This is a genomic window from Exiguobacterium indicum HHS 31, assembly GCF_001939065.1.
Classification (GTDB): domain Bacteria; phylum Bacillota; class Bacilli; order Exiguobacteriales; family Exiguobacteriaceae; genus Exiguobacterium_A; species Exiguobacterium_A indicum.
The window spans coordinates 1-57,671 of record NZ_MPSZ01000009.1; the positions used below are offsets into that span (position 1 = coordinate 1).

Below are 57,671 nucleotides of genomic sequence, written 5' to 3' on the forward strand. Positions count from 1 at the left end.
TTTTGTAAACAAGAAATCGATCAATAAGAAAAGTCCGAATGCAATCGGAACGAGGTAAAGTAGATTGACATTTGTAAGTGCTGCACCTAATACATCAGTCGATCCATCAAAGTTCATATGTAGTTTCTCCTTTTTAGATATCCTCGCATACGATACATCATTCACGACCGAAGCACTAACGACGATCTCATACGTGGACAAGCCTCTTTCCTTTAGTATGCCATTCCTTCGACTAAATCCTAACCTTTTATTTTTCTTTTTAGAATTCTATGGAACGCTCCGTGCCTTCCGTCGCAAGGAACAGGAACGTAGAGATGCCTCGCGCAAGCGATGTGCAGCTCTCGTTATCGGTCCGGCAGGAGGGGAGCGGTGCGATGAGGATGTTGCTGCGTGCAGCCTACAGCCTCACGCATGAGCCCGAAAAATCTTCTTATGCTGTACATCCAGTAGAAAGAGCATTACTACCTATCTACAGAAGGATCGATTCACTTCAATCAGCTATCTCTCCTCGAACCTTCGTACACTCCACTACTGTCTCACTACTGCATCTTCCATAACACCCTTCTATCTATATAGAAAAGACCAGATGTACTTTCTTACCCGCAGTGGATCCGTCCACTGCGGGTCTCTCATTGCCCTTGGATTCGGGACGAATCCATTCCTTACTCGCTTGCGCTCTCTCAAAAGAAAAACGACGTCGTTTTTCGTCCATGCTCTGGCGCGCGGACAGGACGGGATTGTCCCGTCCGTCTACGCTATACCATTCCTTTACAAAACACCTTGTGCTTTCAAACTGACGTATTCTTCTCCGGCACCGACGATAATGTGGTCAAGCAGCTGGATGCCGACGATACGTCCGACTTCGACGAGCCGTTCAGTCACCTCGATGTCTTCCCGTGATGGGTGCGGGTCACCGCTCGGATGCTGATGGCTGACGATGAGCGACGTCGCATTGTTGAGGATGGCGGACTTAAAGATTTCTCTTGGATGGACGACGCTCGAGTTGATACTTCCGACGTGTGCCCGATGGACAGCAATGACGCGGTTCTTCGTATTGAGTAGGATGACGAGGAATACCTCACGGTCATCGTCCTGGATGAAGCGTTTGGCGACACAGAACGCGTCCTCGGGGGACGTGATGTGCGTTGTCTCGAGCGCGACGTCTGGCTCACGAACCTCTTGGCGGATACGGGTGATTTCAACGAGTGTAGTCAGTTTCATGGAAAAGCTCCTTTCGCGAGTGGGATGCAGTCCGACACGGTGCCGTCCTGTTGACGGGAACGCAGCGAGCATCGCGAGACGGCGCAAGGGTGACCGCAGGGAAAGATCAAAAAAAGCGGACAGCGCACCGGTACGGAGGCTTCCGGAGCCCGCGAGCGAAAAGCCTTGCTTTGAGCCAAAACGCGGAGGAAGACGAGGAACGGCAGCGGCTTTTTTTGATGGCCCTTGCGCCGGCGAGGAGCGAGCTAGAGTACGGAAACAGGACGGCTTGCGGTCCCTTTCCATCAGACAGAGCGGTACCGCTCTGTTCCATGCTTTTATCTATGGGATCCTATCTGATTGAAAAAAAGAACACACCCTAACTCATGAAGTGAGATAGGGTGTGTTCATACACAAAAAAGAAAAAATATACCAAACTTCTATTAAATTCTTAATGTTTTCGCATTGATAGCTACGATGACCGTACTCAAACTCATCAAAACTGCTCCAATCGCTGGTGAAAGAATAATGCCGTATGGTGCTAAAATACCTGCAGCTAAAGGAATCGTAATGATATTGTAACCAGCTGCCCACCATAGATTCTGAATCATTTTATTATATGTTTTTTGCGATAGTTCGATGACAGATAAGACGTCCTTTGGATTACTTTTGACAAGGACAATATCAGCCGTTTCTACAGCTACATCTGTTCCACTACCAATCGCAATCCCTACATCCGCTTGTGCGAGAGCTGGTGCATCGTTAATTCCATCCCCTACCATCCCTACTTTTTTTCCTTCTGCTTGCACCTGTCTCACTTGACGTGACTTATCATCCGGTAATACTTCTGCGTACACTTGATCGATCTCAAGTTGGGAAGCGACCCACGAAGCGACTTTTTGATTATCCCCAGTCAGCATGATGGATTGAATCCCTTTCTCCTTTAATTCCTGTACAGTCTTCTTAGCTTCCTCGCGAACGAGGTCGGCAAGGGCGATCATACCGATTAATTCTGTGTCCTTTAAGACAAAGACGACCGTTTTCCCTTCTTCAGACAAATCTTCGAATGTCACTTCGTCGATTTCGAGTTGTTTGTCCCGTACGTATCGCGGACTAACGACGCGGACTTGCTTTCCTTCGACTGTTCCTTCCAATCCTATGCCTGTCATCGATCCAAATCCTGCGACCGATGGTAAATCAAGCTTTCGTCTTTGAACTTCAGTCAAGATCCCGCGAGCAAGTGGATGTTGCGACGACTGTTCGATGGCTCCTGCGAGTCGTAATACTTCTTCCTCACTTATACCTGTACTTGCCATCACATCCGTTACTCCAAAATTACCTTGCGTTAAAGTACCAGTCTTATCAAAGATAACCGCATCTAGTTTTCGTGCCTCTTCGAATTGTGTTCGATTTCGAATCAAAAGACCCCTTTTAGCGGAAAGTGCTGTAGAAACGGATACGACAAGAGGGGCTGCTAAACCAAGAGCGTGTGGACAAGAGATAACCATAACCGTTACCATGCGCTCGATTGCTGTACTAACCGAATATCCAAGTACAATCCAAATCACGAAAGTCAGAACACCTGCTCCCACCGCGAGATAAAAAAGAATTTTTGCTGCTCGATCAGCTAAGTTTTGAGTCCGTGATTTGGAAGATTGCGCTTCACTTACTAAGCCGATGACTTTTGAAAGGTAGGTGCCTTCACCAGTACCTGTCGTCTCGACTGTCAGACCACCTTCTTGATTGATAGAGCCAGCAATCACGGTGTCATTCTCCTGTTTATCTACCGGAAGTGATTCACCGGTAAGCATTGATTCGTCAATCGTTGTTGTTCCTTCGACGATTTTTCCGTCTACCGGTACCTGTTCTCCCGGCTTGATCCGAATGAGATCTCCTGCCTCTAATTCATTGACCGGCACCTCTTCAACCTTCCCATCCTTCACTCGATGCGCCACACTCGGAAGTAACTTTACTAATTCCTGCAACGCATTTGAGGCACCCATGATTGATTTCATTTCAATCCAATGCCCTAATAACATGATGTCGATCAAGGTCGCTAACTCCCAAAAGAAATCATGTCCTTGTCCGAAACCGAATATGATAGCGACACTATAGAAATAGGCTACACTAATCGCTAATGCAATCAACATCATCATTCCAGGATTTTTTTGGCGTATTTCATTAATACTACCTTTTAGGAAGGGCCATCCACCGTAGAAGTAGACAATTGTGGATAGCAAAAGCAAAACAACGTCGTCATATGGAAAGCTAATGTTGATACCCGACCATTCTTGAATCATTTTGGAAAGTAGCAGGATTGGAATGGTCAACATTAACGATACGAGAAATCTTTTCTTGAAGTCTCCGATCATTCCTTCATGTTCATGATGTGAAGCACTCATTTGTTGGTCTTCATGATGAGTATGTTCGTGATGGATATGGTGATTCATAAGAAAACCTCCTTTTACGTACTATATACCTGTATGGTGTATATAGAGAGATCATGACTATATAGAGCTACATCTCGTTTTTACTTCCAGTTAAACTTATATATATATAAATATAAAATGTATTTTGACACACTAAAAAATAAAAATTATCATACAAGTATAGGATATATTTTAAAAAATGAGACCATTTGTTTGAATAGGACTATTTAGCGCCAAAATCACAAGTACTGAAACTTTAAAAAGAATTAAAGGACAAGTTCGAGGTAGACATCAAATGATTGATGACAATTCATGAATTAACTGAACTGATGAAGACTATGGTCAAATGAACGAATAGGTACTATCGTGAACAGACAAATGAGCTAATACAAAAAACGCAATTAAAAAGCTTTGTTTTATGCACCTACAAAATTATCTCTAAGGAGAATCCAATCGTGAAACTTAACATACTCTTAAAAAGCGTAAGTCTTATTAGCCTATCCCTGATTGCGGTCGGCTGTGCTCAATCCCCGATGAAGTCTTCTACTCCCAATCATTCAAAGGAGGTAGATCATGCGAAACATATGGGCGGTGACAAGATTGAAGAAACATCATCATCGTTGATACTTCCCACGTTTTTAAAAACTCAACCTGAAGATGTACGAAATGTTTATCAAGCTGTAGGGAAAAATCGTAAACTACTAGAGAAAATACCTTGCTATTGCGGTTGCGGTGAAACAGTCAATCATAAAAATAATTATGATTGCTTTATAGAAGAAAACGCGACGAATGGATCGGTGAAATGGACAAGTCACGGAACGACATGCAGCACCTGTCTCGAGATTGCTGTAAAGTCTATTTTGAAGCAACGGGACGGAGAATCGGTTAAAGATATTCGTTCTGCAATCGATTCTTCATATAAAGATGGATACTCGAAGCCGACACCGACTCCCTTATGATTTTTATGATGACACTTTTGCTCCTATAGTAAGAGTGTCATTTCGTTTCATTCTCACTCCAACGATATCCTCTCCCCCAAATTGTTTTCAGATGCCTATCGATCGGGTAATCTAACTCTCTTAACTTTTCTCTAATCATCTTAATATGAGAATCAACTGTCCTCGGATCCGATTCTGACGTATAAGACCAAACGAATTCATAAAGCTCTAGTCTGTTGAACAGCCTTCCAGGATGTTGAAGGAATAGTCGCAGTAATGCATGTGCTTTTGGTGTAAAGTCAATCGACTTGCCATCTAGTAAAATTAAATTGTTGCTCTCATCGAACGTAAGTCCGTGGTAGATAACGGGTTCTTTTGCTTTCCTTCTCATGACAGACCGAACTCTTGCTAAAAGTACGTCCCCGTTAAACGGCTTTGTGACATAATCTGTAGCTCCAGCATCTAGTCCTTTGACGATGGATTCAGCATCATTTAGAGCCGTTATCATGATGATAGGGACTTCCGGGTGAGAATCCGTTATTTTCTTACATACTTCGAATCCATCGTACATTGGCATCATTACATCCAATAAAATCAAATCGAAGGTTTCTTTTTTCACTTTCTCTAAAGCTTCGATCCCATCATTCGCCATACTACATTCATATCCTATTGGTTCTAGATAGAGTCTTAATAATTGCCTCATTCTTATTTCATCATCAACAATTAATATTTTATCCATCCTAGTCACCACCTCTTACATTAAAATTTTTTAATAATAAATGATTGTTAGTCTATTTCCTCATAAATTTCACGAACTTTCTATATAATCAATTCAACCTATAGAATGGAGTTGATTTTCATGAAAGTGTTTATGAAGAGTTTGATCGTTATCCTCTATGTATCCTTATTTTCTCTCACCATACTACTGGTCTATAAGGGTTATGAACTTTTTCATAACTAAGTATCTTAGTGCTTATAAATAATGAAAGAGCATCAGCTTTTTAGCTCATACCTTTTTCGGCATGGCGACATAGATGCTCCTTCATTTTTAACACTTCGCTTTAAGCAATTAATTTACGACAGACTTTTGCACATTCATTACAGGCCTCAGCGCACTTTTTACAATGATCATGATCATGTTTCGAACATTCGTCGGCACATCTTTCACAAATTTCAACACAGCTTCTTGCAAGAACATCAATATTGCTGCTGTTTCGAGAAATAGCTTGTACTAAAAGACTACAAATTTCAGAACAATCTCTGTCTAGACGTATACACTCTGCCATCGAAGAAACATGATGTTCACTCAAACACGCATCAAAGCATTCATTACAAGTCACTATACAGTTGTGTAGGGCACCTAAGATTTCTTGTTGTCCAGTATTCATTCTAAAATACCTCCATTTTCCGTCTTTTTTGACTTACACAAAGCCTATTTCCTTAGTTTGTGAAAAAAAGATGAAAACATTCACCTATTTTTTAGTCCACTTTCAACTGACCCATCATTCCGTTCTCTTCATGTTCAAGGATATGGCAATGGTACATGAATACCCCTTTTTCCTTGAAAGTCATCTGAATCTTAACTCGTTCATCTGGTTTTATAGCGATAGTGTCTTTTAGACCTGCTTCTTGATTATCCAGTTTCTGTCCATTTCGCTCTAATACTTTGAATTGGACTCCATGAATGTGGAAGGGATGAGTCATTCCACCCATCATGTCTTTTTTATTATAGACCTCCCAAATTTCGGTTTCTCCTTGTTTCGCTTTAATATCGATTCTCTTCTCATCAAACTTTTTCCCATTGATTTCAACATTTTTGCCCATCCCGAAAAGAGTTAACTTTTGATTCACTGTAGACAAGGTCTTTAGCGGCTTTTCATATCCACTTTTCGGCGCCAATGCACTTAGGTTCGTCCCTTGTTTATCCTTCAGCTTGAAGTTAACGACCCTTACTCCATTCGTCTCAAATGAAACAGTCTCACCAATTTTTCTTTTTGAAAAGTCTACCAATACCTCTATACGTTCGCCTGGACTTAATTCAATTTTCTTTACGTTTTTCGGTTTTGAGATGTAACCACCATCATCAGCAATTTTTTTAAAGGATGAACCGTCAGATAGCTTCACTACGTAGTTACGTGCATTGGAGCCATTTATCAATCTGACTCTAAGTTGCGAATATTTTACGTTGAAATATGGATTAATCGTACCGTTTACGAGGAGGGTATCGCCTAAAGCCCCATCTGTTTTTTCTACATCAGCATATCCAAGGACATTCCTGTTTTTAACTTTTCGATCTTGAAGAATTAATGGAATATCATTTTCACCATATTTTTGAGGTAGCATCGTCTCTTTAGTTTTTTCATCTTTTACGTACAACAATCCTGCTAACCCCTTGTATACTTGTTCAGCAGTTTTCCCCATTGGATGTGGATGAAACCACAATGTCGATTCATCTTGCTTCACTTTAAACTTTACTACCTTCGTTTCACCAGCTTTCACGACTTGATGTGGTCCGCCATCTACGGATGATGGTACAACAAGACCGTGCCAATGGAATGTAGTCGCTTCTGATAAGCGATTCACCGTACGGATTGTTACCATTTTTCCTTTTTTCAATTCCACTACAGGACCTAAATAATTTCCGTTATATCCTAGAGTTTCAGTTTTTTTACTATCTCGGAAGAACTGTGTCTCCCCTTGTTTAGCGACAATCGTGTATTGAATGGAATTCTTGGTTTCACGATCGGATTTTAGCATCTTAGGGATGTTCAATCGTCGCTCTTTTTCTTCAGTTGATTTTAAATCGACACTCGCGCCATGTCCCATACCTTCCATCATAGTCTGATTTGTAGTAGTGTTCCCTCCATTCATCATAGATTTCATGTGCTGTTTGTTATTTGGCATAGTACCTCGGATAAAAAGTAAATACGAACCGCCCACTATAATCATGAGAGTAAAGATACCGATAGTTGCGATTAACCATCTTTTCTTCACATGGATCATTCCCTTCAATTAATTATTATCTTTAACTTAAAGAATGATTGTGAAAAAAATATGTCTTTCCACCCATGAATTTTATAGTTTTTTTCAATGTGTTACTTTTCTGCTCTCTGCAATGTTTCTGCAAATTTATGTGATAGAGTCTATGGAAAGCATAAAAAAACAATTGGAGGTAATTTTTATGAAATTAAAGAAAAAGATTTTTATGACAACTATGGCTGCTTCGCTTTCTTTAGCACTCGCTGCGTGCGGAAGCAATGGTGATGATTCCAAATCAACAGGAAGCATGGATAAAAATATGGACGGTATGGATCATTCGACGATGGACATGTCTGGATCGAAAGAGGTTCCGAAAGGGCTCCAAGAGGCTAAAAACCCTAAATTTAAAGTAGGCGACATGGCGATGATCAAAGAAGCACATATGGAAGGCATGAAAGGGGCCGAGGCTAAAATTGTAGGAGCTTATGATACTACTGCTTATAGCATTTCTTATGACCCTACAAATGGCGGGAAACGCGTCACGAATCATAAATGGATTATTCAAGAAGAGATTGTAGATGCCAAGTCATCTCCTTATGAAGTAGGCGATGAAGTAAAAGTAGACGCGGATCATATGAAAGGAATGAAGGATGCTACGGCCACTATCGACTCAGCTAAGCAAACAACAGTGTATATGATTGATTTCGAATCGACTACAGGTGAAGAAGTGAAAAATCATAAATGGGTGACTGAAGACGAACTATCTGCAGAATAAACGATAAACAAGAGAGGAACGGTTTTTTAACCGTTCCTCTCTTGTCTTATTTCTCCTTATTTAAGGAACCCACTTGTAACCAATTCCCCATACTGTGCGAAAGTGTTCTTCAATAGGAAACTCGAGTTTCCTAAGTTTTTCTCTTAAGTTTCTTACATGAGAGTCGACCGTTCGTTCATCTGTCCACTCATTTGCTAACCATAAACTTGAGAGCAGTTCCTCTCTTGAATAGACACGTTCTGGATTTTTTAATAACTTAGCAAGTAATGAAAATTCCTTTGGCGTGACTTTGACTAAATGATTATCATAATACAGCTCATGGGCGTCTTCATTTAAGATTAGACCCGACGATTCGATTTTTGATCCTGAAGAAACTGTAGTTCGTCTGAAAATCGATTGAATTCTTGCCTTCAATTCCGCCTCGTCGAACGGTTTCACAATGTAATCATCTGCTCCCAGTTGTAATCCTTTTACGATTTCTTCTTTTCCGTCGAGTGCTGTCAATAAAATGATTGGTACATTCGAAACTTCCCTTATCCTTTGACAGGTCTCAAAACCATCCATTAAAGGCATCATCACATCCAATATGATTAAGTCAGGCTCATCTACATCAATCAAGTTCAATATCTCTCTTCCGCTGTTCAGCTTAATACAGGTATAACTGTCTTGCAGATAGAGTTCAATCAGTTCTAACATTCGATTCTCATCATCTACCAAAGCAATGGTTCTCATCCTGGAATCCCCCTCAAGTCAATGACAACTTTCAGCCCGTTTTCTACATTAATAGCTACGATGGTCCCTTTGTGCGCTTCAACTATTTCTTTCGTGATAGCCAAACCGAGCCCAGTACCTCCTGTTTCACGATTTCGTGAAGAATCTACTCGATAAAAACGATCAAAAAGATACGGGAGTGATTGCTCATCCACACCACCACCTTCATCCGTAACTTCAATAAAGTTTTCATCAAGTTTTAAAAATACGCGTTTGTTCGCATGTGTATATTTTAGCGCGTTATCCAGTAAATTTAAGAGAACCTGATCAAATCTAGCTTGGTCTATCTCTTTGTAGATGGGAGTTTTATTAATTTGAAGAATTAATTTCACTTGTTTCTCCTCAAATTTAAAAATTATTCTTTCACTGATTTTTTTTAAGAAATCATTCATCTCTGTGATCTGAGGATCTATTTGAAAATGTGGCTCTTCCAATCTAGCAAGTTCAAACAAATCCTCAATCAGTTCTTGAAGTCTTTCGGATTCCTCATAGATAATATCTCCAAATCTCGATTCGTCTTTTTTGAGGAGTCCTGCATATCCTTTGATGTAGGTAATCGGCGTACGCAATTCATGTGTGATTGAAGTCAGAAATTGCTTTCTTGTATTTTGAATGTGACGTAAATCAACAGATAACTTAGTGATCGCTCGTGCTAAATCTCCTACTTCGTCGCTTCTCTCAGCTTCTCTGATTTTCAGCACCTCGCCTTTACTTAACTTTACCGTTGCCTCTTTCATTGATAAAAGTGGCTTTATAATGATATAACTCAAAAAATAAACACTTACTAATAGAAAAAGTACTAACAAGAATAGAGAGAACACTACTTGTTGTTTCAATTCCCCCATCAAATGCTGTATATACTTCGTCGGCTCTAACATGATTATTTGACCGCCATCTTCAATATTACTCACCGTCACTAAAAATTTGCCCTCTCTCCAATTACCTTCTACGATTCCATCCTTTTTTTGAATCCAATCCGGGTTCAAAAATTGTTCAGCGTCGTTAGATGAATCGACGACTTGATTATTTTTGTCTAAGATAATCACATCAGTCATCGCCTTTTCCTCCATTAAAACAACGTGTTCAACTGTTTGCTTGTCGAAGTTAGTGGAAAGAACATCTCGATGACTATTGCCTCTCTCTTGAAGGCTCTCCAGTTCACTTTCTACTTGTTGATGCTCAAGAATGTTGTATACAATAGCAGATGAGAGAATGAAAATCATGAGAATCCCGAAAAAATAAAATAACGTTATTTTAAATGAAAGTTTATTCATAAAGTACCTTTCTCATTTAAGATGATTACATATAAAAACAAACTGTTGAGATTTAGAAAAGAAAGTATTCTTCATTTAGGCGATACACAAAAGAGCTTTTATCATTTGATTCTTTTAAAAGGACAATTCCTTGAATATTGCTCCACAAATAATTAGCGAAATCATAATCACTAAAAATAGCCTCACGAGTAGAATGCGTCATGAAACATTCTATTTTTGTAATCGTATACATTCCCTCCGAATCACGTTGATAATCGAAAGAAAAAGAACCCTTTATATTAAGCCTTTGAGCAATTATTGCTACGCACTCCTCTAAAATCGAGTTGGCAAACACCTCGTATGAAAGAACAGTATCTTGGTACCGTTCATACTCTTCTCTCATAAAACAGCAAATCACTTCACTAGATCGATAATCGACATATGCATCAATTTTCCCCACCTTTACACCTTCAGGCGCATTCTTTATCTGGTCAAAAGAATAAGTGAAAGTATTACCTTGAACCGAAAATGAATCATGAAGTACTGTTTTATCCCAGTCAAAGGATGTTATAAACGCTACGTTATTTTTTCTCATTTTCAACTTATGTTTTGATAACGTAGATGCTTCTTGTTCGCTTAAAGGGATAATCCAGCCTATTTCTTGAGAAGTACAATATTCAATCAGATTACTAATATACCCTTCTTCTGATTCTTTTTTTGAAAATGAATCAAAATATTTAAAATCAGGAAATAGCTTTCGAACCCATCCTTCTTTTGAAGAAATATGAATATCTATACTTACAGGTTTAAGTTGTTTTATGTTCTCCATCACTTTCCAGTTTTCCTCTACTCCCATTATCAGGACATTTTCACGAGACATTTACGATGCATCTCCTTTCGAAATAGAAAATAGAGCGTCAGAACCCTCTAAACCCTGTAAAATCAATCAATATTGTAGTTAGTTTCGTCAGACCATCGAAATACAATATGATACCTAATAAAATCATAAACCAGCCACCTATTTTCATAACCTTTGAAGAATAATTCATTAAGTATCTGGATTTCCCGACCAAAAACGACATCAAGAAAAATGGAATAGAAAAACCTAGTACATAAAAGAGCATATATAAAAATCCATTACTAGGATTCGTGGCGATCAAAGCAATAACTCCAGCGAGGATTGGTCCTGTACAAGGAGTCCATCCAGCAGCCGATCCGACTCCGACAATAAACGTTCCGATATAACCACGCTTTCTTTTTCCTAAGTTCATTCTTCGCTCTTTAAGTAAAAATATTGGGGTCCACAGACCAGTTAAAATAACACCGAATATGAATAAAATAAGTGCACCGCTCATCCGTAGAACATCTTTATACACTATAAAAAAATCAGCCAAATATGACGTTGAAAAACCCATCACTAAAAATACGCTCGAAAATCCAAGTAAGAAAACGAATGTATGAGGAACACCATTCCAGTTCCACTTTTTATTTTCTTTTAACTCTGTAACTGAAATTCCTGTAATGTAAGATAGAAAAACAGGATACAAAGCTAGGCAACATGGCGAGATAAAAGATAAAAACCCTGCTCCAAAAGCTAACAAAAAAGATAACTCCATCAAATTCCTCCGAACTCTAAAAAATAAATCTTTTTTTAAGATGTATAAAAAAGAAATGTGTTTAATTTTAAACATAAAATCTGTTTGTGAAAAAACTATGCATTTTTTGATTAAATCTCGTATCAATTTTTGAAATGAATTTGATACACTTTTTTGTAATATAGTGATGCTATACTCCTTTTAACAAATCGTTTGTCACCGTATCTTTATCTTTAAAGGAGTACAACTAATGAAAAACAAGGTAATACTTATCGCTTCTAGCGTCTTACTCACAACAACTTTTTCAATGCATAGCCCAAAAGTTGAAGCAAGTAGTGCATATAAAGTAAAAGTAAAGACAGACAATCTCCGTGTTCGGACTGGTCCTTCTCTCAATTACAATATAGTCGGCGTGACTAACACTGGTCAGACTTTTTCTTATTTAGGAAAAAAAGGAGCTTGGACAAAAGTACTTTACAAAGGGAACACACGGTATATCTATAGTTCTTACCTAAAAAAATATAAGAGCCACGTTGCAAAAAAAATGACGTATAATGAGTCTCTTTTTGCTTCTCCTACTAAAGGGAGGCTGACCCAAGGATACGGAAAATCTAATGGCGCTTACGGTTATACATTCCATAATGGCGTTGATCTAGCTGCAACAAAAGGCACACCTGTCTATGCTTCTGCGAGTGGAAAAGTCACTACCTCTAAAAACAGCGGTGCATATGGTAAACACGTTATGATTTCACATAGTCTAAAGAATCAAAAATACGTAACCGTTTATGCTCATATGAATAGTCTTTCGGTAAAAAGTGGTCAGACAGTCTCTAAAGGTATGAAGATTGGAACAGTTGGGAATACAGGAAACTCGTTCGGAAATCATTTACACTTTGAGATTCATAAAAACAGTTATAAATACAGCAGTTATTCTGCAGCGAATAGTGTCAACCCATTGAACTATTTGTAACCTAAAAAAAGAAGAGAGGATGTCCTAAGACAGCATCTTTTCAGATCATAGAAAAACCCTCATTTCGACGTCGAAATGAGGGTTTTTCTATGATCTGAAGCGACTTCATCAAGTCATTTATTTTGAAGTGGATTGCTGTGATCTAGCGTCTCATAAGACTTGTCTCAAAAGTGAGGTGATATTTTGCGGAAAATTGGTAATGTACGTGTCAGTTCAACTAGTCAAAACCCTTCAAGACAATTTCAGCAGCTAAGCGAATTCGGAATGGATATTATATACGAAGAAAAAGTTTCTGGGGCAACGAAGGAACGTGAGCAACTTCAAAAAATGTTAGAGGACTTACAAGATGGTGACACCATTTATGTTACAGATTTAACTCGAATTACTCGTAGTACACAAGATTTATTTGAATTGATCGATTACATATGAAGGAAAAAAGCCAGCTTAAAATCACTCAAGGATACATGGCTAGATTTATCAGAGGATAATCCATACAGCCAATTCTTAATTACAGTAATGGCTGGTGTTAACCAGTTAGAGAGAGATCTTATCCGTATGCGTCAACGTGAAGGGATTGAGCTGGCTAAGAAAGAAGGAAAGTTTAAAGGTCGGATAAAGAAATATCATAAAAATCATGCGGGAATGAATTATGCAGTAAAGCTATATAAAGAAGGAAATATGACTGTAAATCAAATTTGTGAAATTACAAATGTGTCTAGGGCTTCATTATATAGAAAGCTATCGGAAGAGAACAAATAGTTCAGTCCTATTTCATTAATTGGCCAGATAATGTTATGTACTTAAAGTCTTATGCAGTTTGGTTATTTTGTTATTAGAATTGGGTACTCCAATTCTTTTTTTATGAATTTTTTTACTCATTCAAATAAACACTTGAATGAATTATTAAAAATGGTTATACTATATTCAAATAAACACTTGAATGATATTGGGGTGAGAATGTGATTAAGAAAGATACTTGTGAAATTTATTGTTATGACGAAGAAAAGGTCAATCGAATACAAGGTAATTTACAGACAGTAGATATTTCTAGTGTTGCCCAAATGTTAAAAGCTATTGCAGATGAAAATAGAGCAAAAATTACCTATGCTTTATGTCAAGATGACGAACTGTGTGTGTGTGATATAGCAAATATTATAGGTGTTACGGTTGCAAATGCCTCTCATCACCTGCGAACGCTCCATAAGCAAGGGATTGTTAAGTTTCGAAAAGAGGGAAAACTTGCATTTTATTCATTAGATGATGAGCATATCAGACAAATTATGATGATTGCATTGGCACATAAGAAAGAGGTGAAGATCAATGTCTAGTGGGAAAGCAAAACTGTCTGAAGAAGAAATGAAAGCCTATCGTGTTCAAGGATTTACTTGTACTAACTGTGCAGCCATTTTTGAAAATAATGTTAAAGAACTTCCCGGTGTTCAGGATGCGAAAGTAAATTTCGGAGCATCTAAAGTTTATGTTAAAGGGACGACAACCATTGAAGAATTAGAAAAAGCAGGAGCATTTGAAAATTTAAAAATTCGAGATGAAAAAGAACAAAGGGTAGAACGAGAACCTTTTTGGAAGCAGAAAGAAAACATTAAGGTATATATATCAGCTCTTTTACTTGTAGTTAGCTGGTTCTTAGGAGAGCAGTATGGTGAAGAGCATGTTCTACCGACAATTGGTTATGCAGCGTCCATTTTAATCGGTGGATATTCGTTATTCATTAAAGGTCTCAAAAATCTAAGCAGATTAAATTTCGATATGAATACGCTTATGACTATTGCAATTATAGGAGCTGCAATCATTGGTGAATGGGGTGAAGGGGCAACCGTTGTTATCCTATTTGCGATTAGTGAAGCATTAGAGCGTTATTCAATGGATAAAGCACGTCAATCTATTGAATCTTTAATGGATATTGCCCCAAAAGAAGCGTTAATTCGACGAGGCAATGAAGAAATGATGATTCATGTTGATGATATTCAAGTTGGAGACATCATGATTGTTAAGCCCGGTCAAAAGTTAGCAATGGATGGAATAGTGGTTAAAGGTACATCGACATTAAATCAGGCTGCGATTACAGGTGAAAGTGTTCCAGTAACGAAAACCACAAATGATGAAGTATTTGCAGGAACCTTGAATGAAGAAGGGTTACTTGAGGTTAAAGTAACAAAACGAGTTGAAGATACTACTCTTTCAAAAATCATTCACTTGGTAGAAGAAGCCCAAGCAGAACGGGCCCCTTCTCAAGCGTTTGTCGATAAATTTGCAAAATACTATACACCAGCTATTGTCATACTAGCTCTTTTAATTGCGGTAGTTCCACCATTATTTGGCGGAGACTGGAGCCAATGGATTTATCAAGGCTTAGCTGTATTAGTGGTTGGTTGTCCTTGTGCCTTAGTAGTCTCAACTCCAGTTGCTGTGGTTACAGCAATAGGAAATGCAGCGAAAAATGGTGTTTTAATTAAAGGTGGTATCCATTTAGAAGAAGCAGGACACTTAAAAGCGATAGCCTTTGATAAAACAGGAACATTAACCAAAGGGATTCCTGCTGTAACAGACATTGTGACATATGGTAGAAATGAAAATGAATTAATGACCATAACAGCAGCCATTGAAAAAGGATCACAGCACCCTCTTGCTTCAGCGATTATGCGAAAAGCAGAAGAAAATGGATTAAAATTCAACGAAGTAACAGTAGAGGATTTTCAATCCATTACAGGTAAAGGCGTTAAAGCCAAAATAAATAATGAAATGTATTATGTGGGAAGTCCAAATCTTTTTGAGGAATTACACGGAAGCATTTCAAGCGATAGGAAAGAAAAAATTGCCGATATGCAAACTCAAGGTAAAACGGTGATGGTGTTAGGAACAGAAAAAGAAATTCTTTCGTTTATTGCCGTAGCCGATGAAATGAGGGAATCGTCTAAAGAAGTTATCGGCAAGTTGAACAATATGGGAATCGAAACAGTGATGCTAACAGGCGATAACCAAAGAACGGCAACAGCCATCGGAAAACAAGTTGGTGTTTCGGATATTAAAGCTGACTTACTTCCAGAAGATAAGCTTAATTTTATTAAAGAACTTCGAGAAAAACATCAAAGTGTGGGGATGGTCGGAGATGGCGTGAATGATGCTCCAGCCCTTGCGGCATCTACCGTTGGTGTAGCAATGGGTGGTGCTGGAACTGATACAGCTTTAGAAACGGCTGACATCGCCTTAATGTCTGATGATTTGAGTAAATTGCCATATACAATAAAATTAAGCCGTAAGGCTTTAGCAATCATCAAGCAAAACATTACCTTCTCTTTGGCGATTAAATTAGTGGCATTACTTTTGGTCATGCCCGGTTGGTTAACACTTTGGATAGCTATATTTGCTGATATGGGAGCAACTTTACTTGTAACATTAAACAGTTTACGCTTATTGAAAATCAAAGAATAGGTTCTAAAATGGGCGTCAACTATCGGGTGCGATCATTGAAAACAATGTTATGCTTCAAAAGGGATATTAACAGGAAATATACAACTAAAGGACGCTTTAACTGAGCAACGGAAAAAGCCAAATTTCTCAATTGATGTTGAGAAATTTGGCTTTTTAGTATGGGAATTTCCTTAGCATTGTAAATCCGCATTTTCCTGACGCTACCCCTTATAGAACCACTCTCCCCAACTACCAAGTTGGAGTAAAGGTGGGACGATCATCAGCAACAATGCACCTAGGAAGACGAACGGTGTATACACTTTCGCGAAACGATCGATGAACGCTTCACTCGGTGCTTTATTATCCTGCGCTTCCTCGACCAGTTCAATGATGTGCGCAAGCGTCGTCTCTTGATACGTCTTCTCGACGATCATGTCGAACGAACGATCCATGTTGAGCGTTCCGGCAAATACGTGATCGCCTTCCTTCTTATCGACAGGAATCGATTCGCCCGTGATCGGTGCTTGATTGATGGTCGTCGTCCCGTTCAGGATCGTGCCGTCCAGTGCAACCTGATCACCTGGTCGAATCCGGAGGATTTCTCCGACTCGCACCGCTTCCACCGGTTTACGTCTAACGTCCCCGTCCGTCAGCACGAAGGCTTCCTTCGGAGACAGTTCGATCAGTTTCTGAATGGAATTGCGCGTCCGCGCAAGGGAGCGATTCTGAAGCAAATTGCCGATGGCAAAGAGGAAGACGACGGTCGCTCCCTCGAGCCACTCCCCGATACATGCGGCACCGATGGCTGCTACGCTCATCAATACGTTCATGTCGAGTGAGAGGGCACGGACGGCATAATAGGCACTCCGAAAAACTCTCCCTCCACTGAGGATCAAGGCGATACCGTACAAAACATTCGGAAGACACGCTACTCCGCTCGTTTGGATGAGCAATCCCAGACCAATCAAAATCCCGGACAGGATCAAGGAGATCCCCTCGAACGACCGGACCGGTGCCTCGGACGTTTTCTTTCCCTTGACGTATCCATCGAAACCGATCTTGTTCAGCTCGCTTTGGACTTGTCGAGCATCCAGCTGATGGTCGATTTCCATCTCCCCACGGGCAAACGAAACTGTGACGGTCTGGACATTTTGCATCTTTTGAAAGTGTTGTTCGATCGTCTTAGCACAGCTACTACAGTCCATCCCGGAAACGGTGAATGTTTGGACGAGCTGATCTGATTTATCGGGAAGGGGCGGAAGCGATGACCGCGCTCTATCTGATCGGCGATACGCTCCTCTACGGTTGTCTTGCGCTGTTGATCGGTTTCTTTTCCGTCCAGCTCATCCCTCGTTCTTACCGACCTGACGTATCGCTTTCAATCCGCTGGGTTCGCATGCTCATCGTGCTGATGCTGTTATCCTTTTCCCTGTCCGTCTTACGAATCGTACTGTATTTATATGAAGAGATCGGTTTTTGGATAACACTGCAATCCGTGTTACTTACATTCGAGGCAGGGAACGCTTGGATTCTGATGGCTCTCTGGAGTGTACTCCTTCTCATCGTCATCAATCGTTCATCACTCAGTCCTGGACGTATAAAACTAGGGGTATTCCTTGTTATGGCGATGGTCGTTACGTTCGCGTGGTCCGGGCACGCCTCTAGCATCAAAGGGGCAGAAGGCATGCTCGTACATTCTATTCACGCACTCGCCGTCTTCATCTGGACCGGTGGATTGCTCATACTCGGCTTTTGGAGTCCATCAGACCGTAACTGGGGCATCTTCCTCGAATGGTTCAAACCACTCGTGACGCTATGTTTCTTACTGATCGTCGGTTCCGGCATCTATCTGATGTCTGTCGTCGTGCAGGTAGAGGAGTATTCCGATTCCTGGATTTTACCGTATGGACAAGCCTTACTCTGGAAACACGTCCTGATTCTACCCGTGCTGATCATCGGTATCATGAACGGGAAGTGGAGTTACGCGTCTCCTGAACGATCGTTTGAAGTCCGACGGATGCGGATGCGCATGGAAGGCATCTTGATCCTGCTTCTCTTCACAGCGACTGCGTGGCTCGGTCAACAGGAACCCCCTCACTCGATCAAGGATACTCTTCAATCCAGCGGGGCTGGTCCACTGTCAGGGTTTCTTTTCCCTAGCTCGCGTTTCACCTATTCTGATATCCGGTTCGAGCCGACCATGATATCCCTCTTCTTGATGGCAATCAGCCTCCTTTTCGTGGGATTGTTGGTGTACGTCATCCGATCAACCCAAGACTCCATCAAGACCCTCTATCTTGGATTAGGCGTCTCGATCTCATTATTTTTCGCAGCGTTGTATAGTATTTCCGTGTATTTATGATCCTCCACATGAGCATTTCAGCGTGTGCGACGTCTTATACAAAAAGAAAGGCATGCGATACAGCAGTCTTTCTTTTTTCATACTTATTCATCATTTTCATACTAGTTATAACAGGTTCAATCCTATTTTAAATCGGTGCCATTTCTAGACTACTACTGGAATATGTATTACAATGTATTACAAAGGAGCTGATAATCATGAGTACCATTTCCGTACGTCTGGATGACCAGGATACACGACTCATCAAAGAATATGCGAAGGCAAAAAACATCACGATTTCTACACTCGTTCGCGATGCCGTCCTCGACCGCATCGAAGACGAAATCGATTTACAACTCTATCATGATTCGATGGCAGCACACCGTAAAAAATCAGAAGCGATCTCTTTCGACGATATGATGAAGGAACTTGATTTAGAATGACAGCATTTACGGTAGAGTTTGAGCGCGGAGCTCAAAAGTCTCTCAAGAAGATGGATCCTCAACAAGCGCGGATCATCATGTCCTGGATCAAGAAGAATCTGGTCGGGACGGATGATCCGCGTCGTCATGGTAAAGGACTCGTCTCGAATCGCTCGGGTGAATGGCGGTATCGCATCGGTGATTATCGTCTGATTGCTGACATTCAAGATGAAAAAGTCGTGATTTTGATTCTCGAGATCGGGCATCGTCGTGATATCTATAAATAAGACAGGTAGAACTCACATCTGAGGAAATATGTGAGTTTTCTTTTTTGTTTGACAAATCGTCAAGTACAAAAACATGGGAATACGAAGGGTATCGTCTTGACCGACGATATGTACAATATCTTACAATCTGTTCAAATGGAGAACTTCTCACTCGAAGTGGAGGCCAGATGGCGCCTAGTTGAGACAGCTTGGGGTCTGAACATCGCCCCTTCCCTACTAAACGTGAAACACGATGCCATCAAAGAACAATTCTTCATCCAAGAGACGGATCGAAATCGACGAATCGACATCACTTCTTCCAGAGACGCCCTGAATGGTTACCAAAAAGGCAAATGTTTTTACTGTTTCCGTGACATCAGCATTCAATCAGGCGACCTGAACTTAGCTGATGTCGATCATTTCATTCCTCATATCTTAGGCACCGAGTTCGAGCAGGATTTGAATGGCGTCTGGAACTTAGTATTGGCATGCCAAAGTTGTAATCGAGGATCGAATGGTAAGTTCGCACGTATTCCATCACTGGAATATTTGGAGCGCCTTCATCGAAGAAACGAATTTTTCATCGAGAGTCATCATCCCTTGCGCGAGACTCTGCTCAATCAGACTGGTGTCTCTACTGATGCACGTATCAAGTATCTACAACTAATGTATAACTTGAGTATTTCTTTGACGGGTGGATTTCGTTGGAAACCTACTATCGAATTCGCCGCTTCTTTTTGAGCAAGCCGATGATAATTCTCGGTCCAACTTTAGTACGTGCATTCTATATATATATAAATAAGATGTATCTCTGACTGACGGATATAATCTGATACGAGTTACACCAACGATAATTGCTTTTCCAGTAGATCAATATCAAAGACGCTTTCCATATATCACACGCGTTGGTTCATATCCAACGTGATGATATGTCGATTCGACATTTTCAGAAGATATCTCGTCCACGACCGATGCATCAAGGTCCATGGAGTCGATCTCTTTCCGTACCTGATTCATCATTTGATTATATTTGATTTGATTCCGTTCTTGCTCTCCGAAGGCATGGACCTAGTCTCTTTGATCCCAAAGATAGAATTGGCCGAGCAGTAACGAAGTAGCACATAACATTTTTCCCGATAAATACTTCTTTGAATTTTATTATGTATACAAGATATAATAGCTTTAGTTTCATAAATATCAGTTTAGAAGACTATAAAATTTTTAAGGGGGAGATGAAACATGATGAAAAATCTCGTCGCGATTGCATTCGTAAGCATTTTAGCCGGGTGCGGAAGTCAACATAATACTCAGGAAATGATCAAGTGGGGCGAATATAACAAATCAAACGTCGAAAGACTGAAAGAAAATGATATTGAGGTACAAGTTAAAAACGATATCATGTACATACCGAAATCAGATCAAAAGAAAGCTGTTAAATGCTGTACATAATGTTCCATTGATCATCATGTCCATCGTCCTAATCGGATTGATGGACATTTTTTGTTCTTTCCTGTTCCAAATCTCTTTGTCCCTTGTACCTCTCTCACCGGTATTCTATTCAAGAATTTGCTCATCGACTACTACTTATAGTACAGAGAGTTAGGAAAACCATTTGCGATTGATCCATGTTTTCAGCGTCATGTCGTCTCTCATTCATCAAAATAATAGATCTTGTTCTTTAGATAATTCGAATTCGACAGACGCTTAGATACCTGAACTGAAAAATGATATTTTTTTCTTCGTAATTCAATCTTATTATTTTGCATTACGATCTCTTTTAATGATACTCAAACGGATTTCGACGTCGAAACGTATACAATCCTAATCTCTGGATATAAGCATGATGTATGCCGACTGGAAGTATGATATTGCATCCTTATATACTTTAATCCTGCTGCAGCTCCTCAAGTCCAAAGCATTCCGGTCCCCGCTTATGCCAGAAAGACATGGTCCTATCAAACGTCACATAGAGGACATAAAACGACTTACTGAGATGTCGAGTGTTGTCAGATGAACGTTTACCAATTACAGATTGTATATACAGAAGACTTTACATTTATTTACTTTCTGAAATTTTTTACTTCTGATCAAAACCTAAACAAATGGCAGCAGGTACCGATACTACTAGCTGTATGAAAAAAACTCAGGAGGATTCTTATGCACAGCAAACGTAAGCATTCATTAAGGAACAGACTCTCCCTCATCATCGGTATCATTCTACTTCTATTTTTCTTGTTCAGTAACATTGCACTCTACCTCAACACTACTCAAACTGCCCTCTCCACACTCAAAAAGACAGCCACCCTGGATGCACAACGCATCGCTGGCCAGATTGACCCTACAGCATATGAGCGTTTTCTCGCTCGACCTGAAAAAGGGAAGGACTACGACGTGCTTCGTTCTCAACTAGACAAACTCCGCCAGCAAAACGGTCTTCTCTACACATACACAGCACTCGTAGAGGACGGTCAGGTCAAGCTCATGGTCGACGGGAATTCTTCCGAGAGCGCGAGCAACATTGGTGAGGTGGCGACCGGTGCCTCCCTCAAAGATGTGAAGGATGTTTTATCCGGGAAGACACATGCGACCGACATCATCGAAGATAAGAAATATGGAAAATACATCAGCATCTTCGTCCCAATCAAGGCTACTAACGGTGACGTCATCGGTATTCTCGGCAGCGACATCTCGGCGGACGAAGTACATGCGTTAACGATGGCACTCGCCAAACAAAACTTCCCACTCTTCTTCCTAGGTCTTGTCATCTTCTTCGGGATCACGCTCATCTTCCTACGCTTCATCCTTATGCGTAAGCTCGACCCGATCCGTACGCTGCAGGAGGTCGCTCAATTCATCACGGAAGGTGACCTGGAAAGTGCCGCTCATCGCCTACGCGACCTGAAGGCGGGGGCGAACGACGAGATCCATGCCCTCGCCGTATCGATGAAAGACATGAATGACATGCTGAGTACGATGATCGGCGAGATCAAGGAGACCTCTACGTTGATCACCCGTACCAGCGAGACCATCGACTCGAGCTCCCAGGAGGTCCTCGATGGATCACGTCAGATCGCGCACACGATGACGGAAATCGCCGTCGGTACTGAGAGCCAGACCCACGTCACCCACTCCCTCAACGAGGAGATGAACGCGTTCGCCGACCTGATCCGGAGCACGGACGAGGTCAGTCATGACATCAACACGGCGACGGTTGAGATGGACGAGCTGACGCGAGAGGGCCGTTCCCACATGCATCGGTCCGTCGAGCGGATGAACGTCATCCATCAGCATGTCCAAGATTCGACGCATCAGGTACAGGAATTGAATCGACAATCCGAAGAGATCCAAGGTCTCATCTCCATCATCCGTGATATCTCCGAGCAGACGAACCTGCTCGCCCTGAACGCCGCGATCGAAGCAGCACGCGCGGGTGAACAAGGGAAAGGATTCGCCGTGGTCGCCTCGGAGGTAAAGAACCTCTCCATGCACGTCGCGGATAACGTCAGTCAAATCTCATCGATCGTTAACAACGTTCTCGTCAGTACGCGTTCAATGGAAAGAAGCTTCACTGAAACAGTCAATGAGACAGAAGCGGGTAAAAAATCCATCCTCGAAACAGATCAGTCCTTCAGTCGATTGACGGAACACGTCGAGGTCGTCTCTCAGTCCACGAAACACATGGCACTTCAAATGCAGAACGTGCTGCAATCCGAGAACCGCATCCGTCACGCGTTAGGTGAGATTGCATCGGTCGCTGAGGAACATACTGCCGGAAACGAAGAAGTCGCTGCTGCATCGGAACAGATGATTGGTACGATTACATCCTTACATGATTTAGTTATCACGCTGAACAAAACGACTGATATTTTGGAAAAAGGAACCAATCGATTTAAGATTTAATTTTTATTAACTTCTATATAAAAAGCATCCCTTTCGTAGAATTTGAAATGAATCCTGAATGGTGGACACTTAATAAAAGACCCCATTCGGGTTTTTTGTGTTTAAAGGTATCTATATACTGTGCCTATTCAATTTAGATGCGAGAACTATTCATGAGCAAACGCGACTTTAATCCAGATCAAACCAGACAACTTGAAATGGATCTTCACATAGCCTCTGTATTAGATCGTACAATTCAATATAAAGGAGAATTTAGCTGTTAAGCGACCGATACAAACCATTGAGGAAAGCGGCTTTGGGCTGGACATGATTGGTAAGCAAACGAAGAACTAAGCGTTAAAACGGTGGTGGAAGATAGATCGCATTTATGGAGTGAGCGACGTGGAATGATGGCACATCATGTATCTACAAGCTTCCATACGGAACCCGCCCTTCATACAACGAATAAATTCGCAGAACGACTCCAAGCGAATGTTCGCTAGAAGCCATGATACCTTCCAATCAAGGATTCCATTATACGCATTCTGCTTATCAAACACGTATAAGTTAAGATGGGAATGCTTCAATCCATATCCCGTAGAGAAAAACTGCCTGGATAATGCCCAGATGAAGTCGTTCTTTGGGCACTTGAAAGATTATGTCGATTATTAATTAGTATCTGACCTCGATGAGGTTTGTGCCATGGTCGATGGTTACATTGATTATTACAATACAATGGAAACTACAAAAGATGACTCCGGTACAATACCGAAGCCATCTCATATCAGCTTGAAACGTTAAGGGTGCTTTTATTGAACTTACATTTTTTTCTTGAGAACGACTTATTTGAAGCTCATTTTTATAGGAACTCTAAACATGAATTATAAAATTAAAATGATTTCTATACAAAATCAGAATCATTTTATAAAATCATAATCAACGAGCACACATCAATTTCATATAGTACCTAAAGTTCAATCTGAAACTCCTTCATGATTTTTCTTACACGAAGTATGAAAATTAATTATTATCGCTCAGCTGTAATTGCTTTTCGATTTCTAATAAATTAAATCCATGAATTTTTACTTTCTCACCATTGTCTTTTTCAACAATCGTTAATGGAGTACCTATTCCATCCTCTGATTTAAATGCATCAAACTTTTCTTTACTCTCATAAATGTTGACATTAGTGTAATTTAATCCTTTCTCTAACATAAATTCCTTTTGCAATTTACAAAACGTACAATTTTCAGATGTATATACTGTAATTTTCATTTTTATTTTTCTCCTTTTTAATTAAACTACTTCTTTTTTTGATTTATTATAAATCTCCCAAAATCCTGGAGTTGAATTTACATCGTACTGTTTAATCGAGGTTATTAATTTATACTTCAGTTCTTGTGAGAGATCATCTTTATTCTGATTTGTCGTGAGTGACAAAGATTTTTTTATTTTGGGTTCAAACATAGTAATGATTTTTTCAAGAGCAAGATCATCATTTTTTGATTTCGATACTAATTCGTATAGATCCATTTTAATCAATCCTTTTTATGCGTCTGTATTACGCTTGATAGTTGACTAATTACGACTTCAAGATTTTCAATTTTCTTTTCAAATCTCATGAATAGATACATAGTAATCACTATAGGAAATCCAAAATTTCCAAGTATTGAAATCCATTGTGGTAACTCAATTACCGTCATTCAAGTGTTCTCCTTTCAACTAAATTTAAATGAGAATGTATGTTTTCTAGCGCTTTTTTTCTAGTTTTTGATACAGTCTGCTGAGACTTGTTGAGCTTTTTAGCGATTTCAGTATCTGATAGTCCATCAATGTAGGATAAACTAATGATTTTTTTTTGAGTTTCTGTTAGTAGAAGAATTGCCTGTAGTAATTTCTCGTCTCCGACATATTTTTCTAAATTCTCATCATTTATTATTTGTTCAATATTGATATGGGCCTTATCATCAACTATTAAATCTTTAATTGATAATTGATCATCTTCTTTTAAATTAGAATCAGCGATCAACGGAAATCTACTATTTACAAGTCTTATTTTCTTATCAAAATTAATTGCACTAAAGTATATAGTCTGAGATATAAATGAGATAAATCGAACGTTAAAATAAAATTTTTTGAACGATTCATCAATTTTATTTTTATTATTCTCATTTGGATTCTCAATAACATTTAGTAAAAGCTCTTGATTTTCGATGTTATTTAAAAAATTTTTAATAATTTTGTTATTTAAAAACTCTTGATTAGCATCAAAAAATTCAACTATTTTCTCATCTAAACTGTTTAATCTATCTTTATCCATAGTTTCCCCCAAAGAAATAAAAACGTATGTTCTTATATTAACGAAAAAAAATTATTCTTTACAGTAGTTGCTAATTTTTTCAGATAAGTTACTTGAATCTTTTATGAGCTCAATGATGAAACTTCTTTCGGTCTCGCTTAAATTTTCACTTAAGCATTTTGAGAAAAAAGCTTGTGTTTTTCGACTTTCACAAAAGCATTTTAAAATCAATTCACTTGTCTCTTTCACAAAGCCACCTCCAACTTATTACTTTTCTAAATATAAAGATTTAATCATTGTCTTCTCAATAAACTCTATAGTTGTATGATTTATCAAAATTTCGAATACTTCTTTTGTAGAAATAGTTCTAGTAGCTTTTTTCTCATATTCCTCAATTAAAATTGCTAAGGATCCAGCTACAAAAGGAACTGCCATTGAAGTACCACTCATTTCGATAAACTCATTATTCAAGGAGTTTGAATAAATATTTACCCCTGGAGCATATACATCTACGAATTCATTTGAATTTGAAAAATCAGCTATATTTTTAATTGATTCATCAATTGCACCAACTGAAATCACTTCTTTAAAAGAAGCTGGATACCGATATTCCATCGTAGTCAAATCTCCATCACCATCGTTTCCAGCTGCTGCAACAACAGTTATTCCTTTTTTATCAACTTGTTTGATAAGATCATGTAGCTTTTTATCGTACTTTCGAACTCCTAATGATAGAGAAATAATCTTGACACGTTCATTATTATCACCTCGCCAATTCATTGCATATTTTAGTCCTTCAGAAAGAAGTTCAAGTGAACCTTTTCCACTACCATTTAACACCTTTACTATCAGTAAAGATACTTTGGGAGCAATACCTTGAATGCCATAATTATTGTTAGATCCTGCAATTATTCCAGCTACATGTGATCCATGACCATTTGTATCTCCATAATTATTTGTATCTCCATTGAACTCTTCGGTGAAATTATATCCATCAATCACTCTGTCTTTCAGATCTAAGTTCATCACGTCACAACCGGTATCTAAAACTGCAATGACTATTCCTTCTCCGTAGAATCCTTTTTGCCATTTTGTTTCGATTCCTACAGACAACACACTTGGTGACACATAATCTTTTTTAGCCAATTAATAACCTCCATAAATTGCCTTTAATAACCTATAAAGAGGTATTAAGAAGCCTTATAACAACTTTTTATTGGAATTAAATTAAATAATTATGTATTTTTATTTTATTTATGTTTTTTATGATATGAAAATTTTTGTTAATAAATTCTTCTCAGAAATAATCATCTTCTTCAATTTATTATTTAAGCTCTCAAAAAGTAAAAAGTGACACATCAGCTGTAAAGTTAAACTAATCAATGAGCAGTGGCCCCTTGATTAAAACGTTAGTTAAAGTTATCGATATATTGTAGTTACTCAGTTTAAATAGGAGAACTATCCATGAACAGATTTATCATTAATACAGATCAACGCAAACAACTTTCCACATCGCCTTCATATCAGATCGCAAATTTTCAAAGGAGAATTTAAAATTCGAGCGATACTTTCGAATCCAGTTGGTAAGCGCCGATACAATTTGTTCTTTACCCTGTAACATGATTGCTAAGTAAACAACAAACGAAGTAGTGAAAGTATGGTTCACTACAATTTATATATGGATAAAAGAGTTTTAATGATAAATGTGAAAGATTCAACTTTGACGTTAACCGAAAAAGGAAGCTTCCATCGGATGAAGCCTTGGGAAATCTGAAGTACGAACTAAGTACCTTACAGCAAAGAACAAATTTATGGTTTTAAAAGAGAAATGAAGAATTTAAAATAATGACGTGTGATCACTATATGACCATTATATTTTTTACGAAGGCAATCATTTAACCGATTGCCAAGGCTCTGTATATGCTCATTAAGGTCAATCGCAAGAATTATTTGGCACTAGCATATTTCTCCTTGCTTGAAGAATGCGATGAAGATCCGTAGGCAGAGCATTTTGCATAAAATGTCTATAGCGACATATAACACTGAGAGTGGATCAAACGACTCAAACCGTCAGCTCGATCAGAGAAATAGTAAGATATTTGCTATAGACAACACTTATCTTCGTATTGACTTTATCCAAGTAGTTTATCTCTCTTATTTGAAAGATTCCGCACCCTTGAAATGATGGCATATTATGAATCTACAAACTTTTATATGAAACCTGCATCATACAAGGAATATACTCGTAGAATGACTACACGAGAATATATGCTACTCGCAATTCATAATACATTCCAATGAAGTTCAAATACCTATCCTGCTTATTAATCACGCATTCATGAGTTGGAATGTTTATATACATGTCGCATACAGAAAACTGACTGAATAATGTCCTGATCCAAGTATTCTTTGGGTGCTTTAAAGATGTTTCGATTAGTAATTAGTAGCTAATCTCGATGAAGTATAACTATGATTGTTGCATCTATTGATTATTACAGTAACGAACGAAAATAATGGAAACGACAAAAGATGACTCCGGTACAATACCGAAGTCATCTTAATGGCAGCTTAAATCAATTCAAATACTTTTTCTAAACTCTAAAGTTCAGTTTAGTTACTACATTTTAAAAGTGTTTCGAAAAAATCTAAATTTGGGATTTATATAAAATTGTCGTGTTAGTAAATTAAAGGTTTTTTTACTCTACTCATTAATCAAAATTTTTAAAGAAGCACCATTTCACGAAATTCTTTTTTTATGGAATATCGATATTTTAGTCCTATTCATAAGAAATATTAATTAGTTAAAAATAATCATCTTCTTAAATAATTCAAATAGTATAACCTTTATTTTTACACTTATGTGTTACTATATACTAAATACTAAAATTAATTTAGTAATAAAAGGAGGTTTCATCATGACAAAAAATCTTGGGTGGATTTCTATTGGGATAATTATTTTTACTTTAATTACATTTAGCGTACTTCCAGTCAACGGATTTTGGGGAACAAATTATTTAATTGGTGGTATGCTGTTAGCTTTATTAACTGCTATGTTTAGTAAAAAAGGTATCGGAAAAAATCTTGCTTTTATAGCAATGGGTATTCTTTTACTTCTATTTGTATTATCAATTTTAGGATTTTTAGGAATCCTGTAATATTTTATTAAATATAAATCCTAGTACATTAGATGACCACTAATACTAGGATTTATATTTATATTCAATCGATTAATTAATTTGAGAAATTTTTATTTTTTACAGTTTAGTCAATGTAGCATGACCTGTCGCATTTTGACTGTAACTTGTCAATCGAAGATACAAATAATCCTTTTTAACTTTAATATTTGACTGATTTAACGATTGCCCTGGCTGCAAAAACCACTCTTTAACTGGTTCATCGAATCCTGCCACGTCTACAATATGAACACCCATTACTGCATTTGAACTTGTATTCTTAGCAGAGATTCGTGCCAGACCGTTTGTAAAATTCATTTTTGTTCCATTGACCACTCTATCTCCAATAGCGATAGAAATTCCGTTACTTGATACTAAAGCCTCTACATCATTTTTATTCTTTTCCATTTTTTTATCTCCTTCTCCTTTTTTTTATTAGCAAACAAAGCACATTACTGCTTCTACTACAGGTGTATTAAATGTTTTACCTGCTGCTTGAGCACAGTCACATAATCTTTGATCACAGTAACAGTTAGGGTAACTTACACCTCGTTTTGTATAACAGCAATCATGTGTTTTACAGCAATTATCTAGTCCATTAATTCCTTTTTTAGTTGAAGTACAAGCTGACGAACCACCACAAGCTTGACCACACCAAATATAACCTCCAGCTAAACAGCCATCAAAAACACCATTTGCCTCTACATCTCCATTTAACATTCCAGGTACATAATCTTGATAAAAAGGAAACTCACTTTCTTCTTTATCATTTTTTTCTTTATACAAGGCGATTAATTCTTGATCAAAAGTCGATTCTGAAAACTTAATATAATTTTCGCTTCGAGCAGTATAATTATTCAATGTAACTTCATCATTATCTTCGTTATAATATTCACCTACAAAAAAGTCATTTTGAGTCGATAAATCATTATTTCGATATCGAGTAATATAACGAATCTTTACATTGCTGGCCACTTCAAAATAAATCGATTTTGCAGTTACAACATCTTCTTCTTTTTTCGCATCAAACTCAATTGCTTGAATGACTTTTACTTCTTGAGGATTAAATTCAAATTTTTGTTTATGATTCATTTCTTCAATTAGATTTTTTAACTTCTTATTTTCTTTGATGTCATGTAGAATAAATTTAATTTCTTGTTCTTCTAACCGTTTACCGATAAGCATAAATTAACATCTTCCCTTCATTTTATTATCAGCTGATATTATAGAAAGAAGTTTATAGTAGAACATATACAACCTATTACATCTACTTTTTCTTATTTATTAATGTTTAAAGTCTTTCAACAAATGTCAGATCAAGTTTTTGTACTCATATTAAAAATATAACCAAGCTATTCTCATTCAAAATAAATCAAAAAATGACTTAATCCGATTATGAACTGAACCCCGAATGATAAACACTTATAAAAAAGTGTATCATTCGGGGTTTTTCGTGTGCATACGAATCGCTATAATGAACCTATTCATTCAGACGGGAGAAACAACCATGAGTAAAATCACCTTCACTATGACTCAAATCAACCAGCTCGAAGAAAATCCGAACGTCGCTTCCGTATCAGAACGTTCAATCCAGTACACGGCCGAGTTCAAGGTCAAAGCTGTACGTGAGAATATGGAAGGAAAAGGACCTCAACAAATCTTCACGGAGGCTGGATTCGACCTGACGGTGATCGGGAAACGAAAAGCGCATTCCGCGTTGATTCGCTGGCGCCAAACGTTCCGAAAAGACGGAGAGGAGGGTCTCCGGAACGACAAACGTGGAAAGGCTCTGGGAGGCGGACGCCCGAAGACAGACGAGTCGATGGAGAGACGGTTGGCGAAGGCAGAGGCACGGATCAAATACCTGACGGCAGAGAACGAGCTCTTAAAAAAGCTAGAGCAGTTAGAGGGGCAGGCGAAACGTACGAACTGACACCAGCAGAGAAATATCAGGCCATCAACACCGTCATCCGCATCGCACAGATTAAGAATCTCGTCTGCCCACTATGTGAGATTGCCGGAGTGACCGCAGTGGCTATTACGCTTGGTTGAACCGTGCCGAGGCGGATTCCCTTCGGGAAGAGCATGATTATCTAGATGCGACACTCCTCAAGAAAATCCATGATAGCCACAAAGGCAAAGTCGGTTATCGGAGGCTGTACATGGAGGTGTTCGCTACCCTCGGTTTCCCGATCAACCATAAACGGATTCTTCGGCTGATGCGCAAATATAACACCGTGACCAAAATCCGGAGGATGAACTCTTATCACAAGCTCTCTCGGGCGACGCACGCCGCGTCGTGCCGAACCGATTGAACCGCGAGTTCCCGGCAGAGCGAGCCCGGGAAGGTATTCGTGACCGATATCACCTACCTCCCTATCGCCTCCGGCGAGAACGTCTATCTGTCTTGTGTGAAGGACGTCGCCACACGCGGGATCGTGGCACACCAATTGTCCACGAGTCTTCACATGGACCTCGTCTTTCAGACGATGAAAAAGCTCGAAGAGCATCTCCAAGAGAAGCGACATCCCGAGGCGATGATTCATTCAGACCAAGGCTTTCACTACACCCATCCGAGCTACCAGCGACTCATTGGCGACCTCGGACTGGTTCAGTCCATGTCCCGTCGGGGCAACTGTCTCGACAACGCACCGATCGAATCGTTCTTCGGTCATTTGAAGGACTATGTCACCAACCGTTCGTGCGAATCAATCGAGGAGGTCCGAGAGATAGTCGGGGACTACATCAGCTATTACAACTGCGAGCGCGGTCAATGGAACCTAAAAAAGATGACCCCGAAACAATATCGGAACCATCTGATCGCAGCGTAGAAAACTTGGTCTTTTTATTAAACTGTCCATTTTACGGGGCTCAGTTCATTAAAAAGGACAAGTCATTTTTGATTTATACTTATTTAAATAAATGGAATTCTTCTTTCAATCGTTCTCAAATATTTTATAGAAATCCATGTGCATATACTTAAATAGATCAAAGTAACAAATAAATTTATAATAATTATTTTGATGGTAAATTGAGTATCAAAATAAAAAATATGTGGCCATGGAATTAATTTCCCACCCGTCAACCCCTCTGATCCACAGTACATAATTACTATTAGTAAAGACACCTCAACACTTTTAAAAAGTATACTACTTAAAAATGAAGTAATTGATAGTATCAAGGACTGAGTAAATAATAATAAAAATAAGCTGATAAAAGAAAAACTTTCGCTCTTAATACAAAATATAGTAACTAAAATAATGATCAATAGTGAAAATAGGCTTATAAAATAAGCATTATATTTAGCAATTTTTTGACTTGGTAGTTGAATCATTATTTCTTCTGAATTTTCATGATAGAGACTGTACACTAAAAGTGACGACCATAATGAAATTGACGGAACAAAAATGATCTGAAGAACTAAAAAGAACTGTGCATCAAATTTAGAGTTATAGAAACCTAAAAGATAAATCATTAATGATAAAGCTATAATAATAGGAATATAAAAATTAAAGCCAATACTTTTAATTTGAAATTTCACTAAACTGTTCACCACCTAGCTCTTTAATAATAGATACATAACCATCTACAAAACGAGGATTTACTGCTACCGCGCCTCCTGGATTTTCTGTAGAAATAATTTTCACTTTTATTGTATCTATATTGATCTCATCAACTTCAATAACCATATATTTATTTAATATTTCATTTAAACTATCATGATTTATTTTCATTTCCCAAACTAACCCTTTCGCATAGCTAGCAAGCGCTTGGGGGGTTGATTCAACAAGTAATTTCCCCTCTTTAATGATCCCTACTTTTGTACATAAAAATTCAATATCTTCTACAATATGCGAAGAAATAATTACAGTTTTTTCTCTAGAAAGTTCCTTCAATAAGTTTCTAAAACGTATTCTTTCGTAAATATCTAATCCAGATGTCGGCTCGTCAACTATGATAATTTGAGGATCAGTTAAAAATAATTGTGCAATCCCAAGTCTTTTTCTCATTCCACCAGATAAATTTCCAACTTTTTTAGTTTTTGATTCAAGTAAATTTACTTTTTTTAGTACATAATCAATTCTCTTTGCTCTTTCATCACTATTTTTTAACCCTTTAAGTATTGCAATATGATTTAAACAATCTTGTACAGTTGCTTTCGGGTATAAATTAAAATCTTGTGGAAGATAGCCAATCAGATTCCGAATGTCTTTAATCTTCTTAGGTTTTATACTAAGATCATCTGAATGCTCTAAGTCAATCGTTCCATTATCAACACTAATAATGCCTGCAATAGCTCTCATCAATGTTGTTTTTCCAGCACCGTTTGGTCCAATTAACCCGTATATTCCTTCAATATTTAGTGAAACATCATCTAAAATACTTTTTTTATTTTTGATTTTTGAAATGTTTTTAATATAAATCATTTGTTACCTCCTGATTTAATCAATTGATTTTTTAATTGATACCATGTGAGTTCTTTGTTCATCATTAAATCGTTCCATCTTCTTAATAATCTTGCAGCTTTGTCATCATCACTTGTGCTAATAAAGTTGATTATTTCTTCAATATATTTTTTATTTTTTTTAGATTCATTGTCATATACTTCACTGATCCAAAAATCACCTTCCGAATACTCTTCTTTTGCTATTTTATGCATTTTATTAATGTAATTTGTTGTTAAGACATTAAATATGATTGGAATATTGTCATTTTCGGTATAGTTATTTTGTATTTTCCATGTCATAGCACCTACGAGTTGATATGAAATATCTTTGCTCATGATATCAAAAGTTAATTTATTGTGATGTTCATAAGGACTTACTAAAATAAATAGATTTTTGTTTTTTTGGTACCACATAGTTTCTGTAGGTAAAACATCATTTGCGCCTCTTCCAGGTACAATATAAATATTTTCAGGAAATTTATAAGCTTTTTTATGAAAAACTTGATTTATAAGATTAAATGTCTCTCTTAATTTGTCAATGTATTTAGCTATAGTCTCAATATTATTTTCCCAAGTAATCGGGTACACAACACGATAATTATTAATGGTTTTGTCTTTGAGCTCACCATAAATAATGTTTATCCCGCTATCACTTGTTATTTGATACGTATTATTGTTTTTTTCTCCAAGACTATCCATTAATTGAACGTTGCCATTCAATTTTAAATTGAACTTTATTTTTGATGTATCATACACTGATAATCGCATATTTGAATTGTAAACACTTTTCATTGCAGGATTTACTGATTTTACAGGGTACCACGAGAAATAAAATGGTAAGTATGCATGTGATGCTTTAGCTTCCATAAACGGAGATGAACTACCTTTATAATTAATAACAATGGACTTTGTCGGTCTATCTAAGTAAATTTTTAAAAAGTCCTTATCTTGCTTAAATCTAACTACTTTTCTCTCCTCATCTTTTATAGAAGATACAGAAAATTGATGATATAAAGAAAAAACTTTTTCACCCTTTTCTTCGTCTTTAAAGTAAATCTTCACTTCGCTTTTTAACTGATTCTCAATGCTCAATTGAATATCGTATTGTTTAATGTCGTAATCAAAGTTCTTTAACGAGTTTACTTTTTCAGGAGTATAGTTGTAATAGTAATCCAACTCGTTGATATTTCTTTTGTTAAATTTTTCAGGTGTAATTTTTTCATTTTTTTGAAAATTTGAAAATCCTACTACTAACACCGGTATAATGAGCGTTAGTGCTAAACTTTTTTGGAATTTAAAAAACGAATACGAATTATTAAATAATTTGATTGCTATTAATAGAAACAGCATTAACGTCCAAACGTATTTATTTGTTAGATCTCCTTGCGGAAATAAAAACCCGCTTAATGCGTTGTAAGACATTTGAGGATTATCAATTCCAAGATGAATAAAGGCAGGGATCTCTTTCACGCCGAGTATATTAAAAAATGGTTCTAAAACATAAACGTTTGTAGGAGAAAGGACCAGCCATATTAAAATTAGTACGGAATAATTAATTTTACTATTTGAAATTTGTCCGATGTAAAATCCAATTAAAGAAATAATTAAATTTGGGAAGAACCAATACAGCATAATAAATTTGATTGAGTTAACGTAGATTTCTGATTCTCTGTATCCTGAAAAATAGAATATCATCAATATTATCAGTGTAGATCCTACTGAGAATAAGATGTTATTTACAAATACAAAGAAATAATTTGAAATACTTTTGACACTTATACTATTAGGTATCGAGCTAAAAAAGTTATTAATATCTTCTTTTGTTTCAGTAATTGCAGCATGATAACCTAAAAAAACAAATACTAGCATGCTCCCCTGTATTAAGAAAGACGACAATTGTAGAAAGTTCCCGGGGTTAGAGATCTCGGACAACGTGTATGTATAGATCATTATTGATAGATAGATAAAGCCAAAAAGTGAAGATACGATAAATAATGGATTTTTGTAATTAATCTTTGAATAAAATACGAATGAATTTATGATTTTCTTCAAATTATTCACACCTTCTATATGAAATTAGTATAATAAGACCTTTCTAATTATTAGAAAGGTCTTATATCATTAATCTGTAATCTTTACAGTTCCGCGGATATCTTTAGAACTATATTCTGCCCATGCTTCTGCGTAATATGTGGATGGTGCTGGAGAAAATGATGATTTTACCTCTGTAACAGGGCGAGCATAGCTAGTATGAACAGTTGGATCAGGTAAAACTACAATACTTTTTTTAGCGTATCCGATTAATTGGAATGGTCCTCCACCGCTATTAGTTACTGTCATACGTGACGAGCCATCGTGAATATTAATTTTTCCGCCCTCAGCACTTGCTGTATAGTTTAGTGATGCTGTAGATGTTGCTGCTGAAACACTCGTTGTTGCTAGTAAAACTGCCAATGCACCTAGTGCTAACATTTTAGGTGCAGTTTTTTTGTTGCTAACTGCTAAATTAACCATTTGTCTATTTCCTCCTTTTAGTTTTTATAAGAACGTTGTCTTATGTCTTAAAAAGAGGTAATTTATACGATAATAACAACTTGCTGATTAAAATGTCGTTTTTAATTTTTTATTACATTAAACTAATGGATTTGTTTCTTTAGTATCTACTGGTGAAGTTTTAGTCATTGCAGATTCAATTTCAACTGAAAGTTTCTTCTCATTTTTTCTTTCCTCTTGATCTAAAATAGTGACAGTTTCTCTTGAACGATCATTTAGCCACTCGATTTGAATTTCCCTTAAAAAACTAATCAATGTAGCCACACGATCTGCATACAAATTAAAAAATGGCTCACAAATTTTTAAGATAGCATGTATCACTAAGGCGGCAAAAAAATAGATTACAAAATATAAAGCTAATGTTTCATTAGTGACTTGCCCCTTATTGGAAAGAGTCGAAATTAAGGTGACGCCTAGAACGACGAATGGAAAAGCGACACCTAACTGTTTCTGATTTCCATCTCGCTCTTCAGTTAATGTTTTTATAAGTACATCAAGTTGAGCACTGTTAACTATACTTTCTTCATTTAACTGTTTTTTTAATGCTATTTTGTATTCCTCATTCTTATTTACAAAAAAATCTGTTTCTCTTTCTAAATAATTAAAGTAACGATATGTTCCTATCGCAAAACCAGCTGGTAGTATCCATGAGACAAGAAGTACAAAATAATTAGATAATAGTGGGATAAGAAGAATGCTCACTAAAAAACCACATAATAAAAGAATACTAAATAAAAACTCTTTCGTTTTAAATCTCTCTTTAGTCTTTGGATTGTAATTATTTTGATGGAATATAATCAGTTTTCGCATTTAATCAGCTCTCCTTGCACATGTATTTTTAAGTTCACATTTAAGTAGATTGTTTGACGATTAATTAAACCATCTATCATTCTGACTACTTGCACTCCTAATTGATGAATCGGCTGATCGATAGTGGTAATATCGATTGCTTCAGTAATCAATTGATTATCAAATCTGTCACAGCACATTTTTTTGGAATCTTTATCTTTAACAGTCTCGCTTGGTGAATGATTCCTGCTGCCACATAATCGTTTCCGACTAAAATTACTCTAATGGATATACTTATAAAATACATTTTTACGACTTTTTCCAACACTGCTATCTGAATTTCTTAAACAAAGCGCTACGCTTTGATATCTACTCTCCTAAAGGTGATTCATGGCTAGTTCAATTCCATCGGAATGATCAATGTATATTTGAGAATGATCTCCTTCCGACCACTCACATGATACTATCGAACCGAATTTACTGATTTCCGGCAAGGCTGATGCTGAAGTCACTATTGAAGCAACCATTAGCCCATCAATTTGTTTGTATCGTAATTGGTCAAACGAATGGCCTCTAAAACAGCTTCTCTTTTTGCTCTGTTACACAAAGATGATTATTTAGTACGCGTGGTACAGTGGATCGTGATACGATAGCTAATCAATCAATTTTTGTTATTTTTTCCATTAGACCCCTTTCTCGTGTCAATTTTTTGGTATTTTAATCATATCAAAAATGCGAGACACTATATCAATTAAAATATCTAAAAAACAATGGACGAATAACGTTCCGATACCACTTGATCCATTTAAAACGCGATACAAAAGACTGTACACTCTCCGCATGTCTTTTTTATTGCCAGCTTCCAGCTTGTTCGCTTGCTAAGTTTAATCATAAATTCATCATTAAGAACAGCAAGTAAAGAAGAGCATATATACAAAGCAAGTCCACAACTTATTATCAATATCCCAATAAAAAAATAATAATCAGCTAGTAGATCGATTCTCTGAATCAATCTCATTCGTAATATGAATATTTAATCCATCTACTAACAAACAAATAATGAAAATATGTATAAAACTTAACAGATTAGATATACCTTGTTTAATTAGACCATTGGTAAAAATCAGTTCACTCCCTATTGTGAACACTCAAAAACCAATACTCATTCCTATATTTCGCTCTAATGCGATATTCAGTGTATCTCAAGGTGCTATGTATACGTGGAGAGTGGAGAACATCAGAAGGAAAGAAAGTCAGACTACATGAGTTATACGATTCAGAAATCCAAAAATGGTCGCTTGATAATATTTGCGAGAAAGTAAGACAAGTTCCGGGAACGTTGATTAAAGCTGCTGCTGCTGGAGATATCACTATCTGTATGAATTTTGATAGCGAACATGTAGATTTGGAAGTTGTAAGAAAAGTAGGAAAGTTGATTGGCGCTCGTAATATCATTGCGATGATTGATCGAATTGATACGGCTACTATGTGTGGTCAAAATCTGAAGAAAAATGAGGATAATAATTTATGGTATCAAAGCAAAGGTTATATGGCTGCAGGATCCTAATACAATTGATCGCCTCATGCATAACATTCGATCGATTGGTTTCAACGAATCAAAGATTTGGAAGTTGACTTCATTTGTTTCACTTCGTGAAGCGCACTACTTGAAACAATTAAAGTCTCGAGAAATCATACCTTTTAGTTTTGTAAATGAAACTAAAATCAGAACACACTTTAAAGCCTCTAATCCTGAATTAGTATTAACATAAGCTCATTACCATTCAAAGGAGGTGATAATATGGATCGAATTCCTTATGTGGATACAGACTCTACATTAACTGTTAGAGTGGAATTGCAACATGCAGCAGATGTGTTTTTAATAGATAGCATCAACTATCAACATTATAAAAGCGGCCGACGTTTTAAGTACTTTGGCGGTCACCAAACAAAATCTCCAGTAACCATATCTGTACAAGGCGCTGGAAGGTGGTATTTAATCGTCAACGGAAATACAAGGTATAATTATCAGTTCTTTTAACAAATAATCTATAACTACGGTTTTCTCATAGAAGTAGACAGTCGAACGAATAAAACTGCCTACTTCTATGATTTTTCTGGTATTTCATTAATAAGTAATTTCGCTTTCGTTCCATCAACAAATCCGATTTTGGAAAGTAAAACAGAATCACTCTCATTAGACTTTGAATACAATTCTTCGATTTTCTCATTCCATATGGTGTGATCTTCATCAGTCATCACCATAAAAAGTCTTCTCATAAATAATAAGTGAATTATTAATCTCTTATCGTAATGAAATCGTCTTAGTTCTTCTATGTACAGTTTGTCATTCTCATGTTCTTTTGGAATCAAGTTGAAATTAGTACCGTAAATTTTACCTGTATGCGATACTACGTTTCTTAAGTGTCTTAATGAATCAATCCAGCTTGCTAATAAATCGCCTAATAGCCTATTTTCTTTGGCATTCGAAGTCATTTTTCGAGCCACAAGAGTTTTATACTGAGGAATCAATAAGCTATAGAATGTTGAAAGACTACCTAAAGTCATTAAATCAAACAATAACCAGACTGGTGTAGCACCATAATTCTGTTCATGATGTTTAATCGCTTCATGCTTTTGTTTATTAGCTTGGATCGTTTTATAGAAATTTTCATATAATTTATTAACTCTAACTACTCTCTCCTTCTTAGTTCTAGAACGTTTCCCTTTCTCCTCGAAATAAATATCTTCATCTAAATAAAATTGAGCAGGTTGAAAATTATCTGATTGATAATTTTGAGCTAATATATCGATAATGGAAGACCGCAAGAATACTTCTAGTCTAGAAATCAAGTCGTGTAGCCAACTTCTTAAGTAATGATCGTAACTATAAGTTGCTTTCACCGCAGTAAAGCTTTTTTCAATGCCTTTACCAAATAAATCATTTGAATAATATTTGAACGTGTAATAATTTACTTTTCTTAAAAAATCCTTACATTCATTCTCTTCTTCCAATGTGAAAGACATATTATCTCTTTTCAATTTTTCAATCATTTCTTCTATTGAATAAGGAGATTTCATAAGAAGCTTTGTTTTTTGTGGTTGATCAAAATAAAAATTAATTTTGTCAATGTCTCTTACATCGTAAAGCTCATCTGTATAAAATAATTGTTCAACATCTACAAATTTAATTTTTTTGGAATTATCCATCTTTAAAAAACTCCGCCTTGAATTTTGACATAAAAAAAGGCCAACTGTGTTTCGCATTGTTAAGAGGCGTTAGTTGACTGCTGTTACTTTTATTATACTTTTATTCAATCAAAAATCAACTGTTTTATTTGTTAGATACTTTTTACGTTCAAAAAATTGTGTATTTAAAATCACACTATTTCTAAGTACATAAAATTTTAAGCTGTTCATGAGATCATAATAAAATCAGCTATTTTAAACTAACCTTTTATTAGCATACACTATTATTAAACTTCTAGAAAATAAAAAATAGCTTAATTTTTCGACATCGAAATGTATACTTTAATTTATCTTATCATTTTTTGATTAGATATTTGAATTATGCTATTTTATATGCCTTTGTATTCTTTATTAATTTCTGTTTGTATAAATAAATAAGATTCTTATGCACAAAAAATGTACAACCCTTTTCATGAATAGACTATGATACCTATTTATCAGATAAGGGGAATTTTATAATATATATTCACATATAGAAGATAAGTAATTTTGGTCTAGTATCAATAATACATCTACCGATCATTCAAGTAACATTAAAGAAACGGTGCTTGTTTCCTTTATCAAATATATGAAAGACTCACGGTACCCCATATTATCAAAGATAAAAAAATCATTTGAAAAACAGCTCATAATAATTAAAAGATCGCATTTAGATTTACTCTTATTGGTCTATGAATTAGTTGGTAAGGTGGTCGTTGATTTCGATGTTTTGGCTGACCCATTTGACTTTGTGCAAAGCAATATAACTTCTGATGATTTGAATTCAGTAAATTCCTGAATTTATTCCCCATTGCTTCAACGCCATATCTACCTAGATCGCCCCAAGCTAAAAACACAGTATCAGCCCACTCTATCGCTTCTTCGATTGCCTTCTCATTAATAGTATCATTGATAAAGTGATCTTCATTAAGAGCTTGAGAGTCGGGATTGATAATTGGGCTCATATTGACAATTGTAAGACTACCCGCCTTAAAATACTTTTGCGCATATTTTGTCATAAATGTTACTGTTGGATCGCTAAATCTTTCATTAGCATGACTAGGATTCATCATAACTACGCTAACTTTCTGACACTCCTCATTCGTCTTCCACTTAATATGTAAACTATATCTTTTTATCCCGTCTTTACTAAAAATAGCCTTATGTTGCGCATTTTGAATGCTTAACTCCTGATCCTTGCTTTGCAAGTCTATTTCAAATGTACTTCCTTGTTCATGAATCCATTTTTGTAACTCTTCGTAAAATTTAGCTTCTGTCATATTATTAGATAATCGAACAGAACCCTCTAATAGCAGCCGATTCATCATTTTTCTCCTTTGATTACGAACTATCATAATATATTAATATTTCAGTTGCCTTAAGAATTTTTTGATTAAATAATCCCTTTGAGATTACCTATAATACAAAAGAAGCTTTTTTAACGGTATGGAAATTCCGCATTGCTTCATTCTGCCAATTCTTTGATCATATAGTTTTTTTATTATTTCTTTGCTTTGAGTAATGCTTTCGTGATGAATTCGTTTATGACAAACTGGGCAAAGCATTACAATATTAGCAGTTACATCTAAGCTATACTCGAATTCGTCTTGAAACTCCATTGGTATTAGATGATGTGCTTCGACATAATTTTTATTTGTCACTTTAGAAATAAAGTTCTGGTGTAATGCATCGTATTCACAAGTATAGTCGGAAGCAGTTAAAGCCTTTTTGACAATAGATTTACTTCTGACCCACTTTTGATTTGATTTCATATTATTTATTCTGATCCGTTGAACTGGAATATCTTCATCTTCAGGATCACGATGTGGCAGTTCAATACGTTCCATTGCCTCTTGATCCTCTAATTTGCCTAGGGATGTAAATGTGATTTCTTTGGATAAAAGTAAGCACATCATATTGTAAAAATACAAAGTGTTAATTATTCTTTTAGCATTACTAAATTTGTTTAGATGAATGCCAGATTGTTGAACCTCCTGAAGGTTAATAGGAATAAATGTAGCTATTGAAGAAGGGAAAAATCTATAGCTACCCGTATAACCGTTTTGGGTTGGAGAAGAATATTTAATTACTTCTTCTAAAACGGCAGAAGCAATTAAGTGAGAGTTCCACTGAAATAATACAAGCGATCCCCGTTCTATATTCATTCCAGTTTTAAATTGATACAGTTCAGAAGGGAGTGTATGTTGAAACCATATTTGAACTTCTGCAGTAGTTTTATCTCTAAATGTTAAGTCTTTATTAGACATTGGTAATATTCGAATGCTATCGCCTTTTGAATACGGGAAAAGATTTATTAAATAGTATGGATTAATCCTTACTTTTTCTGTTCCATAAACGGTTTTCCAACTTGAGTTATTTCTATTAGCATCGTTAGCTAAACGTGTAAATTCGGAATGCAGGTTTTTATTCTTTAAAATAAAGTAATTCTGACTTTTTTGTCTACTAAATAAGCTAGTCATTGCATAGTTAAAAGAAGCGGTCTTATAACTCCCTCTAGTTAAATCAAAAAGTTTTTCTCCAATTTCTGAAACTAGGTATTCATTTTTCCATAATCGCTTGTCTTCTTTAATACTACTCAAAAACAATTGAAACAGTGTGTCTACATTCGACAATTCTTATTCACCTCAACTTACCGTGTATTTTAATACACTTATAATACCCATATAGATTAAAATAAATTGATAACTTAGACATCTACCTTAGCTTGAATAACCGATGACATGCTTAGACACATCTTCAATCGTTTCCAAGTCAATTAAATCAATATCTAAAATGTACATTGTATTTAGTCTTGGATTAAATATTCCTAATTTGGATAGTCCATCAAAGCGGTCTTTAAGTTTTGAACGACATCCCATTAAGTAATAGATCAATAATTGTAGTGTATGGTCAGTAGTAGGGCTACTTTTTAAAACTTTCATTTCCCATAGAGCATGCGGAGTTAAATAGTCTGCATCCCCATTAGTAATAATATCTGTATAACCACCCTCAAAACTAATTCTTTCTTGGTTCACCGGTCCATACTCTTCAAAAAAATGAAGGCTTCTCGCTACCATTGTTTTGATATTCTGAATCGTTGCATCGTCTGGATTAATCGTTTGGACAGGTACATACGTATGTTTTCCAGCACGTGCTACGCTCTCATACCCACATAATCTACACGCATTAAAAATCGATTCTTCATCTAACCCGTGTATCTCCGATCGTAGTTCTCCTGCGTATTCAAGCTCTTTTATCATCAACGCTCCAGATATAGGGGAAGCAAAGGCTTTATGATCACCTTGACAAAAGCGAGTCAAATAATCTACGACAATGCCAATCAGTGATGGATGGATGTTCTCATTTAAAGACAGCTCAATTCCATCATCAAAACATCTTCTATTAAATGTTTTTGGAGGAATATAACCACCTCTGGGTTGCTTAGCAGAGTTAATTTTTTTTATATCTTTAATGCGTTGTGTGACGGATACCATATATATCACCTCAATTTAAATATAGAGACAATTTATTATTATTTATCTAATTCATCTCTTAATCATTAGTATACCGATTACTATGCAATTTGTATGGATAATCCTTCCACCTCGCCTTTTTTGGCTATAGGCTGTGTTTTATTAATGCTCAGAACACGATGAAAATATGCTAGAAGTAATTTCTACGATAAACAAAGAAATTACTTCTAAACTGTAGATGCTCCGCATTTAAAATAAATTGATTTGTATACGTTCGATTTCGAAACGCCATTGAACATAACACCTACTAATTACACGAACTTATGTAATCTGCCCTTAGTAATCAAAATGCAGCTACTTATTCTTATAGTCAGTTTTTAGCTCGTTCTTATGATAATTTCTTTTAGGTTAATATGTTGAATTAGCACATGATATACTGTCTATAAACATTTAAGTTGAAAGAGGTATACATATGTCATCCAATGAAATGAAAAATAAATCGTTCCGTCTTTCTGAAGACGTTACTGACAAAATTGGTGAATTAATAAAAGGACGCCAAATTACAACCAATCAGTTATTCGAAGAGTTTATTGTACTCGCTGAACAAAAGAAAATTGATCCAAAGCTCACTGAAGAGGATGCTGTATTAGAAGCATCGCTCAAACAGATTACGCTTCTCTTTCAAGAACGTGCAGCACGTCTTGAAGCGTTCCAACACGAAAATCAACGCATTCAATCTCGTCATCTAGAGACAGTCACTAAGTTAGAGTCAGAAGTACTCCAAGCAAAAGAAAACTTAGAAGCAGAATACGTAGAAAAAGTCTCTAATCATCATCAAGAACTTCAAGACATGAAAACAAAACTGGAACAGACAGAAAATGAATTAGTTCAGGCAAGAGATCAACAAGAAAAAATAGAAGTATCTAAAAAAGAAGAAATCACATCATTAAAACGAGAAGTATTTCACTTAGAAGGTAATCTTACTAAACTCGAAGAAGAACGCGATCAATTGTATCGTCAGAACAAAGCATTAACTGATCGAATTGATGAATTAAAAGCACGTACCGAGCGTTCCGAACAGTTAGAAGAAGAAAACCGAAAACTGTCGTTAGCGCTAACCATTGCGCAACGGGATCAAGAATCATTCGAACGACGCCTTCACGAACAAGTTGAGCTAGCTGTATTACGAGAGCGTACACAATCATCTCTCGATAGTGAAAATGAGTAATCGATTAAGCTGAAATTATCAAAAGACCGTTCTACTGAGATGTAGGACGGTCTTTTTCATCTAATTACGTGCGTAAGTATTGTTCTAAAGCTGCTCGTATGATTTGATCCGGTTTCATGCCTTGATCTTGCGCTCGCTTTTTTAGCGTTTGGTACAATGGATCATTTTTATCGGAGAAATCTACGTGTACGCGTGCTGGTTTTGGCTGTATAGGAGTTGCATCAATCACGCTTTGTTCTTTACGCTCATTCAGCATTTTTTTCACTTCACGTAATTGCTCACGTGTCATTTCATAGACCGTGAACTCCCCATCGTTCGTCGTATACTTTCGTTCTTCTAGTAAGGCGACTTTTGGATCCTCTGGCCATGTTAATAGTTCAGCTAATTTAGAAGCACTAAAGTCCTGTTGAATCGCCTTGTCTAAGATAGTTGGTCCAAATACATTCCAAAATGAAATAAAGCGATTGACTTGAGGATGAGACATTCCGATTCGATTTAAAAATTCTTTCCAACTTCCTTGTTCCTGCTGAAACGCTTCTTTAGTGTCAGCGTCACGGAATACTTCATTCGCATGTGCTAAAATACGACACTTTTCAACAAAACTTGTCGCTTGAATCGTATCAATATGATTGTAGTACTGAATAATACCTTCCATGTCTTCCGGAAGACGTTTTGATAGCACGCGTGATAAGCCGATAGCTGGAAGCGACTGATACGGATTTGACATCGCAGGCGCAGCAAATTTCTTCACCGCTTCGACTTGCTCTTCCCGTAACGCTTCTGTTCCCTGTTCTTGAACCGTTGTTTCAGCTACTGTGCTCTGAAAGCTTTTGAATGTTGCTTGTCCTTTTTTACGTCGACTGCTCATAGGGCAAGTACCTCCTCTGCTAACTGTAAGTAAGCATCTGTCGCTGGACTCTTATGGTCAAGGACAGGACGTGCTTCTCGTTGTAAGGATTGAATTTTTACGATGTATGGGATTGTCGTTAGTACAGGAATTCCAACTTCTTCCCCTAACTCCTTTAACTCGTCCACAGTCGTCATATCTCCTTTAGAGCGCGCATTCACCATTGTTGGAATAAACGCTGAGATATGAATATCTTCCTTGTATCCGTGTCTCATTTCTTCCAATTCTTCTGGAGCTGTGTACACAGCATCCATCGAAAACTTCTGCATCTGTACCGGCATGACGATCCGGTCCTGCGCAACAAGAGCACAACGTGCGTACGGGTTTAAAGCGGACGTTGATCCCGGGCAATCAATTAAACAAATATCAAATAAGTCCTCGAGTCGCGCTAGTTCTTCAATCAACCGGTATTCGTACCCCATCTGACTCGTCAGTCCTGTAGGAGAAGCAGAACGGCGCGTGGGTACTAAATGAATGATTCCTAATTCATACTCACAAGTGACAATGACTTGTTCGATCGGTGCATATGAGGGATCGTGCTCTTCAATCAAACAATCGAGCAATACTTTCCCATCGTAATCATCGGTTAAGCCAAGTCCATTCGTTGTCGAAGCTTGGTCATCCGCATCAATGACGAGAACGCGTAATCCTTGTCGAGCATACGCATGGGCGAGGTTAATCGTGGTCGTTGATTTACCGACGCCACCCTTTCGGTTATATAAGGCAATTTTCTTCACTGTTCCTTCTCTCCTTCCATGATTTCACTACGATCCTCTATAATGTCCCGCTGAATCGTCTCTTCAATCATCTTTGAAATGTATTCACTAATGCTTAATCCTTTAGCACGAGCTAATATATGAATCTGTTCTGATGTTTCTGTCGGGACTCGTGTAGAAAGGACCGTCGATGTCGCTTCGAGTGGCTGGAACGACTTTACTTTCACTTTCGCTGTAGTTGATCGCGCAGCACGAATTTCTCGTACTGTCGCACTGTCTAATGACTTCCGACCTTCTTCTACAGGTAACCCATTTAAAATGATGTCTTCTGGATCATCGACATACATCAGTTCGAATACTTTGGAAGCCGGTAACGTTTGGAGTTGTTCTTCAAATGGTTCTAGGGTGTCAAACGCTTTAACATATCGGGAGGCAAGTGAATTTGACATGTTGACGACTTCTAAAAACGTGCGCCATTCTTGTTGATCGTGCATTTCAGATTTAGCAATCGACAAGCGCTTACCAATCTCGAAAACAGAGATCGTTTGAATCTTCGCTAATTCTTTAATCTCGACTGCGAGATTTTCTAAATCACGGGAAACCGGTAACTTCTGAACGACAGAACTCAGATCAGTCAATCCACTCCGATAAGGATGTTGGTCTTGTGGTCTTACTTTATGAATTTGTTTATTCCGCGCTTTCATGTTTCGGACCTCCTGTCATCAAAAGTGCTAGCTCACGAAACGGCTGTGCCAGTTCTATGCCTTCTTTCGACTTGTACTGTAAAACACTCTTTCCGCTATCTGCCGCTTTCTCAATAAAAGCAGCGCGTCGTACAGAGGGAAGTACGTGTAATTGTTCTGTTGTTGCCAACTGTTCCATCGCTTCTGCGTATTCGCGATCGCCTTTTAAACCAAGATCGATTGCGACTGGCATAATACCCGATAGCTCTAGCGAAGCATTATAATACTTCTTCACTTGTCGAATGGTTCGAACCGTACTTCCTAACTGATCAAAGACGAGCTTTTTCGGCATAAATGGGATAACCACCTCATCTGCACACGATAAGACGACTTTAGATAATTCATTGATTGAAGGAACTGAATCAAGAATGATCCAATCAAACTCATGGGCAAGAGGAGATAGTAAGTCTTTTAATAGAAAAATCTTATCTTGTTCAGATATTAGATTGATTAAACGTGCATTTCGTTCATTGGAGGGAAGAAGACTAATGTTATGTTTTTCATCATCAAATAAGATCTCTTCAATCGCTAATCCTTTCGCTTGGACGTCGTACAGCGTCATGTATTGAATCGTGTCCGACTCTTTCAGCATTAACTTACTTAATGATCCCTGCGGATCTAAGTCAACGAGAAGCGTTCGATACCCGAGCTCCCCAAGGGCATGACCCATATTGAGCGAACAAGTTGTTTTCCCGGATCCTCCTTTTGATATGTAAAACGTCATAATATTCATTATCTCTCCCCTTTCTTCATTCATCATGGCACATGAAAATTATAATTTCAATAATTATCAGTATTCAAAAGATAATATGAACGTATTTTTATGTATACATTATTAAATAGCCTGTAAACATTTCGACATCGAAATGTTTACAGGCTATTTAAGCTTTCCTACTTAGATGTTTTGTCTACGCTTTTAAAATGCTTCTCCATATTTTAATTTTATTCTTCATCATAATACGTCGTGATCTACCAGATTATTATGATTCAACACATTGGAAGAGATTAAAAAGATTAATAAAGAATTAATAAGAATTAGAAAAAGACTTTATCTCCTCAAGCCTGTAACACCAACAAAAACAAAACATTTTACAATTCGAGAAACGAACAGCACAATTTGTAGAAATTCAAAGAGTGTTGTTTTTTATGAATTCATTAAATGATTTTGTTCAGAAACTATTGAATAAGCAACTCAAAAAACTGTTTTTTTGACAATAGAATTTGTTTTTTTTCCTAAATAGTATGGCATATTCATATTGAGTTTGGAGGGATCAATAAAATGAGTAGTTTTACAATGAAATTGATCAGGATAACTTAAAACAACGCGGAATTGTTGTCTTTTCACGACTATTTTCAAAAAAAAGCATGACAAATAGACCATCATGCAATGGCCATTTTTTCCGATACGACTCGGAGTTGTTCATTTAGATAGAGAATTGGTGAGTCAAAGAAGAGGCGATAGAGTTCTGCATCTTCGAGACGTTCCCCGTATTGATAGAAATCGTTTCGAATCGAACGAATGACTGCATCACAGGCAGCAAATCCGTACGTATCACTCAACGACTGCAGCGATGTTTGCGGAACTTCTAATGCATCAAAATCTACGTAGTCACGGGCGACTTCTCGAAGATCGAACCAACTGATCAACGTACGCGCCCGTTCCGCTTCCCGGATACGCTTACTGTTAATTTGGTCTTCGAGTTTCACGTGAAACATTAAAGGACGTGTTACGGTATGTATGCGCTTCTTAAGCGAGACATTCTCTTTAACAGCAGATAAGAAATCTTTCGTGTTCTCAACTAAATGCACATTGAAAAACTGCGATAGTTGATCGAGCATGCCTTTTACAGCCAAACGGTGTCCACAGTAACGTGGTAGGAATCCACGTACTTCATCATAGGTTAAAGTCGCTTTCTCCTGCGATTGAACATTTACGTCTCGCTCTACTTGCACAAGAGCACGTAACGCGACACGAAGGATATTCACATGCTCAATATCCATCAGTTGGCGCACCATCCCACACCAAAGAGACGTATAACCGGTCTTCGATGTATACGTACCATCTTCTTCAAAAAGATCACGGTAGTTCTCGAGATAATCTACGAGTTCAATGGTAACGACTCCGGAGAAATGAATCGAATAACGAATTAGTCCAGCTGATTCAAAAAGGCGTAGGTTATTGTGTAACGATCGAACTGACGTACGCGCATAGTGAGCCAATGCTTCACTTTCCATCAACGAGAGAACGCCTTGATCATCGCAATGTGATAAAAGCGTCAACAAATGCCGAATACGAGATTTTGTCCACTTCAATGCCAGGAAAGGTCCTGGAATGTTATAGTGATGCTGTTCATATAAAAAACTGTCTTGACGTTTTGTCCAACGTGTCAAGCCGCTCATCGCGATCAGTAATTTATTAGCGACCAATACATGACGATTTTCATGTTTAAATGACATACCTACACCTCCCCTACTCTGAACTATTAGTACTAGTATCCTGTTCAGAAAAGGAACTGTCAAAAAGTGATTTCGGTACGGTCAAAAACGACCAATGTTCTAAAAACGTTGATATGAAGCCGTTTTCAGGTATAAAAAAGATGTCATTTCAGTACGGTCAAAAACGACCAGAATCTCTAAAATCCTTATATGATGCGCTTTCTAGAGGTTTTTCTTGATTAAATTCATACATATAGCGATGCAATATGTCATTCTGGTACGGTACATAACGACCAAATGATTAAAAGTGTCATTTCAGTACGGGATAGAGCGACTAAAATGTCTAAAAGTGTCGTTTGAGTACGGTACATGACGACCAAATGGATAAGTTAGTCGCTTTAAAATAATTTTTAAAAAGTGTTCTAAACTGCAAAAAGGTCATTCTGGTACGGTAATCAACGACCAAAACTATAGAACTGTTGTTTTGGTACGGTGATCGACGACCTAAATCGATGAAGTGTTGTTTCAGTACGGTCAAATCCGACAAAAATGCTAAAAATATAAGAAAAAGTGCTGTTTCAGTACGGTAAATAACGTCTAAATTTAAAAAATGGTCGTTTTCCGACACGATTCGACATGTACAATCAATAGATGTACTGGGGAATAAGACATCCAATTATACGTGAGTTCTTACAACAAGGAGAAAAACAGAAAATTAAACAGAACATATGTTCCTAATTTGTTGCTTATTGCTTCATATACGACCATTTATATTGGTACTACTTTACAGATCTTTTAAAATGATCGTTTATATAAATATATGAGTGTGATTATCAAAGTGTACATGAGCATGGCTGAGTGCTTAATGCTGCTTATCTTTGATTATTGTATTGCTGTTAAAGCGATCATAAAGCGACCATATTTTTCAATGGCAACATGACACGATAGCTAATCTCGATTTAATAGGACAAAGACAATGTAGATTAAGGATATGAGGAAAAACGCTTATTTACCATCATATAGTTTTAAGGAAAATCATAACTAGCATTCAAAAGAGCGTACGAGATTCATGATCTCATACGCTCTTTTATTTGAATCTATGAAGAATGGAAGAAGACTACTTTCTATTGATCTGCTTGATATTACTTATAGGAGAAGGGCATTGCGGCGATCATCATGTTCCCAGCGTTCCAAGGGATGGAAGTATAAGAAATAGTAGTCACCGGACCGATGCCAATCTTGAATGATAAAATCAAGTTCTTTGATACGATCCAAGTTAGTTTCAAGCTCTTTCAAGTTTTCTGCTTTTCGACTCTTATTAAATCGAATCGAGTGTGTAAACTGCCGCCAATGTCGTTTCGCGGGCATTGCTTCGTTTAACTGATACGAGTTAAGTCGTTCCTTTTGAAGTACAAAGGATAAATGATAAGCGAACGTTCCTTTTAATCGCTCAATTTGTTCACCATAGATGCTAATGATCTGTTGTTTTAATAAATCATCATAGACTTCCTCTGAGACAGTGACGGTAATTTGTGTGTCCCGCTTAACAGATGAAGCATTACTAATTTTAACCGAGGAGAAGAGACCAAAGATCGAGAGGTCCCCTTCCTCATTTCTAACAGCTACGCGATAATAACCGAGTTTTACAAGACGTTGGGTTGTGAGAGTATAGCTTTTCCCGCTATCGTTTCCATAAATCTTTTTGACAAGTTTTGAGATTGGGAAGACGATCTTTCGACTCGTTTGAAACGTCACATCGCGATATGACAGAATTTCGTTAAAGGCCTCAAAATCACGAGCATCAAGATCGGGGACTTTACCGTCGAGTTCTGCAAGAAACTCGTTACTGACGAGAACCGATAAATTCGTCGGTATACCTTGTTTGTATTTAGGAACGACAGCGGAGAAGTCGTGGAGATCAAGAGATAAGTCCGTCAACATACCTTCTCCTTGATTGAACTTTTCCGTCGTATTTTTCATGCGATCAGCGATTCCAAAGAATGGTACCGTAATTGAGGTAGAAGTGGCAACGTGTGCTTTTGGTTGCGCACGTTTCAATTCCTTCGCAACCTCGCCAATAACCATTAGAATATCGGTCCGCATTGTTGTCGTTTGCTGATTCTTCGTTTTTTGTCCCCAGTGCGGATACGTATGAATCAGCAAGTTGTTATTTTCAGCCCATTCTTCAAGTTCCTGTATGTGTTCTTGCATCAATTTCTCAACACTATCAGCGGAGAACTTTCGCTGGAAACCTTCTTTTCCCGCAATGTCCCAGTACTCTAAATACATCTTATGAAGTCCTCGTAGTTCTTTCATCGGACCTTTATTCTCAACGTAGTTTTTTACGGCTGCCCGTACCCAGCGCCGTTTTAATTTCTTAAAGGAATAATAGCGAAGCTTGGTATAAACATCTTCTTCATTTTGAAATTCATAATATTCTTCGTAAAGTTGATTGACATAAGCTTCGACATCAATAATATCGATAGAAATCAGTTGTTCGGTGACATCGTTTTCAAGCAATGTCTTCGCTGCTTGAGATACAACAAGTTGTCTATGTTGGACGGATGAGGTAGAGTCCATAATGCACGCCCCCTTAATTCGATATAGCTAGCATAGCATGTCTGAAGAGTAGTAGGGAAATTAGATAAAAGTGTGCGCCGGCGCACACTTTTTGAAAACAGATATCGATTTAAATCTGTCTTGTGTCGTTTAAAAATTAAAGTGTTTGACCATTATCCATCACGAAGACTTTTCATGTTATGGATGGTTGTGTCAACTGGAATAGAATAGCCTCTGCGATATCCTCCGGTGTGGAGATTCTCTTTAAGGGAAGGTTACCTGCTAAACCATGCATCCGTTCCTCAATCCCAGCCCACCAATGCGTGGCGACCGCTTCAGAAGAGATACAATTAACGCGAATGTCAGGTGCGAGTGAGATGGCAAGTAAATCTGTCATTGTATGAGTGGCCGATTTCGTAATGCATAAGGAATGAAAGAACCGATACCGTATGCTCTCCAAGATGACGATTGCATCTTCGAATTGTTTTTTCATGTGCGGGATGACAGCCTCTAAGAAAGGGAACATACCTTTTACATTAACTGCAATGTAGGGACTCTATATTTTTTCCGTCACCTCATTCACAGGAGTTTGAGAAGTAATGCTTTCGTTGCTCACTAAAAACTAATCCTCCCAAACATAGAGATGGTATAAGAGATTACATCTAAAGCCTCACGTTCTTACGAAACATCAGTCTGATACGTATAAATTGGGAAAACATAAAGTAGATAAGGTTTCACGTGAAACAAAACTGTATATACTGCGAAGAAACCTTTTAAAAAAAATGAGTTGATCGATGAGAGAATAAATTAGTTGATGAAACATGTATGAAACGAAATTGCGCCTTCGATTTTTATTCTTAGGATATAGTTCGTGTATCTTCAAGGCTTACCATAAATCATATAAGCAAAAAAGTGTGCGCCGGCGCACACTTTTTTGCTTTAAAACAGAATTTCTAATTGCTTACTAACTATTAATACGTCCCTTCATAATGTAACTGTTGTGTCTTCATACCAAAAAAGAGAATAATCCATCATGAGTGAAGTTTCATTTTGTTCTCTAAGCATGGTAGTGATATTCCCTAAATGGTACGTCCCATGGTTAGATACGTGTAAGAGAATTTCTTCAAAGGTTGTTTGCCGCGTACCAGACCAAGGGTTGTTTACATCTATCATCACAGTGAGGTCTAAGTTTTTGTTTAAGAAGGTTTGATATTTTGATCCGACATTTTTGAATGCCATTTTGAATTCTTCAATTGTATATTCATCAGTGAACGGTATTTGACTCATCGCATCTTGTAATGCTTGTTGAAGATCTACTTTTTCTAGAATTTGAATCCACATGGTATCAACAGCAAGAATATGGCTAAGTGTTTTAGCAATACTGGGATAAGAGCTTTTTATCTCATTTTTTAAAACTTCTTTCGGTAATTCATTTAGATGATCTAACATCGTGTTCATTGCCCATTCATGATAAGAAATCATTGTTTTTCCCGCATTCATTTAAATCGCTCCTTTAATAGTAGTAGTATTTGTTGTCTAACTACGTTGATTATAAAAAAGGATATATGACAACTGATTGTCATATATCCTCATATAATCTGACTATTTTTTTAGCTTCATTTTTTAAAACATCCTGTAAGTACAGAGGATGAATAACAACGACTCCTGATCTAAAACTTAATAATATGTTGATAAGCCATTCTGCATTTAAGGGTGTGGGCAACATCAATGTCACGGTAACACTCCCATCTTCTTCTTGAATCATCGATTGATGGTTAAAATAATTCAATATTAAATGGATGGATTGAGGATGGACACGTAGAATGATACGTTCTCTTGGGGGATCAACTAATGGACTCTCTTTCGGTAAAGAATGAGAATCCATATTAGAGGTAGTCAATCTCTGAAGATGAAGGATATGCGATACTTTAAATTCTCGATAGTCATTTCTTAAATGACAATAAGCGTATAAGTACCAAGTCCGGAATTTATACTGTAGAGAAAGCGGATCGACCTCTCGCGTAGTCTGTTCATTTTGAGCACTAATATATTGAAAGCTAATTCGTTTTGATTCTTTAATGCTTTTTTGTAAATCAATTAAATCAGAAGGATCAACAGAAAAATGCGTTAAATCAATGTGTAAGTAGTTCTTTTGTTCTTCTTCTGTGAGAATAGATAAGCGATCAAGTGTTTTTTTGAGATCTTGATCATTTAATTGATCCGATAAGCTTTTTACTAAAGATAATACCTCAACCATAGAAGAAGTATCTAAAAACGTTTTATCCCATTTGTAGTTCTCCATAATACCAAATCCGCCGTTTGTTCCATGGTATGAGGTAATTGGAATACCGGCTGCACTGATCGTTTCGATATCTCGATAAATCGTTCTTTGAGAGACATTTAATTCCTCGGCTAATTGTGTCGCAGAAATAGTAGAGCGATGTAGTAATTTAAAAATAATAGCTAGTAAACGTTCAAGTTTCAATGTATTCTCCTTTACGCTAAGCACAATAACGGTTTTATTATGTATTTCTTCTTTTAAGTATATAAGATTTATTTACAAAAAAAAAACACTTTAATAACGTTAAAAAATACAAAATAAAAAGTATGCGCCGGCGCATACTTTTTATTATTTCACTCACCATAATCTTAATAAAAATAGTTAATATACATTTAACCCGAAATGTTCATTATACCTATTCCATTTTATAATGCATTGGGTAGTAAAGCTTAAGCATCTAACACTGTAAAATAAAAACGGATATTTATAAAAAAATGTATACTCCATCTTGGAAATCTAAAAGCAAGGGTTTCGTTTAAGAATCAAAGTATGTTAGAATTCAGGTCAATTCAACTATACATTTTAGTTCAGCTAAAAGGAGAGTGGCGGAGATGGATCAGATCGCATTCTTAGAAGTTTTAGGTAATATCTTTTTTATCATGGTCGTTCTCTATTTTATCTATAAAATGATTCAATATATTCGATTGAAATGATCCTACAGTACATATAGCTTAGATTAAATAAGTAAGATATAGTGATTTACATAAATAAAACTCTGTATGATATGTTTTGCATAATAGTAAACAAAAATTAAAAAGTGTGCGCCGGCGCACACTTTTTAATTAGAACAGAATGAAATGATGTCTCTATCATCATTATTTAGATAGTGGACGTTCAAGCGTTAACAATTCATCATCTAATGAAGAGAATTGGTTTAACACCGCTGCATGAGCATCTTGTATCCCCACATTATAAAAATGAACGGCAATCGATTCTTTGATGAAATCCAAAACACGTTCTGCGGCGAACTCGGATAATTCTTCATCGCGCTCTTCTAGGAAAAAATCTTGAATGGACTGAATAATTTGTTGGTGCTGTTCTTTATTAAACCGATCAAACATGACGACACTTCCTTTTGCTTTAATAATGTCTAACCTAAAAAAACTATACGGGAGGTCGTCTTGAAATCACAGACTATACTTTGGCAAAGAAAAATGTACACGCCTTTGATTAAAGAGTTTCTTTCAATTTTTGCAACATCCCATACCAGCCTTGGGACATGAAATTACGAACTTGACCTTGTGGTTGCTTTACCTTCGGGACAAGATCATTCGCATTTTTCCAACCGCTATGATTCACCGTAAAGATTGTAAGGTCATTCATTGTACTTAAAGAAAAAGTTACAATCCATCCATCCTCATCCCAACGGAATGACAATTCTTTCTCTGGCAGTACGCTGAGTACTGTACAAGGAGATGGACCAAAAGGGGATTGAAGATGAAACTCATATCCTGGACGTGCAATGAGATCATTCGGCATAAACCATTGTGATAGAGAACGAGCGGTCGAGATTCGATCCCAGACCTCTTCAATAGGAGCTTCAATGGAGACCGAATGATTGATGTCTTCTACACCTTGATTCATGATATATTACCACCTAATCATTTTTTATTGATTTCATAAAGTAAAGTTGGATAAGAAAAAAAGATACATGTATGAAAAATACGACATGCGAAAAAGATCTGACAAAGAAATCAGTTCCAATCACAAGCATTCCCGTCGTTATCACGGTCTAAGTCATGAGGATCGTTGACAGGACCTCCGGCAGCCAGATAAAAATCTTGAGCAGCCTGTGCGCTTGAAAAATCACCACAATCTCGATCTGCGCCATTCGGATCGTATTCTAACTCTGTTGCGACTTCTTCTTCTACATATTCTTCTTCAGGGATTTCCTCGTACTCCTCGTCAGCAAGGTTTTCCGATTCTTCCATCAAAGTTTCAATACTTGCTAAGGATGACTGGAGTTCATCCACTTTCTCTTCGGCCGCGATTCGTTTTGTCTCTTCTTCTTTCAATTCACTTTCAAGGGCAGAACGTTTGTCTGCTTCCTCTTGATAACTTTCAACCGCTTGTAGGCGTAATTCTTCCTTGCGTGTTAACCCCTCTTTCAACTTTTTTATTTCTTGTTGCTGTTCTTTAAGCTTACGTTGTGTATTTTGCAAAGATGTTTTCAATTCCGTCGCTTCTTTTTTAAATGCAATTAACGTTTTCGAGTCTTTTGAAGAAGACTTGATTTCTGCATTTTGCGTCTCTGTTCCTTTCACCATATAGATAGAAATTGCAAAAGCGATGAAAACACCTAGCCAAACAACAACCACGGGATATTTGACAGGACTGCGAAGTCTTGGTTTGAAGTAGAAATATAGACCTAAAATAGTGATAAATAGACCAATGATACTCCAAAAGGTGATGGTAAACAGTAAAAGGTATACAATCGCAATCACGACAAGTAGAATTCCTCTACGAATCTGCATATATTCACCTCCTTTTTAATGAAATGTATACGTTATTTTTATTTTACAGCTTAGTAAGAAAAAAACATTAAATACGCTAAATTTTATTTTCTTTTCATATATTTTTCGAATTAAAGATAACTTTGTTAAGAGGTAAAGTACTAGTTTTTACTGATCTAGCGATAGGGATACATAAATTAAGTAGATGTAAGTAATTATTCAAATCATCATTAGAACCGATATCTTCTAAAATAAATGATGTGAAATAAGCCAAAATCACCTTAAATCTATTTACATGTCTTAAATCTTTAGAAATACAAAGTAAAGAATTAGAATGTCATGGGTACGTCAAGCGTAAGTCATTGGATGTGGACAAAAGGAGTGGAACGGACGAACTGTATTGTTATAAGACTCAATTAAGATAGAAAAATTTTTAAAAATTGAAAACAGCATGTCATAAGGCGATGAGAAACCTTGAGCCATGCTGTGACAATGGTCGATTATCTGAGAAAACACGATTAAATTTCTAGATGTAATTAAATATTTCAAAGTATGTTCAAGATTTGATCTATCAACACAGGTGAAAGAGAACTGCCTCTTATGTATGAATCCTGTGCTTACTCAGACATAGTAAAGACGGTTATTTCAAACGATCTCTGTCACTTTTAATAAAAAGACTAAGTATATTGATGACCAGTCCGATAAAAGAAATCGTCAGACCAAATTTTGTGCCTAACAGATAGCCATACCCAGTTGAACTGTATGCGATCATGATAGCGACTCCAAAAAGTATAATTGCAATTCCTAATAGTGAGTATTTCATTGTATACCTCCTTATATTAGGTCAAAGACCTCTAAATTTTACTATAGCGTATTTGAAATAGACTTCACTATTTTCATACTAATTGCATAAATAACAATTTATCTCATCGATAGGTGTGTTGCAAAATAAGAGGACTGAATAGACGATTTCGCTTGTTTTCAATCCTGTGCTCATACTTTTTAAAACAAATGAGATAGGATACCTTCTTATAAATTCGTAACCATAATAAAAAACATACTTATTTAGTAAAATATTT

The 57,671-nt window shown here is 37.0% G+C and carries 53 protein-coding genes and 2 pseudogenes; 17 read left to right on the top strand and 38 right to left on the bottom strand.

Annotation, left to right across the window (positions count from 1 at the left end; translation table 11 throughout):
* Positions 1-768 precede the first annotated feature (768 nt).
* Together N179_RS14645 and N179_RS14650 are read right to left on the bottom strand one after the other, a co-directional pair.
* A complete protein-coding gene (locus tag N179_RS14645) occupies positions 769-1,221 on the bottom strand; it encodes a JAB domain-containing protein (RefSeq protein ID WP_082318459.1) in 453 nt (150 codons plus the stop codon).
* Positions 1,222-1,643: 422 nt separating this feature from the next.
* Positions 1,644-3,650, bottom strand: coding sequence for a heavy metal translocating P-type ATPase (locus tag N179_RS14650; protein ID WP_050678840.1), 2,007 nt, complete (start codon positions 3,648-3,650; stop codon positions 1,644-1,646).
* Positions 3,651-4,084: 434 nt separating this feature from the next.
* Between N179_RS14650 and N179_RS14655 the strand changes: the two genes are divergently transcribed.
* Positions 4,085-4,588, top strand: a complete 504-nt coding sequence (locus N179_RS14655) for a PCYCGC motif-containing (lipo)protein (protein WP_050678841.1) — start codon at positions 4,085-4,087, stop codon at positions 4,586-4,588.
* 37 nt (positions 4,589-4,625) lie between these two features.
* Here the strand turns inward: N179_RS14655 and N179_RS14660 are convergent, their stop codons facing one another.
* The 3 genes from N179_RS14660 to N179_RS14670 all read right to left on the bottom strand — a co-directional run bounded on the left by N179_RS14660 (position 4,626) and on the right by N179_RS14670 (position 7,561).
* Positions 4,626-5,306 (bottom strand): response regulator transcription factor, encoded by a 681-nt coding sequence (locus tag N179_RS14660; protein ID WP_050678842.1) that lies wholly within the window; start codon positions 5,304-5,306, stop codon positions 4,626-4,628.
* 322 nt (positions 5,307-5,628) lie between these two features.
* Positions 5,629-5,955, bottom strand: coding sequence for a four-helix bundle copper-binding protein (locus N179_RS14665; protein WP_071908772.1), 327 nt, complete (start codon positions 5,953-5,955; stop codon positions 5,629-5,631).
* A gap of 91 nt (positions 5,956-6,046) precedes the next feature.
* Positions 6,047-7,561, bottom strand: coding sequence for a multicopper oxidase family protein (locus N179_RS14670; RefSeq protein WP_082202603.1), 1,515 nt, complete (start codon positions 7,559-7,561; stop codon positions 6,047-6,049).
* Positions 7,562-7,748: 187 nt separating this feature from the next.
* On the opposite strand from N179_RS14670, the gene N179_RS14675 reads away from it, so the two are divergent.
* Positions 7,749-8,321 carry a YdhK family protein gene (locus N179_RS14675; RefSeq protein ID WP_029343434.1) on the top strand — a complete coding sequence of 191 codons (573 nt, stop codon included), beginning with the start codon at positions 7,749-7,751 and terminating at the stop codon, positions 8,319-8,321.
* A gap of 60 nt (positions 8,322-8,381) precedes the next feature.
* Here N179_RS14675 and N179_RS14680 read toward each other — a convergent pair whose 3' ends face one another.
* From N179_RS14680 to N179_RS14695, 4 genes are read right to left on the bottom strand one after another with little or no spacing between them, the layout of a single operon-like run.
* Positions 8,382-9,053, bottom strand: coding sequence for a response regulator transcription factor (locus tag N179_RS14680; protein ID WP_029343435.1), 672 nt, complete (start codon positions 9,051-9,053; stop codon positions 8,382-8,384).
* Positions 9,050-10,366 (bottom strand): sensor histidine kinase, encoded by a 1,317-nt coding sequence (locus tag N179_RS14685; RefSeq protein WP_050678843.1) that lies wholly within the window; start codon positions 10,364-10,366, stop codon positions 9,050-9,052. Before N179_RS14685 ends, N179_RS14680 begins: the two co-directional genes overlap by 4 nt.
* Positions 10,367-10,418: 52 nt before the next feature.
* Positions 10,419-11,225 carry a hypothetical protein gene (locus N179_RS14690; protein WP_050678844.1) on the bottom strand — a complete coding sequence of 269 codons (807 nt, stop codon included), beginning with the start codon at positions 11,223-11,225 and terminating at the stop codon, positions 10,419-10,421.
* Positions 11,226-11,262: 37 nt separating this feature from the next.
* The gene (locus tag N179_RS14695; RefSeq protein WP_034786404.1) at positions 11,263-11,961 is read right to left on the bottom strand and encodes a cytochrome c biogenesis CcdA family protein; all 699 of its coding nucleotides are present in this window, start codon (positions 11,959-11,961) and stop codon (positions 11,263-11,265) included.
* Between the two features lie 229 nt (positions 11,962-12,190).
* On the opposite strand from N179_RS14695, the gene N179_RS14700 reads away from it, so the two are divergent.
* From N179_RS14700 to N179_RS14715, 4 genes and pseudogenes are all read left to right on the top strand, one after another.
* The gene (locus N179_RS14700; protein ID WP_029343438.1) at positions 12,191-12,910 is read left to right on the top strand and encodes a peptidoglycan DD-metalloendopeptidase family protein; all 720 of its coding nucleotides are present in this window, start codon (positions 12,191-12,193) and stop codon (positions 12,908-12,910) included.
* Positions 12,911-13,093: 183 nt separating this feature from the next.
* A pseudogene (locus tag N179_RS14705) lies at positions 13,094-13,669 on the top strand (recombinase family protein).
* Between the two features lie 200 nt (positions 13,670-13,869).
* Complete coding sequence (locus N179_RS14710) at positions 13,870-14,238, top strand: ArsR/SmtB family transcription factor (RefSeq protein ID WP_017474136.1); 369 nt, start codon at positions 13,870-13,872, stop codon at positions 14,236-14,238.
* Entirely contained in the window at positions 14,231-16,360 is a 2,130-nt protein-coding gene (locus N179_RS14715; protein WP_017474135.1) for a heavy metal translocating P-type ATPase, read from the top strand. Before N179_RS14710 ends, N179_RS14715 begins: the two co-directional genes overlap by 8 nt.
* A 200-nt stretch (positions 16,361-16,560) precedes the next feature.
* Here N179_RS14715 and N179_RS14720 read toward each other — a convergent pair whose 3' ends face one another.
* On the bottom strand, positions 16,561-17,544 hold the full coding sequence (locus N179_RS14720) for a heavy metal translocating P-type ATPase (RefSeq protein ID WP_075643112.1): 984 nt from the start codon (positions 17,542-17,544) through the stop codon (positions 16,561-16,563).
* 14 nt (positions 17,545-17,558) lie between these two features.
* Here N179_RS14720 and N179_RS14725 point away from each other — a divergent pair, with 14 nt between their 5' ends.
* The 6 genes from N179_RS14725 (at position 17,559) to N179_RS14750 (ending at position 23,268) form a co-directional block, all read left to right on the top strand.
* Positions 17,559-18,701 carry a copper resistance D family protein gene (locus N179_RS14725; RefSeq protein ID WP_055966251.1) on the top strand — a complete coding sequence of 381 codons (1,143 nt, stop codon included), beginning with the start codon at positions 17,559-17,561 and terminating at the stop codon, positions 18,699-18,701.
* A 197-nt stretch (positions 18,702-18,898) separates the two neighbouring features.
* The gene (gene relB / locus N179_RS14730; protein WP_026829710.1) at positions 18,899-19,123 is read left to right on the top strand and encodes a type II toxin-antitoxin system RelB family antitoxin; all 225 of its coding nucleotides are present in this window, start codon (positions 18,899-18,901) and stop codon (positions 19,121-19,123) included.
* Positions 19,120-19,389 (top strand): type II toxin-antitoxin system RelE family toxin, encoded by a 270-nt coding sequence (locus tag N179_RS14735; RefSeq protein WP_047395636.1) that lies wholly within the window; start codon positions 19,120-19,122, stop codon positions 19,387-19,389. The genes relB and N179_RS14735 overlap by 4 nt, the downstream gene beginning before the upstream one ends.
* 48 nt (positions 19,390-19,437) lie before the next feature.
* Positions 19,438-20,109: an HNH endonuclease family protein gene (locus tag N179_RS14740; protein WP_075643113.1), complete on the top strand. Its 672-nt coding sequence runs from the start codon at positions 19,438-19,440 to the stop codon at positions 20,107-20,109.
* Between the two features lie 498 nt (positions 20,110-20,607).
* Complete coding sequence (locus N179_RS16990; RefSeq protein ID WP_055966256.1) at positions 20,608-20,817, top strand: hypothetical protein; 210 nt, start codon at positions 20,608-20,610, stop codon at positions 20,815-20,817.
* Between the two features lie 708 nt (positions 20,818-21,525).
* The gene (locus tag N179_RS14750; RefSeq protein ID WP_055966258.1) at positions 21,526-23,268 is read left to right on the top strand and encodes a methyl-accepting chemotaxis protein; all 1,743 of its coding nucleotides are present in this window, start codon (positions 21,526-21,528) and stop codon (positions 23,266-23,268) included.
* 999 nt (positions 23,269-24,267) lie between these two features.
* Here the strand turns inward: N179_RS14750 and N179_RS14755 are convergent.
* The 5 genes from N179_RS14755 to N179_RS14775 form a co-directional block, all read right to left on the bottom strand.
* Positions 24,268-24,522: a glutaredoxin family protein gene (locus tag N179_RS14755; protein ID WP_055966260.1), complete on the bottom strand. Its 255-nt coding sequence runs from the start codon at positions 24,520-24,522 to the stop codon at positions 24,268-24,270.
* 21 nt (positions 24,523-24,543) lie between these two features.
* Complete coding sequence (locus N179_RS14760) at positions 24,544-24,780, bottom strand: helix-turn-helix domain-containing protein (RefSeq protein ID WP_055966263.1); 237 nt, start codon at positions 24,778-24,780, stop codon at positions 24,544-24,546.
* Between the two features lie 5 nt (positions 24,781-24,785).
* Positions 24,786-24,950 carry a YvrJ family protein gene (locus N179_RS14765; protein ID WP_075643114.1) on the bottom strand — a complete coding sequence of 55 codons (165 nt, stop codon included), beginning with the start codon at positions 24,948-24,950 and terminating at the stop codon, positions 24,786-24,788.
* Complete coding sequence (locus N179_RS14770; protein WP_055966266.1) at positions 24,947-25,567, bottom strand: sigma-70 family RNA polymerase sigma factor; 621 nt, start codon at positions 25,565-25,567, stop codon at positions 24,947-24,949. Before N179_RS14770 ends, N179_RS14765 begins: the two co-directional genes overlap by 4 nt.
* A gap of 246 nt (positions 25,568-25,813) precedes the next feature.
* Positions 25,814-26,692 carry a S8 family peptidase gene (locus tag N179_RS14775; RefSeq protein WP_055966269.1) on the bottom strand — a complete coding sequence of 293 codons (879 nt, stop codon included), beginning with the start codon at positions 26,690-26,692 and terminating at the stop codon, positions 25,814-25,816.
* 1,769 nt (positions 26,693-28,461) lie between these two features.
* Here N179_RS14775 and N179_RS14780 point away from each other — a divergent pair.
* Positions 28,462-28,701, top strand: coding sequence for a hypothetical protein (locus N179_RS14780; RefSeq protein ID WP_055966271.1), 240 nt, complete (start codon positions 28,462-28,464; stop codon positions 28,699-28,701).
* A gap of 99 nt (positions 28,702-28,800) precedes the next feature.
* Here the strand turns inward: N179_RS14780 and N179_RS14785 are convergent, their stop codons facing one another.
* Positions 28,801-29,127 carry a hypothetical protein gene (locus N179_RS14785; RefSeq protein WP_055966274.1) on the bottom strand — a complete coding sequence of 109 codons (327 nt, stop codon included), beginning with the start codon at positions 29,125-29,127 and terminating at the stop codon, positions 28,801-28,803.
* A 27-nt stretch (positions 29,128-29,154) separates the two neighbouring features.
* Entirely contained in the window at positions 29,155-29,904 is a 750-nt protein-coding gene (locus N179_RS14790; protein WP_055966276.1) for a phospholipase A2 family protein, read from the bottom strand.
* 322 nt (positions 29,905-30,226) lie between these two features.
* Here N179_RS14790 and N179_RS16840 point away from each other — a divergent pair.
* Positions 30,227-31,550, top strand: a pseudogene (locus N179_RS16840) (IS3 family transposase).
* Positions 31,551-32,243: 693 nt separating this feature from the next.
* Here the strand turns inward: N179_RS16840 and N179_RS14810 are convergent.
* The 5 genes from N179_RS14810 to N179_RS17315 form a co-directional block, all read right to left on the bottom strand.
* The gene (locus tag N179_RS14810; protein ID WP_055966285.1) at positions 32,244-33,146 is read right to left on the bottom strand and encodes an ATP-binding cassette domain-containing protein; all 903 of its coding nucleotides are present in this window, start codon (positions 33,144-33,146) and stop codon (positions 32,244-32,246) included.
* Positions 33,143-35,035 carry a M1 family metallopeptidase gene (locus tag N179_RS14815; protein WP_143404490.1) on the bottom strand — a complete coding sequence of 631 codons (1,893 nt, stop codon included), beginning with the start codon at positions 35,033-35,035 and terminating at the stop codon, positions 33,143-33,145. Before N179_RS14815 ends, N179_RS14810 begins: the two co-directional genes overlap by 4 nt.
* 252 nt (positions 35,036-35,287) lie before the next feature.
* Positions 35,288-35,680, bottom strand: a complete 393-nt coding sequence (locus N179_RS14820; protein WP_055966292.1) for a hypothetical protein — start codon at positions 35,678-35,680, stop codon at positions 35,288-35,290.
* A 117-nt stretch (positions 35,681-35,797) separates the two neighbouring features.
* Positions 35,798-36,529, bottom strand: a complete 732-nt coding sequence (locus tag N179_RS14825) for a hypothetical protein (RefSeq protein ID WP_055966296.1) — start codon at positions 36,527-36,529, stop codon at positions 35,798-35,800.
* Between the two features lie 784 nt (positions 36,530-37,313).
* Positions 37,314-37,526: a DUF6198 family protein gene (locus N179_RS17315; RefSeq protein WP_479723700.1), complete on the bottom strand. Its 213-nt coding sequence runs from the start codon at positions 37,524-37,526 to the stop codon at positions 37,314-37,316.
* Positions 37,527-37,847: 321 nt separating this feature from the next.
* Between N179_RS17315 and N179_RS16995 the strand changes: the two genes are divergently transcribed.
* On the top strand, positions 37,848-38,075 hold the full coding sequence (locus N179_RS16995) for a hypothetical protein (protein ID WP_158024773.1): 228 nt from the start codon (positions 37,848-37,850) through the stop codon (positions 38,073-38,075).
* A 234-nt stretch (positions 38,076-38,309) separates the two neighbouring features.
* Positions 38,310-38,549: a DUF1883 domain-containing protein gene (locus tag N179_RS14835; RefSeq protein WP_055966300.1), complete on the top strand. Its 240-nt coding sequence runs from the start codon at positions 38,310-38,312 to the stop codon at positions 38,547-38,549.
* Positions 38,550-38,614: 65 nt separating this feature from the next.
* Here N179_RS14835 and N179_RS14840 read toward each other — a convergent pair whose 3' ends face one another.
* The 4 genes from N179_RS14840 to N179_RS14855 all read right to left on the bottom strand — a co-directional run bounded on the left by N179_RS14840 (position 38,615) and on the right by N179_RS14855 (position 43,230).
* On the bottom strand, positions 38,615-39,718 hold the full coding sequence (locus N179_RS14840) for an Abi family protein (protein ID WP_055966303.1): 1,104 nt from the start codon (positions 39,716-39,718) through the stop codon (positions 38,615-38,617).
* 674 nt (positions 39,719-40,392) lie between these two features.
* Positions 40,393-41,061, bottom strand: coding sequence for a DUF1643 domain-containing protein (locus N179_RS14845; protein ID WP_055966306.1), 669 nt, complete (start codon positions 41,059-41,061; stop codon positions 40,393-40,395).
* Between the two features lie 87 nt (positions 41,062-41,148).
* Positions 41,149-42,369, bottom strand: a complete 1,221-nt coding sequence (locus N179_RS14850; protein WP_055966311.1) for an HNH endonuclease — start codon at positions 42,367-42,369, stop codon at positions 41,149-41,151.
* A gap of 87 nt (positions 42,370-42,456) precedes the next feature.
* On the bottom strand, positions 42,457-43,230 hold the full coding sequence (locus tag N179_RS14855) for a hypothetical protein (protein ID WP_055966315.1): 774 nt from the start codon (positions 43,228-43,230) through the stop codon (positions 42,457-42,459).
* 451 nt (positions 43,231-43,681) lie between these two features.
* Here N179_RS14855 and N179_RS14860 point away from each other — a divergent pair, with 451 nt between their 5' ends.
* Positions 43,682-44,437, top strand: coding sequence for a coiled-coil domain-containing protein (locus N179_RS14860; protein ID WP_055966318.1), 756 nt, complete (start codon positions 43,682-43,684; stop codon positions 44,435-44,437).
* A gap of 64 nt (positions 44,438-44,501) precedes the next feature.
* On the opposite strand, the gene N179_RS14865 is transcribed toward N179_RS14860, so the two are convergent.
* The 12 genes from N179_RS14865 to N179_RS14920 form a co-directional block, all read right to left on the bottom strand.
* Positions 44,502-45,305, bottom strand: coding sequence for a hypothetical protein (locus N179_RS14865; protein ID WP_055966320.1), 804 nt, complete (start codon positions 45,303-45,305; stop codon positions 44,502-44,504).
* Positions 45,302-46,081: a ParA family protein gene (locus N179_RS14870; protein ID WP_055966323.1), complete on the bottom strand. Its 780-nt coding sequence runs from the start codon at positions 46,079-46,081 to the stop codon at positions 45,302-45,304. The genes N179_RS14865 and N179_RS14870 overlap by 4 nt, the downstream gene beginning before the upstream one ends.
* Positions 46,078-46,764: a DUF3102 domain-containing protein gene (locus tag N179_RS14875; RefSeq protein WP_055966325.1), complete on the bottom strand. Its 687-nt coding sequence runs from the start codon at positions 46,762-46,764 to the stop codon at positions 46,078-46,080. Before N179_RS14875 ends, N179_RS14870 begins: the two co-directional genes overlap by 4 nt.
* Positions 46,748-47,536 (bottom strand): ParA family protein, encoded by a 789-nt coding sequence (locus N179_RS14880; RefSeq protein WP_075643117.1) that lies wholly within the window; start codon positions 47,534-47,536, stop codon positions 46,748-46,750. Before N179_RS14880 ends, N179_RS14875 begins: the two co-directional genes overlap by 17 nt.
* 647 nt (positions 47,537-48,183) lie before the next feature.
* A complete protein-coding gene (locus N179_RS14885) occupies positions 48,184-49,260 on the bottom strand; it encodes a hypothetical protein (protein WP_055966330.1) in 1,077 nt (358 codons plus the stop codon).
* Positions 49,261-50,385: 1,125 nt separating this feature from the next.
* Positions 50,386-51,819 carry a hypothetical protein gene (locus tag N179_RS14890; protein WP_055966333.1) on the bottom strand — a complete coding sequence of 478 codons (1,434 nt, stop codon included), beginning with the start codon at positions 51,817-51,819 and terminating at the stop codon, positions 50,386-50,388.
* 172 nt (positions 51,820-51,991) lie between these two features.
* On the bottom strand, positions 51,992-52,291 hold the full coding sequence (locus N179_RS14895) for an SDR family oxidoreductase (RefSeq protein ID WP_235515853.1): 300 nt from the start codon (positions 52,289-52,291) through the stop codon (positions 51,992-51,994).
* Between the two features lie 491 nt (positions 52,292-52,782).
* Positions 52,783-53,298 (bottom strand): DinB family protein, encoded by a 516-nt coding sequence (locus N179_RS14900; RefSeq protein ID WP_055966347.1) that lies wholly within the window; start codon positions 53,296-53,298, stop codon positions 52,783-52,785.
* Between the two features lie 79 nt (positions 53,299-53,377).
* Positions 53,378-54,283 carry a helix-turn-helix transcriptional regulator gene (locus tag N179_RS14905; RefSeq protein WP_055966350.1) on the bottom strand — a complete coding sequence of 302 codons (906 nt, stop codon included), beginning with the start codon at positions 54,281-54,283 and terminating at the stop codon, positions 53,378-53,380.
* Positions 54,284-54,954: 671 nt separating this feature from the next.
* Complete coding sequence (locus N179_RS14910; RefSeq protein ID WP_055966353.1) at positions 54,955-55,200, bottom strand: DUF2164 family protein; 246 nt, start codon at positions 55,198-55,200, stop codon at positions 54,955-54,957.
* A 109-nt stretch (positions 55,201-55,309) separates the two neighbouring features.
* A complete protein-coding gene (locus N179_RS14915; RefSeq protein ID WP_055966355.1) occupies positions 55,310-55,723 on the bottom strand; it encodes an SRPBCC family protein in 414 nt (137 codons plus the stop codon).
* A gap of 110 nt (positions 55,724-55,833) precedes the next feature.
* A complete protein-coding gene (locus N179_RS14920; protein WP_055966358.1) occupies positions 55,834-56,613 on the bottom strand; it encodes an O-antigen polymerase in 780 nt (259 codons plus the stop codon).
* Positions 56,614-57,671 lie beyond the last annotated feature (1,058 nt).

Coding starts and splice junctions, on each gene's coding strand:
- N179_RS14895 (WP_235515853.1), bottom strand. CDS start 52,291: ATGAAAAAACAATTCGAAGATGCAATCGTCATCTTGGAGAGCATACGG.
- N179_RS14900 (WP_055966347.1), bottom strand. CDS start 53,298: ATGAATGCGGGAAAAACAATGATTTCTTATCATGAATGGGCAATGAAC.
- N179_RS14720 (WP_075643112.1), bottom strand. CDS start 17,544: ATGGACTGTAGTAGCTGTGCTAAGACGATCGAACAACACTTTCAAAAG.
- N179_RS14815 (WP_143404490.1), bottom strand. CDS start 35,035: ATGCTAGTATTTGTTTTTTTAGGTTATCATGCTGCAATTACTGAAACA.
- N179_RS14860 (WP_055966318.1), top strand. CDS start 43,682: ATGTCATCCAATGAAATGAAAAATAAATCGTTCCGTCTTTCTGAAGAC.
- N179_RS14700 (WP_029343438.1), top strand. CDS start 12,191: ATGAAAAACAAGGTAATACTTATCGCTTCTAGCGTCTTACTCACAACA.
- N179_RS14880 (WP_075643117.1), bottom strand. CDS start 47,536: ATGAATATTATGACGTTTTACATATCAAAAGGAGGATCCGGGAAAACA.
- N179_RS14820 (WP_055966292.1), bottom strand. CDS start 35,680: ATGGTTAATTTAGCAGTTAGCAACAAAAAAACTGCACCTAAAATGTTA.
- N179_RS16990 (WP_055966256.1), top strand. CDS start 20,608: ATGATGAAAAATCTCGTCGCGATTGCATTCGTAAGCATTTTAGCCGGG.
- N179_RS14920 (WP_055966358.1), bottom strand. CDS start 56,613: ATGCAGATTCGTAGAGGAATTCTACTTGTCGTGATTGCGATTGTATAC.
- N179_RS14785 (WP_055966274.1), bottom strand. CDS start 29,127: ATGGAAAAGAATAAAAATGATGTAGAGGCTTTAGTATCAAGTAACGGA.
- N179_RS14680 (WP_029343435.1), bottom strand. CDS start 9,053: ATGAGAACCATTGCTTTGGTAGATGATGAGAATCGAATGTTAGAACTG.
- N179_RS14770 (WP_055966266.1), bottom strand. CDS start 25,567: ATGGATAAAGATAGATTAAACAGTTTAGATGAGAAAATAGTTGAATTT.
- N179_RS14915 (WP_055966355.1), bottom strand. CDS start 55,723: ATGAATCAAGGTGTAGAAGACATCAATCATTCGGTCTCCATTGAAGCT.
- N179_RS14875 (WP_055966325.1), bottom strand. CDS start 46,764: ATGAAAGCGCGGAATAAACAAATTCATAAAGTAAGACCACAAGACCAA.
- N179_RS14825 (WP_055966296.1), bottom strand. CDS start 36,529: ATGCGAAAACTGATTATATTCCATCAAAATAATTACAATCCAAAGACT.
- N179_RS14840 (WP_055966303.1), bottom strand. CDS start 39,718: ATGGATAATTCCAAAAAAATTAAATTTGTAGATGTTGAACAATTATTT.
- N179_RS14765 (WP_075643114.1), bottom strand. CDS start 24,950: ATGACGGTAATTGAGTTACCACAATGGATTTCAATACTTGGAAATTTT.
- N179_RS14695 (WP_034786404.1), bottom strand. CDS start 11,961: ATGGAGTTATCTTTTTTGTTAGCTTTTGGAGCAGGGTTTTTATCTTTT.
- N179_RS14780 (WP_055966271.1), top strand. CDS start 28,462: ATGACAAAAAATCTTGGGTGGATTTCTATTGGGATAATTATTTTTACT.
- N179_RS14645 (WP_082318459.1), bottom strand. CDS start 1,221: ATGAAACTGACTACACTCGTTGAAATCACCCGTATCCGCCAAGAGGTT.
- N179_RS14790 (WP_055966276.1), bottom strand. CDS start 29,904: ATGCTTATCGGTAAACGGTTAGAAGAACAAGAAATTAAATTTATTCTA.
- N179_RS14690 (WP_050678844.1), bottom strand. CDS start 11,225: ATGTCTCGTGAAAATGTCCTGATAATGGGAGTAGAGGAAAACTGGAAA.
- N179_RS14760 (WP_055966263.1), bottom strand. CDS start 24,780: ATGGATCTATACGAATTAGTATCGAAATCAAAAAATGATGATCTTGCT.
- N179_RS14675 (WP_029343434.1), top strand. CDS start 7,749: ATGAAATTAAAGAAAAAGATTTTTATGACAACTATGGCTGCTTCGCTT.
- N179_RS14890 (WP_055966333.1), bottom strand. CDS start 51,819: ATGGACTCTACCTCATCCGTCCAACATAGACAACTTGTTGTATCTCAA.
- N179_RS14735 (WP_047395636.1), top strand. CDS start 19,120: ATGACAGCATTTACGGTAGAGTTTGAGCGCGGAGCTCAAAAGTCTCTC.
- N179_RS14715 (WP_017474135.1), top strand. CDS start 14,231: ATGTCTAGTGGGAAAGCAAAACTGTCTGAAGAAGAAATGAAAGCCTAT.
- N179_RS14750 (WP_055966258.1), top strand. CDS start 21,526: ATGCACAGCAAACGTAAGCATTCATTAAGGAACAGACTCTCCCTCATC.
- N179_RS14685 (WP_050678843.1), bottom strand. CDS start 10,366: ATGAATAAACTTTCATTTAAAATAACGTTATTTTATTTTTTCGGGATT.
- N179_RS14650 (WP_050678840.1), bottom strand. CDS start 3,650: ATGAATCACCATATCCATCACGAACATACTCATCATGAAGACCAACAA.
- N179_RS14910 (WP_055966353.1), bottom strand. CDS start 55,200: ATGTTTGATCGGTTTAATAAAGAACAGCACCAACAAATTATTCAGTCC.
- N179_RS14725 (WP_055966251.1), top strand. CDS start 17,559: ATGTTTGGACGAGCTGATCTGATTTATCGGGAAGGGGCGGAAGCGATG.
- N179_RS14660 (WP_050678842.1), bottom strand. CDS start 5,306: ATGGATAAAATATTAATTGTTGATGATGAAATAAGAATGAGGCAATTA.
- N179_RS14855 (WP_055966315.1), bottom strand. CDS start 43,230: ATGGTATCCGTCACACAACGCATTAAAGATATAAAAAAAATTAACTCT.
- N179_RS14665 (WP_071908772.1), bottom strand. CDS start 5,955: ATGAATACTGGACAACAAGAAATCTTAGGTGCCCTACACAACTGTATA.
- N179_RS14755 (WP_055966260.1), bottom strand. CDS start 24,522: ATGAAAATTACAGTATATACATCTGAAAATTGTACGTTTTGTAAATTG.
- N179_RS17315 (WP_479723700.1), bottom strand. CDS start 37,526: ATGAGATTGATTCAGAGAATCGATCTACTAGCTGATTATTATTTTTTT.
- N179_RS14885 (WP_055966330.1), bottom strand. CDS start 49,260: ATGTCATTTAAACATGAAAATCGTCATGTATTGGTCGCTAATAAATTA.
- N179_RS14810 (WP_055966285.1), bottom strand. CDS start 33,146: ATGATTTATATTAAAAACATTTCAAAAATCAAAAATAAAAAAAGTATT.
- N179_RS14845 (WP_055966306.1), bottom strand. CDS start 41,061: ATGAATCGGCTGCTATTAGAGGGTTCTGTTCGATTATCTAATAATATG.
- N179_RS14865 (WP_055966320.1), bottom strand. CDS start 45,305: ATGAGCAGTCGACGTAAAAAAGGACAAGCAACATTCAAAAGCTTTCAG.
- N179_RS14835 (WP_055966300.1), top strand. CDS start 38,310: ATGGATCGAATTCCTTATGTGGATACAGACTCTACATTAACTGTTAGA.
- relB (WP_026829710.1), top strand. CDS start 18,899: ATGAGTACCATTTCCGTACGTCTGGATGACCAGGATACACGACTCATC.